Consider the following 55,745-nt stretch of genomic DNA (forward strand, 5'->3'; position numbering starts at 1 on the left):
CGCCGAAGATGAACGCGAAGTAGAAGACGCCCAGGGACACGGGAACCCAGAACTTCCAGCCGGGCGGCACACGGCCCCAGCCGACGACCGGGGTCTCACCCGTCGCCACGACGTAGCGGGCGATCTCCACGTTGTAGAACGTCTGCAGCAACGCCGACACGGTGATCACCCAGCCGATGCCGACGAAGCCGAACTTGCCGACCGCCTGCGGGCCGAGCAGCCACTCGCCGCTGCCGATCGAGATGCCGAGCGCGATGAGGCTCGGGCCGATGACGAACTGGACCACCTGGACAGGTCCGAGCTTGCGGACCTTGAACACCTTTTCTGGTTCCGGCAGGTCCGCCACGTCCAGCGGCGGCCTGCTCACTCCGATTTGCATCGACGACACTGTCGACCTCCCGACACGTCGGGGAACGGAATCCACCACTTTCCCGACGTTCCGGGCACCCGGTCAACACCTCTTGCGGACAACCGACTTTCGGACGTGTCGAGTCGCCGGACCCGGACGTAGCGTCCCCCCGGTATTTCCGAGGAGGGGAACGTCAAGTGCGAAGAGTTCTGGCGGGAGCGGCGGCGCTCGCGCTCATCACGGCGGGCATGGTCACACCGGCCACCGCGACGCCGCCCGCGCAGCCCGAGAAGCAGGAGACGCGGCAGTCCGACGAGCAGCCGCACGAGCTGGAGGTGAAGCGCCGCGCGTTGAAGCAGCAGGCGCTCGCCGACGTGCTGACCGGTCAGGCCACGACCGAGAAGCGGGGGAGCAGCACCGTCGCGAAGGTCGGCAAGAAGAAGGACAAGGACCAGTACGTCGAGCTCGAGCGGGAGAAGACCGACAAGATCTTCGTGATCCTCACGGAGTTCGGCGACGAGCGGCACCCCGACTTCCCCGACCAGGACACCAGTCCCGCCACGCCGGGGCCGCAGCGCTTCGACGGGCCGGCGCACAACCAGATCCCCGAGCCGAACCGGGCCGTGGACAACACGACCATCTGGCGCAAGGACTTCAGCCAGAAGTACTTCCAGGACCTGTACTTCAGCCGCAAGAAGGACGCCAACTCCGTCGCGAACTTCTACGACAAGCAGTCCAGCGGCCGGTACACGGTCAACGGCCTCGTCACGGACTGGGTGAAGGTCAAGTACAACGAGGCGCGCTACGGCCGCAGCAACGGCTACCCGTGCAACGACAACATCTGCAACAACTCGCGTGAGCTCATCAAGGACGCCGTCACGCAGTGGGTCGCGGACCAGAAGGCCGCCGGCAAGACCACCGAGCAGATCAAGGCGACGCTGGCCGAGTACGACCAGTGGGACCGCTACGACTACGACTCCGACGGCGAGTTCAACGAGGCCGACGGCTACATCGACCACTTCCAGATCGTGCACGCCGGCGGCGACCAGGCTGACGGCGACCCGTTGCAGGGCGAGGACGCGCTCTGGAGCCACCGCGGTTACGCGTACAAGAACTACACGACCGGTCCCGGCACCAACAAGCTCGGCGGTGCGCAGATCGGGGACACCGGCCTGTGGGTCGGCGACTACACCGTGCAGCCCGAGAACGGCGGCGTGAGCGTCTTCGCGCACGAGTACGGCCACGACCTCGGCCTGCCGGACCACTACGACACCAACGGTGGCACGAACGGCGTCAACTGGTGGTCGATCATGGCGCAGAACCGGGTGAACGCGCCCGGCGAGGCTCCCGGTGAGCGCGCCAACGAGTTCTCCGCGTGGGACAAGCTGCAGCTCGGCTGGCTCGACTACGAGGTCGCGGTCGCCGGTCAGGAACGCGTCTTCGACCTCGGCCCGCACGAGTACAACAGCGCCAAGGCGCAGGGACTCGTCGTCGTGCTGCCGGACATCTCGAAGGACTTCGACTACGGCGCCCCGTTCGCGGGCTCCAGGATGTGGTGGAGCGAGAAGGGCAACGACCTCGACCACTCCATGACCGCGCCGCTCGACCTGCGCGGCAAGACCAGCGCGTCACTGACGCTGAAGGCGCGCTTCGACATCGAGGCCGACTACGACTACCTCTACGTCGAAGCGTCCAATGAGGACGGCAGCTGGACCCAGCTCGACGGCACCGCAGGCGGTCAGCCGTTCGCCCGCGACTCCGGCGACTCGCCCGCGATCAGCAGCTCGTCGAACAACCAGTGGGTCGACGTGAACGTGTCGCTCGACGCGTACGCCGGCAAGAACACCAAGCTGCGCTTCGCCTACCGCACCGACGGCGCGCTGGCGCCGCAGGGATTCTTCGCCGACCAGATCACCGTGACCGCCGACGGCGCCCCGGTGCTGACGGACGGTGGCGAGACCGCCGGGGTGTGGACCACGCGTGGCTTCCGCACGACCGAGGGCAAGGAGACGAAGGCGTTCGACCAGTTCTACATCGCGTCGAACCGCACGTACGAGTCCTACGGCAAGCACAACCAGACCGGCCCGTACCGCTACAGCTTCCCGGACAAGCCCGACTTCGTGGAGCACTTCCCGTACCAGGACGGCCTGCTCGTCTCGCTGTGGAACACGAGCTTCCTCGACAACAACGTGAGCGAGCACCCCGGTGAGGGCCTGATCCTGCCGATCGACGCCAACCCGTCGCCGCTCTACAACCTGGAGGGTCAGCGCTGGTCGCCGACCGTCAGCGGCTACGACGCGCCGTTCGGCCTGCAGAAGTCGGACTCCTTCACGTTGCACGTCAACGGCAAGGCGTCCTACGTCCGCGGCGCGGCGGCCCAGCCGACGTTTGACGACACGAAGCAGTTCTGGTTCGCCGAGCAGCCCAACGCGGGTGTGAAGCTGCCCGCAGCCGGTGTCGGTCTGCGCGTTCTTCGTCAGTCCGGCACGTCGATGACGGTGAAGTTGTTCAAGACGAAGTAGAACGCCTTTGCGGGTAGCTTCAACCACATGACAGCTGCTTCCGACATGCTGGCCGTCGCCGTCGAAGAGGCGCGGACGGGGCTCGCCGAGGGCGGGATCCCCATCGGCGCGGCACTCTTCGACGGCGACGGCCGTCTGCTGGGCCGGGGCCACAACCGCCGCGTGCAGGACGACGACGCCTCGATGCACGCGGAGACCTCGGCCTTCCGCAACGCCGGTCGCCAGCGGAGCTACCGCGGCACCACGATGGTCACGACCCTGTCGCCGTGCTGGTACTGCAGCGGCCTGGTCCGCCAGTTCGGCATCTCGCACGTCCTGATCGGCGAGGCCACCACGTTCCACGGCGGCCACGACTGGCTCGCGGAGCACGGCGTCGGCATCACCGTCGTCGAGGACCCGGAGCTGATCGAGCTGATGACGACGTTCATCGCCGAGCGCCCCGAGCTCTGGTACGAGGACATCGGCCAGGAATAGCGTGGGTCGCATGGCTTCTGTGCTGATCACCGGCGCGGACGACGGCGTCGCACGGGACACCGCGCGCCTGCTCGTCCACGCCGGGCACACCGTGTCCGTCCACGACGACCCCGGACCACCGGCCGAACTGGACGTGCTGGTCGTCGGCACGGGCGCCGAGCCGTTCGAGAACGCGGTCTCGGGCCTCGCCCGCGTGCTGCAGACCTGCCTGCCGGCGCTGGAACGGTCCGCGGCACCGGCGGTGGTCGTCGTCGCCCGGGACGCCGAGGCCGAGGCCGCGGCGAACCTGGTGACCGTGCAGTACGCGAGGACTTTCCCGGGGCTGCGGATCAACGCGGCCGTCCCGGACGCGGAGATCATCGCGAGGACGGCCCTGCTGGGGCCGGAAGGGCCGACCGGCGGCTACTTCGCCGAGTAGCGCTGCGCCGCCTCGTCCACCGACGCCACGATCGTGAACACGGCGTCCAGCCCGGTCGCCTCGATCGGCCGCAACGCGGCCCGGCTCGACGCGACCACGACGAACTCGACGCCTGCCTTGGACGCGCGCTGCTGCCCCAGGACCAGGGCCTCGAGCCCGGCCGACCCGAGGAACCGCACCCCGGCGAGGTCCACCACGACGGCCCGCTGCCCCTCGACGGCGTGGATCTCCAACGGACCGTTCAGCGAACCGCTGGACGTGGTGTCGAGTTCACCGGACACGTGCAGCACGACGACGTCGGGTGCGATCCGATCGACGACCACGGTGGCCAGAGCGGTGGGGTCGGGCACGCTGTCTCCCTTCAAAGAGCGTCAGCACCCCACGTTAACGCGGGCCTGCGAGGCCAGCCTACGGCCCCTCAGCGAAGTGCGACCTGCCTGTACTGATGTGCGGACGTGCTGGGTGAGGCGGGCGTGAAGTTCGTGGCACGCCGTGAAGCCGAGCCGGACGTCCTCCGGCGGGCACTGGACGGGGAGCAGCTGGGCGAACGGGTCGCCGCCGATGGTGTCGACGGCGGTCAGGAAGCCGACCAGCGCGCCGACGAGACGCCGGTGCAGACCGAACAACGACAGCGCGTTCACCAGCGCGAGGGTCGGCGCGGGCATTTCGTCGGCGCCGATGAACGGGTCCAGGTCGCGAAGCGTCACGGTGAACAGCACCGAGTGGGTGCGTTCGGAGCGCGTGCCGTAGGCGTCGCCGTGGATGTCGCGCAGCACCGAGCGCATCTCGCGGCGCGGCTGCCAGAACGCGTGGTGCTTGCGCAGCTCCGAAAGGCCTTCCTCCGACAGCACGGCAGGGGAGGTGACCTCGGTCAGCGACCGCAGCGCCTCCTCCCAGCGGGCTTCCAGCGCCGCGTGGAACTGGGCCAGCGCCGGGTGGTCCTCCCAGCCGGTGGCGGCGTCGTCGAAGCCGCGCATCCGCAGCTGGTAGCAGATCCACAACGACAGCTGCAGGTCCTCGTCCTGCCAGGCCTCCCTGGTGCCGCCGCTGACGAGCAGCGCGGGCCGCGGCGGGGGCGGCAGGCGCAACGCTGCGACCAGGGCTGAGCTCATGTGGCCGCGGGGAGCGGGGAGGCGCATCAGGTTTCCTCACGCGTTCGGGCGATCAGCATGTCCACAAGGGACTCGGGGTCCGGGCAGCGTCGTTGCCGAGCGGCACCGCAGCCGTTGTGGCGCAACCAGTCCAACTGGTGCTCCACAGTAGACAGCGTGTCACGATCGCGCAGTGCGACCTCGACGTGCTCTACGAGCGACACTGCCCGGTCGAACGCGGGGGAGAGTTTTCCGGTGTGTGGATCGGCGGCCAGTCCGTCGACCCCGTCGCGCGACGCCCGCCAATATGCCGCTCGCAGCACGGAATCGTCCACCCGCTGTTCGGAGGGTTCCGTCACGACGAGGGCGCGGATCAGCTCGGCCAGGACCGAGACTTCCGTTGCCAGCTGGGGAATGTCCGCGACGCGCACCTCAACGGTCGGATGATCGGCCGACGGGCGGACGTCCCAGTACACCATCGCCCTGTCGAGCAGGGCCTGCGTCGAGATGATCGCCTCGACGGTCGCGTCGTACTGCTCGGGGCTCTCCCACGAGGGCGGCGGTCCGCTCACCGGCCAGCGCGACCACACCATCGACCGCCAGCTCGCGTACCCGGTGTCCTCGCCGTCGGAGAACGGGGAGTTCGCGCTCAGCGCGAGCAGCGTCGGCAGCCACGCGCGCAGCTTGTTGGACGCCGCCAGCGCCTCGGCCTTCGACTCGACTCCGACGTGGACGTGCAGTCCGCACGCGCCCTGCCCGGTCACGAGCCGGCGGTGGGAGTACTCGATCTGGTGATACCGGGGGTCGTCCGAGCCGGGAGGAGGACCGGCCTCGCCGATCGGGGGCATGCCCGTCGCCACGAGCCGGCACCCGGCCTCGTCGGCGGCGTCCACCAGCACCCGCCGCCCGCGCCGCACCTGCTCGTCGAGCTCCTGGAACGACGAGGTGACTCCGGTGGCGACCTCGATCTGGAACGGGGTCAGCTCACCCTGGACGTCGAGGTCCGCGGGCACGCGGGAGATCTCCCGGACACGAGGGGCCAGAGCGACCGGCCGCCGGGAGGAGGGATCGACGAGGAGGAACTCCTGTTCCACACCGACCGTGTAGTGATTCATCGGCGAGCGGGTACCCGCGTTCCGTGCTGATCAACCACGGAGTGGCCACATGAGACTGCGCCGCAGCGACCCGGCTCGCCCGGGCTGGACCCGCCGCCGTCACGGCAAGGGTTTCCGCTACCTCGACGCCCAGGGCCACGCCTTGGGCGCCGACGACGTCGCGAGGGTGAAAGCCCTGGTCATCCCGCCCGCGTGGCAGGAGGTCTGGATCTCGCCGCACCCGACCGGCCACATCCAGGCCATCGGCTACGACGACGCCGGCCGCCGCCAGTACCTCTACCACGAGCAGTGGCGCACCGACCGCGACGCGGAGAAGTTCGACCGCGTCCTGAAGCTCGCGCCGAAGCTGCGCGGGTTCCGCACGCAGATCGAGAACGACATGCGCTCGCGCGGCCGCAGGCGGTTGCAGGCCATCGCGCTGCGGATGCTCGACCTCGGCATCTTCCGCGTCGGCCACGAGCAGTACGTCGAGGACAACGGCACCCACGGCGTCGCGACCCTGCTGTGCGAACACCTCAGCGTGCGCGGCGACCGGGTCCGGTTCCGCTTCCCGGCCAAGTCCGGCGTCGAGGTCGACGAGGAGATCACCGACCCCCGCCTCGCCCGCGCGGTCCGGTCGCTGCTCAAGGACCAGACGCCGGACTGCCGGGTGTTCGACCTGACCGCCGACGACGTCAACGAGCGGTTCCGCGAACTGGTCGGCGACGAGTTCAGCGTGAAGGACCTCCGCACCTGGCACGCCACCGTGTACGCGGCGCAGGCGTTCGCCGAGGCCCTCGCCGAACGCGGCAAGCCGTCGCAACGGGCGGTCAGCGCCGTCATGAAGCACGTCGCGGAGAACCTCGGCAACACCCCGTCGGTGGCGAGGAAGTCCTACGTGGATCCGCGCCTGGTGGACGCGTTCGAGAACGGCGAGGTCATCGGCGGAGGTGATCCGGAACGGGCCGTGCGCAAGCTGCTCAGGCAGGCTTGACGGTGGCCGCCCGGTCGCACTGGCGGCACCAGGCAGCGCCCTGGGCCGCCGCCAGGCACGCGAAACCGGCGAGGAAGTGCAGCGCGTTCGAGCCGGGGTTGACGTTCAGGAAGTTCACGACCTGCTCGTCGTAGCGCGCCAGCCCCAGCCCGAACATCACCAGGAACAGCACCGCGAGCAGCAGCCCGGTCCCGCTCAGCGCCTTCAGCCGCGGGACCGAGAGCAGCAGCGCGCCACCGAACACGAGGTGGATAACGTTCTGCAGCGGGTTCACGCGCAGCCCGAGGAGCCAGGTCTCGGACTCGGCCGCGAAACCCGCGAAGCCGGTCACGAAGAACCCGGCCACGCCCCAGAGGACGAGCAGGGCGCCAGTGCCGAGCGCCAGCTTCTGGGGCCACCGCAACCGGTTCATGAGGCCAGTATCGCCAGGACCGGACGTTCCCGCTCGTTCATTTCACTCCTCTGCCAGCAAATCGTGCCGAAGCTGCTCCAGTGACTTCGTGAGCAGCCGCGACACGTGCATCTGCGAGATGCCCACACGGCGGGCGATCTCCGTCTGGGTCAGCCGGCCGAAGAAGCGCAGGACCACGATCGTCCGTTCACGGCGGGGAAGGCCCCGCAGCATCGGCTGCAGGGCCTCGTGGATCTCGACGCCTTCCAGCGCCGGGTCGTCGACGGTCGAGCTCTCCAGCGCGTCGAGGGGAGCGAACGCGATGTTCTTCTCGATGCGCAGGCCCTCGTAGACGTCGGTGAGCGACACCCCCAGGTGCCGGGCGATCTCGGACGGAGTCGGAGATCGCCCGGTCCTGTGCGACAGCTCGGCGGTCGCGCCGTCGATCGAGTCGCACAGCTCCTTCAACCTGCGGGGCACGCGCACCGCCCAGCACTGGTCGCGGAAGTGACGCCGCACCTCGCCGGTGATCGTCGGCACGGCGTAGGACAGGAAGTCCGTCTGCCGGCCGACGTCGAACCGGTCGATCGCGTTGATCAAACCCACCGCGGCCACCTGCGCGAGGTCCTCCATCGGCTCGCCGCGTTCGCTGAAGCGGCGGGCGATGTGCCGGGCGAGCGGGAGGTACTCGCGCACCAGCCGATCCCGCATCACGTAATAACGTGGCGAGTCACGGCTGATGCGGGCGAGCTCCTCGAACGCCGCGTGCTGATCTGGCGTCAACGCGCACCGCGATCAGACCTGGGGCGGTGGCGTCACGTCGCCACGCCACGCGCCGGTCTCGGTGCCGCGGTTCTCGATGAACTCCTTGAACCGCTTGAGGTCACCCTCGATCCGGTGGCCCACCACGCCGAGCGCGGTACCCGCCTTCTCGGTGATGGTCTCCGGCTCGTAGTCCATCTGGAGGTGGACCCGCGTCGTGTCGTTGTCGATCCGGTGGAAGGTGACCACGCCGGCCTGCTGGGGCCCGTCGACCGTCGTCCATGCGACTCGTTCGTCCGCGTGCTGCTCGGTGATCTCCGCGTCGAACTCGCGGACGACCCCGCCGATCTTCGTGGTCCAGTGCGTCATCGTCGGCGTGACCTGGTCGATCTTCTCGACGCCGTCCATGAACGCCGGGAAGGATTCGAACTGGGTCCACTGGTTGTACGCCGTGCTCACAGGCACGTGGACATCCACCGACTTCTCAATGGTGGTCACGAAACCTCCTCCTTCGATTGGTGTCGGTAGGTGAGTACCCGCGTCACGCGGCGTTACACATCCGACATACGTCCACTATGGACAGTCACGTTGAGTGATTGATCGAGCGCTGTCCGCACATCACGAAATCGCCCACAGTGGTCAAACCGCTCTGTGATCCAAGTCTCACGGGCGGCATACTGCGCGGTATGTCAGGGGCCCCTAGGAGGCGCTGGTGCTCGAAGCGAACAACCTCGAGGTTGTCTACGACGACGTGATGCTGGTGCTCCGCGGTGTGAGCCTGCGGGTGCCCCAAGGCAAGGTCGTCGCGTTGCTCGGTGCGAACGGAGCGGGGAAGACGACCCTGATGAGAGCCTTCAGCGGTCTGCTCGACGTGCACGACGGCAAGGTCACCAAAGGCTCGATCACGCTCGACGGTGAACCGATCCACCGCCTCTCACCGGCGAAGATCGCGGACCGCGGCATCAAACAGGCTCTGGAGGGCCGCCGGATCCTCGGTGAGCTGACCGTCGAGGAGAACCTCAAGGTCGGCGGCCACGCGAGACCCAAGCGGCTCAAGCAGAACCTGGACCGCTGCTACGAGCTCTTCCCCCGGCTGCTGGAGCGGCGAAGACAGAGCGCGGGCTACCTGTCCGGCGGCGAGCAGCAGATGCTCTCGATCGGCCGGGCGCTCATGTCGGAACCGTCCTACCTCCTGCTGGACGAACCCAGCCTCGGCCTCGCGCCGCTGCTCGTGCAGCAGATCCGCGACCTCGTCGTGAAGATCAACGAACAGGGCACCACGGTCCTGCTGGTCGAGCAGAACGCCAGCATGGCGCTCTCCATCGCCGACCACGGCTACGTGCTGGAGACCGGCAAGGTCGTGATGGACAAGCCGGCGGCGGCACTGCTCGCCGACGACGACATCCGCGAGTTCTACCTCGGTCTCGGCACCTCCTCGTTCCGTGCGGTCAAGCACTACAAGCGCAGGAAGAGGTGGTTGTCGTGAGTGTTCTCGAGGTCACCGACATCCGGCTCGCGTTCGACGGCGTGGTGGCCGTCGACGGGGTGTCGTTCAGCGTCGAGGACGGTGAGCTCTTCGCCGTCATCGGCCCGAACGGCGCCGGCAAGACGTCCATCTTCAACGTCCTGAGCGGCGTCTACCGGCCGCAGCAGGGCTCCGTGCGGTTCCACGGCGACGACCTGCTCGGCCTGCGGCCGCACCGCATCGCCGCGCTGGGCATGGCCCGCACGTTCCAGAACATCGAGCTGTTCTCGCACCTCACGGTCGTCGACAACCTGATGCTCGGGCGCCACAACCACATGCGGTACGGCGCGCTGTCGGCGTTCTTCTGGCTCGGCAAGGCCCGCAACGAGGAGCTGAAGAACCGTGCCGCGGTCGAGGACGTCATCGACTTCCTGGAACTGGAGCAGTGGCGCCGGTTCCCCGTCGGCCTGCTGCCCTACGGCGTGCAGAAGCGCGTCGAACTGGGGCGGGCGCTCGCGATGGAGCCCAAGCTCCTGCTGCTCGACGAGCCGGTCGCCGGCATGAACGTCGAGGAGACCGAGGACATGGCGCGGTTCATCCTCGACGTCCGGGAGGAGCTGAACATCCCGATGATCATGGTGGAGCACGACATGGGTCTCGTGATGGACCTGGCCGACCGCGTGATGGTCATGGACTTCGGCCGCCCGATCCGCACCGGCACGCCCGCGGAGGTGCAGCAGGATCCCGACGTGATCCGCGCGTACCTCGGTGAGCAGCACAAGAGCGTGACGCCATGACCACCACGACGGTCGTCACGCGCGTGAAGAACCGCGCCGAGAACACCCCCGCCCAGGTCGCGTTGCGCGCCAAGGACTTCGGCATCTGGCAGGAGGTCAGCTGGGCCGACTACTGGGCGAACGTCGAGCTGGTCGGCCACGCGTTGCTCGCGCTCGGCCTGCAGCCGGGCGACCGGGTGGCGATCCACTCCGAGAACCGGCGCGAGTGGCTCTACGCCGACCTCGGCGTCGTCGCCGCCCAGGGCATCACGGTCGGCCTCTACCCGACGAACCCCGCGGCCGAGGTCGCGTACCTGCTGTCCCACTCCGGCACGCGGATCCTCGTCGCCGAGGACCAGGAACAGGTCGACAAGGCGTTGCTGGTGCTGGAGGACACCCCCGACCTGGAATGGATCGTCTACCTCGAGCCGCGCGGCATCAAGGGCCGCTACGACAACCCGAAACTGCTGGCCTGGGACGACTTCCTGGCCCTGGGCGCACAACACCGCGACTCGTTCCCGGACGAGCTCGAACAACGCATGGCGGCCACCCGGCCCGACGACGTCATGACGCTGATCTACACGTCCGGCACGACCGGGCCGCCCAAGGGCGCGATGCTGACCGTGGCGAACGTCGAGTTCGCCGTCCACGTGCTGGTGGAGGGCGGCGGTTTCACTTCGCCACCGCCGTCCTCCGCCGACGTCACGCTGTCCTACCTGCCGTTGTGCCACGTCGCCGAACGGATCTTCACGACGTGGTTCAGCGCGGCCAGCGGCGTGCAGGTGCACTTCGCCGAGTCGATCGAGACGGTGCAGGCGAACCTGCGCGAGGTGCAGCCGACGATCCTCTTCGGCGTGCCCCGCATCTGGGAGAAGGTGCTGGCGGGCGTCAAGATCGGCGTCTCCAGCGCGTCCTGGCTCAAGCGCACCACCACGAGGTTCTGGCTCAAGCGTGCGGAGTCGCTCGGTGAGACGTTGGTGCGCAACGGAGGCAAGCACACCGGCAAGAGCAGGCTGGTCTACGCGCTGGGGTGGCTGTTCTGCTTCCGCGCGCTGAAGGCCCGCATCGGCATGCGGCACGTGCGGTACGCGGCGTCCGGTGCCGCGCCGATCGCGCCGGACGTGCTGAAGTTCTTCATGGGCATCGGGGTGCCGATGCACGAGGTCTACGGCATGACCGAGAACACCGCCGTGGCAACGGGAAACCGGCCGGGACGGGTCAAGGTCGGCACGGTCGGCGAGCCGCAGCCGGGCACGGAGCTGCGGATCGACGAGGAGACCGGCGAGGTCCTCACGAAGCACGGCGGCACGTTCGCGGGCTACTGGCAGGACCCCGAGTCCACCGAGCGGGTTCTGGTCGACGGCTGGCTGCACACCGGTGACGTCGGCGAGTGGGTCGACGGCACGCACGTGAAGATCACCGACCGGATGAAGGACATCATCATCACCGCGGGCGGCAAGAACATCGCGCCGTCCGAGCTGGAGAACGCCCTGAAGACCTCCCCGTACATCAAGGAGGCCGTGGTGATCGGCGACCAGCGGGCGTACCTGGTGGCGCTGATCGGCATCGAGTACGAGACGGTCGGCCACTGGGCGCAGCAGCGCAAGATCACCTACACCACCTACCGGGACCTGTCGGAGAAGGCCGAGGTCCTGGAGCTGGTGCAGAAGATCGTCACCGAGGCGAACGGGAAGTTCGCCCAGGTCGAGCAGATCAAGAAGTTCCGGATGTTCCCCAAGGAGCTCGACCACGAGGACGGCGAGCTGACCGCGACCCAGAAGGTGAAGAGATCCGCGCTGGGCAAGATGTTCGACGACCTCGTGGAGAGCATGTATGGATGAGTTTCTCCAGTCGTTGATCCGGGGTCTCGGCACCGGGTCGATCTACTCGCTGCTCGCGCTCGGCTTCGTGATCATCTACAAGTCGACGCAGGTGATCAGCTTCGCGCAGCCCGCGTTCATGCTGGCGGGCGCGGTGCTGGTCTCGTACCTCTCGCCCGCGGTGTCGTTCGTCGGCGCGGTGGTCGTGGCCGCCGTGGTGATCGCGGTGCTCGCGCTGGGCGTCGAACGCACGGTGCTGCGGCCGATGGTCGGCAAGCCGGTGTTCGTGGTCGCGATCATCACCATCGGCGTGGACGTCGTGGTCAGGGTGGTGACGAACGCGTTCATCGGCCTCGACGTCCGGCAGGTCGGCGACCCGTGGGGGCTGAACACCGTCAGCTTCCTGGGCGCGGAGGTGCAGCAGCGGTACCTCGTGATGATCGCGACGACCGCCGTCGTGACGGCCGCGCTGTTCCTCTTCTTCCGCTACTCGCGGATCGGGCTCGCGATGCGGGCGGTCGCCTACGACCAGGAGGTCGCGCTGGCACAGGGCGTGTCGGTCGGGTCGGTGTTCGCGCTGTCGTGGGCACTGGCGGGCGGGCTCGCCGCACTGGCCGGCGTGTTCGTCGCGACGGGCGCCGGTGTCGACCAGCAGCTGTGGATCGTGGCGCTGAAAGCGTTGCCCGCGATCATCATCGGCGGCCTGGAGTCGTTGGGCGGCGCCGTGGTCGGCGGGCTCACGGTCGGCGTCGTCGAGTCGCTGTTCGGCACCTACCAGAACGACTTCGCGCCGTGGCTCGGGCCGAACTTCGGGCTGGTCGCGCCGTACGCGTTGATGCTGCTCGTTCTGCTCGTCAGACCGTACGGACTGTTCGGCAAGCGGGAGGTGGAACGTCTGTGAAGGGTCGTCCTGAGCTCTACACCTCCTACGGGCAGGACATGGGGTTCCTGAACACGCGTCCGAAACGCGCGTGGTCCGGCGGTCTCGTCGTGCTCGCCCTGCTGATGCCGTTCATGATCACCGACGACCTGCTGCAGCTGCTCGCGACCGGGTTCGTGGCGGCGATCGGCGCGATCGGGCTGAACATCGTCACGGGGTACGCGGGCCAGGTGTCTCTGGGCCACGCGTTCTTCCTCGCGATCGGTGCGTACACGGCCGCGGCGCTGTCCGGTCCCGAGACCGGGCGGGTGATCGGGTTCGGCATCACGTCCCTGCCGATCTGGCTGCTGGCCGCAGGGCTGGTGGCCGCGCTCTTCGGCGTCCTGGTGGCGCCGGTGGCGGTGCGGTTGCGGGGCCTCTACCTCGCGATCGTGACGCTGGGGCTGGTCTTCCTGGGAGAGCACGTGTTCCGGGAGTGGACGTCGCTCACCGGCGGGCCCGGTGTCGGCCGGCCCGCGGCTGTGCCCGAGCTGTTCGGGGTGCGCCTCGACCAGGACAACGCGGTGTTCACGGCGGCACAACAGCTCTACCTGCTGATGTTCGTGCTGCTCGTGATCTTCGGTGTGCTGGCGCGGAACCTGGTGCGCTCGCGCGTCGGCCGGGCGTTCGCGGCGGTACGGGACCGGGACCTGGCCGCGTCGGTGATCGGCGTGGACCTGACGAAGTACAAGGTGCTCGCGTTCGCGGTGTCCTCGTTCTACGCGGGTGTCGCGGGCGCGTTGTTGTTCGTGGTGAACGGGTTCTTCGATCCCGGCTCGTTCAGCCTGCTGTTGTCAGTGCAGTACATCGCGATGGTGCTCATCGGCGGCGCGGGCACCATCTCCGGAGCGATCATGGGCGCGCTCTTCATCACCTTGCTGCCACGCATCACCAGGGAACTGCCCGCGGTGCTGCCGTTCATCAGTGGTGACGCGACCGGCGTGATCACGGTCTTCCAGCTGGAAGCCGTGCTCTACGGCGTGCTCATCATCGTGTTCCTCATCGTCGAGCCACGCGGTTTGTTCGGCATCTGGATCCGCGTCCGCAACTACTGGCGCACCTGGCCGTTCTCGTACTGAGGAGAGAGATCACCATGTCTGGAAAGAGATTGGCGATCGTGTTCGTGGCGGCACTGGCGCTCGCCGCGTGTCGCGGAGGCGGTGACGCCGCACCGCAGGAGGGTGCGGGCGGCATCAAGGTCGACGTCGGCGTGACGAAGGAGGCGTGCCCCAACGCCGTCGACAAGGCCAAGGGCTGCATCTACCTGGGCACCATCTCGGACCTCACCGAGGGCCCGTTCAAGACGCTGGCCGTGCCGATCACGGACTCGCAGAAGGCGTTCTGGAAGCGCGTCAACGACAAGGGCGGCATCGGCGGCTACGAGGTCGACGTCACCAAGTACGTCAAGGACAACAAGTACAACCCGCAGATCCACAACCAGGTCTACCAGGAGATCAAGGGCAGCGTCCTCGCCCTGACCCAGACCCTGGGCTCGCCGACGACCGCGGCGATCCTGCCGGACATGAAGAACACGAAGATGGTGGCCGTGCCGGCGTCGTGGACCTCCCTGTGGGGCGTCGAGGACGGCGTGCTGGAGTCCGGCGCGAACTACTGCGTCGAGTCGATGAACACCGTCGACTACGCCGTCGAGAAGATGGGCGTGAAGTCCGTGATGGCCGTGCACAACGCCGGTGACTACGGCGACGACGCGGCGGCCGGGGCGAAGATCGCGGCCGAGAAGCGCGGGCTGACGTTCGAGAACGTGACCACGACGGCGGGTCAGGACAACCAGGGCGGAGCGATCGACGCCGTGGTGTCGAAGAAGCCGGACCTGGTCGTGCTGACGACCGGCCCGACCGACGCGGCCGTGATCATCGGACAGGCCGCGGCCCGTGGCTTCAAGGGCAAGTTCATCGGCACCTCGCCGACGTGGAACCCGGGCCTGCTGAAGTCGCCCGCCGCGCCCGCGATCAAGGCGCTGTACATGCAGTCGGCGCCGTGGAAGTCGTGGAGCACCGAGTCCGTCGGCCACACCGCGATGCGTGCCGCGCTGCCCGGTGTGACGCCGAACGACGGCTACACCGCCGGTTGGGTGTGGGCGTACCCGTTGAAGGCGGCGCTGGAGAAGGCGGCCTCCAACAAGGACCTGACGCGCGAAGGTGTGCTCGCCGCTGTGCGTCAGCTCACGTCCGTCGACTACGAGGGCATGCTTCCTTCGGGTGCCGGTAATTTCTCCGCTTCGCCCCAGGAAGGGCTTTTCCGCCAGTCCACCCTCTACAAGCCCGACGACGCCTCTCCGACCGGAGTGACGCTGGTGGAGGACTTCTTCACCGGTTCGACGGCGAAGGACTTCAAGTTCGAGAAGCCCTGCTACCAATGAACCGAACGGGTGACGCTCGACGCTGAAACCGGACATCTCTGACTAGTCTCCTTGGTGAGTCTGGTGTAGGAGGTCGTTCACGGTGATGTCGTGCGTCGAGGTTCGCCGATCCACTGGAGGCCTTCGGTTGTTCGTTCGCCCCCCGGCCGCGTCGTGCTGGAGCGCGCGGCTGGGGTACGAACGGGTGTCGGAGTTGCTGGCGGCGATTCGTCAGGCGGAGGCGTGCACCGTGCCGGACGTGGAACTGCGGTACGTGCCCGACCAGCGCACCGGTGAGGCCGTGCTGGCGTGCGAGACGGGATCCGTTCTCCTGGCCGCCGACGAGGTGTCGGCGTTGCACGACACGTTGCGCGCGCACATGCCGGACCGCATGAGGCCCCTACCGGCCTAGTCTCCGCGCGAGCCACTCCGTGCGGGTGCGCCGCGCCCGCACGGAGAGCGCCGCGTCCGGGAAGATCGCGTCGAAGCCGTGGAACCCGCCTGCCCACGTGTGCAGTTCGGCGTCCCCGCCCGCCGCCCAGACGCGCGAGGCATAGGCGGCGTCCTCGTCCCGGAACACCTCCGCCGTCCCGGTGTCGACGTAGGTCGCGGGCAGCCCGGACAGGTCCTCGGCCAGAGCCGGCGACACGTAAGGCGAAACCTCCGTCGCGTCACCGAGCACCGAACGCCAGCCGAACTCGTTCATCTCGCGCGTCCACACGCCGGGCACGCCGGAGTGCTGCCTGCTGGACGTGGAGTCGTTGCGGTGGTCGAGCATCGGGCAGATCAGCACCTGGGCGGCGATCGCCGGGCCCCCGCGGTCGCGGGCCAGCAACGCGACCCCGGCGGCCAGTCCTCCGCCGGCGCTGATGCCCGCCACGACCACGCTGTCGGTGTCGATGTTCGCGACCGTCCACAACAGACCGTCGTAGCAGTCCTCGACGAGCGTCGTCCCGGTCGCCTCGGGTGCGCGGCGGTGCTCCACGGTGACCACGACGACGCCGAGCTCCGCCAGCCACTGCAGCGGGATGTCGATCTGCGAGAAGCGGTCGCCCATCACCATGCCGCCGCCGTGGATCCAGTAGACGCACGGCGCCGGCCCGTCGAGTCCCCTGGGGCGGAACACGGTCAGGGTGATCTCGCCGACGGTCACGTCGTGGCGTTCGGCGTCGGTCTCGAACGGCGGCGACGGCATCTGGCGGATCTGCTGGAGCATCTCGGGTGTGAGCTCGGTCGACAACGGCATGTCGGCCAGCAGTGCGCTCAGTTCGGGGTCGAGGGCCGGGCGTGCCATCAGAACGCCGCCTTGCCGCCGACGGGCAGCAGGCCGACGTACGTCGACTCGCCGGCGAGCAGCGTCTGCAGCTTCGCGACGAGCGCCTGCGCCGCCTCGGTGGCGAAGAACGCGCTGTGCGCCTCGGCCGTCGTCCAGCCCTCGGTCACGTAGAGGACGTCCGGATCGGTCGTGGAACGGCCGACCAGGAAGACCACGCAGTCGTCGTTCGAGAGCGACGGCGCGTCGAGCAGGAACTCGACGACCTCGTCGCCCTTGCCCGGCCGGGCGGTCAGGGTGGCGTGGAAACCGTGCTGGACGCTCATCTGTTTCTCCTTCGTCGTTCTGGCGATGAAGTCATCAGATCAGCCTGAACAGGGGTGAAGGGAGATCGATGCTGTCCCGCTCTTGCCTGATCCTCCCGCTGCCCGTTGGGGCAGGCGATCGTGTCCGATGGGACGCCGTTGCGCTGGTCGTGCTTCCCGCGCGGGCTCGCCATCGTGGGCGGTGTGATCCACGAGGTTGACGAGGCTTTGCGCCGCCTGGTGCGGGACGAGGCGCTGCGCGGTTCCGACCTGGACGTCGCGTTCGACGCGCCGACCAAGGACTGGGCGGCGCGGCGCAACGCGCCCACCGTCAACATCTACCTCTACGACATCCGCGAGGACCTGCGCCGCCGCCAGCGCGGCCTGCTCAACGAGTACGACGCGCAGGGCCAGGTCGCGGCACGCCATCTGCCGCCGCGGCACATGAAGCTCTCGTACCTCGTCACGGCGTGGACGCAGCGGCCCGAGGACGAGCACCGGCTGTTGTCGGACCTGCTCATGGGGTTCATCGGGTACGACGCCGTGCCGCCGCGGCTGCTCAGCGGGACGCTGGAGGAGCTCGCGCTGCCCGTGCCGATGACGGTCGCCCTGCCGCCGCCCGAGGATCGCGCGTTCGCGGACGTGTGGAGCGCGCTCGGGGGCGAGCTGAAGCCGTCGCTCGACGTCGTGGTGTCGGCCCCGGTGTCGTCCGGGCGCAGGTTCGCCGCCGGGCCTCCCGCGCGGGAGGGCGTGGAGCTGCACACCGGGTCGGACCGGGTGCGGCACGACGTCTCCACGGACGGGGTGGCGATGCGCAAGGTGGCGCCATGATCTTCGAGCGAGTGGCGGGGCTGGAGCGGCGGATCCGGGTGGCGGTGGCCACGCGCCGCGCCGCCGACCCGAACCCGGACGACCCGTTCCGCGGGCTCTACCTGTCCGACGAGGTCATCGACGCGTTGCTGGACAGCGGCCGCGAACCCTTCGCGCCGTTCTCCGGTACGCGGGCGGACGGCAGGCTCGGCCGGCTCGCCGCGAAGGCACGACTGTCCGAAGTGGACGTCGAGCTGCTGCTGGTGGCGCTGGCGCCCGACGTCGACAGCCGCTTCGAGCAGTTCTACGGCTACCTCAACGACGACGTGACGCGGCGCCGGGCGACGGTGGGGCTGGCGCTGCGGTTGTGCGGGCTCGCGGAGGCCTCGCCGCAGGGCCGGTCGAGGCTCGACCACGGCAGTCCGCTGGTGCGCTGCGGCCTCGTCACCGTGGAGGATCCCGAGCGGCCGTTGCTCAGCCGGTCGTTGCGGGTGCCGGACCGGGTCGGCGCGCACCTGCTCGGGGACGACCGCCCGGACCCGTTGCTCGCCGACTTCGTGACGCTGCCGGGGGATCCGGTGCGGATGCCCGGCGACGACCGGCTGGCACGCGGTGTCGAACGCGGTGTGCGGCTCGTCTACCTGCGTGAACATCCCGGTGGCGGGGCGGCGGAACTGGCCGTGGCGGCGTTGGCGCAGGCGGGTTTCCCGGCGTTGCTGGTGGACGCGGCACGGCTGACGGACGCGCTCGCGGTGACGCGGGAGGCGTTGCTCCGGGGCGCGGGCATCGTCGTCGGACCGGTGGACTCCGGCTTCGCGCTGGATCCGTTGCTGCACGAAGAGATTCCCGTTGTCGTGTACGGGTCCGGTGCCTGGGAGCCGCGCTGGACCCGTACGCCACCGTTGCAGCACGACGCGGTGCAGGTGCCGTTCGACGTGCGGGTCGCGTTGTGGCGCAGCGAACTCGACGGCAAGCTCGCGTCCGGCATCGACCCGGCGGAGGTCACCGCGCACTTCGTGCTGGGGCCGACGCAGATCAGCAGGGCGGCGAGCGCGGCCTCCGTCTCGGCGCTGGCCGACGACGGGCTGGTCGACGTGACGCACCTGCGGGCCGGTGCGCGCAGCCAGAACGCGGGTGGCCTGCAGCGCCTCGCCCGCCGGATCGAACCGGCGGTGGCGTGGCCCGACCTGGTGCTGCCCGCGCCGATCACCGCTCTGCTGCACGAGCTGGCGGCCAGGGCACGGCACCGCGACCGCGTGATCGACGAGTGGCGGATGCGGCCCGGCGGCGGGCGTGGCCGGGGCGTGACGGCGTTGTTCGCGGGCGACTCCGGGACGGGCAAGACGATGTCGGCCGAGGTGATCGCGGCCTCGCTCGGCCTCGACCTCTACACCGTCAACCTGGCGACGGTCGTCGACAAGTACGTCGGCGAGACCGAAAAGAACCTGGAGCGGATCTTCGTGGAGGCGGCCGGCGTCAACGGCGTGCTGCTGTTCGACGAGGCCGACGCGATCTTCGGCAAGCGCTCGGAGGTCCGCGACGCGCACGACCGGTACGCGAACATCGAGAGCGCGTACCTGTTGCAGCGCATGGAGTCGTTCGACGGGATCGCGGTGCTGGCCACGAACCTGCGGGCGAACCTCGACGACGCGTTCACCCGCCGGCTCGACGTGATCGTCGACTTCCCGTTGCCGGACGCCGATCTGCGGCGCGGTCTGTGGGACCGCTGCCTGGGCTGTTCGGTGCCGCGCTCGTCCGACGTGGACCTGGAGTTCCTCGCGGAGGCGTTCGAGCTGGCGGGCGGGCACATCCGGTCGGCGGCGGTGACCGCGGCCTACCTCGCCGCCGCGGCGGGCCACGTCGTCGGCATGGCCGAGCTGATCGGCGCGGTGGCGCGCGAGTACCGCAAGCTCGGCCGCCTGGTGGGCGAACGCGAGTTCGGCCGCTACCTCGAACTCGCCGTGGAAAGAGAGGGCTGTGATGCGCGGGCACGAACATGAGCACGAGACGTCCTTGCGCCCCAAGGGCGACCGGGCGCCGCAGGAGGAGACCGACCTGATGGGCCGTGCGGCCGTCGCCGGGCGCCCGGACGTGCTCGGGCCCTCGGGCATGCTCGGTCTGCAACGGGCCGTGGGCAACGCCGGGGTCAGCGATGTCGTGTCGTCCGGCGGGTCGCCGCTCGACGCCGGGGTGCGCGAGGACATGGAGGGCCGGTTCGGGCAGGACTTCTCCGACGTCCGGGTGCACACCGGGTCCGAGGCGCACGACTCCGCGAAGTCGGTGAACGCGCACGCTTACACGGTCGGGTCGAACATCGTGTTCCAGCGCGACAAGTACGACCCGTCGTCGGACTCGGGCAAGCACATGCTGGCGCACGAGCTGACGCACGTGGTGCAGCAGCGGTCCGGGCCGGTCGACGGCACGGACAACGGCGCCGGGGTGAAGGTCAGCAGCCCGTCGGACCGGTTCGAGCGCGAGGCCGTGGCGAACGCCGACCGCGTGATGTCGGCGCCTCCCCAGGTGCAGCGCTGCGAGGACCACGGTTCCCCCGCCGAGGCCGCCGTCCAGCGCGAGGAGGCCCCGGAGGAGGAGACCGCGCAGACCTTCGTCCAGCGCGCCGAGGAGGAGGAAGAGGCCGAGTCCGCTAGCTGATCGGAGCCGGTGAGCTGGCCTCCGGCACCAGGACCGCCGGGGTGCCGGTGCCGTCCGCCGGGACCGCCCACACGTCGTTCAGGCCGTCGTCGCGCTGGATGCCGTACGCGACCGTCCTGTCGTCGACCCAGGCCGGCTGGTCGTCGACGCTGCGGGTCTCGGCGAGCTCGGTGATCTCACGGGACTTCAGGTCGAGCACGGACACGCGCCAGCCCTTCTGCGGGTCGCCGCCGACCGCCTTCTTGTAGGCGATGCGGGTGCCGTCCGGGGACAGCGACGGGCATTCGACGTTGTCGAGGTCGGTAAGCGGCCGGACCGTGCGCCGGGCGAAGTCGCCCTCGAGCAGGTAGCGGTGGCCGCCGGTGGACATGGTGGCGTAGAAGCGGTTGTCGTCGGCGGTGAACGTGACGCCCCAGTAGTTCGTGTCGACGGGCCGTTGCGGCATGCCCTCGACCGCGAACTCCTCCAGCGACATGACTCGGGCGCCGGTCTTCGTGTCGAGGATGCCGGTGCTGGTGGAGAACCCGTTGGCGGCGTAGGAGTGCCCGTCGACGAACAGCGTCCACGCCACCATCCGGCCGCTGGCCGAGACCCGCGTGCGGTTCGGGAAACCGGTCAGCGGGACGGTCTCGAGCTCCTTCAGGTCGCTGTTCAGCACGGCCAGTTCGCTGGCTTTCAGCGCGCCGACCGGACGCAGGCAGGAGATCGTGCCCGCGGCCTCGTACACGCGGTCGCAGCTCTGTGCGGTGACCTCTCGTGCACCGTCGGCGCGCGACACCGTGGAGAGCTTGCCGTTGCTCAGGACCATCAGCCGCGGCCCGCCGGTGGCCGGCACGGACTTCGCGGCGTCCGGAGAGGCGCCGGACAGCGCGGTGTAGCCGACGGCGACCCCTCCGAGCAGGACGGCGGCGGTCAGGGTGATCAGCAGGCGTTGGTTCATTTCCGGCGTCCCAGCAGTGCGGCGGTGGTGACCAGGGCCAGGACGACCGCGACGGCGGCGACCCTGGTGGCGGCCTCGGGGCTCCAGAACTGCCAGGCGAGGCCGAACAGCACGGAGGAACCGAGGTAGGCGAGCGCCTGTCCACTTTGGATCAGCGCGATGCCGGTGGTGCGCAGGCGTTCGGGCAGGACCGGGCCCGCGAGCGCCATCAGCACGCCGTCCGTGCAGGCGTAGAAGACGCCGTACAGCAGCACGACCAGCACGAGCAGCGGCCAGCCGCCGATCGGGCCGTGCAGCAGCAGGTAGACGACGGTGAGGGCGCCGTAGCCGGCCAGCATGACCTTCAGCCGGCCGATCCTGTCCGCGAGCGCGCCCAGTGGTGCGGCGAGCAGCAGGTAGACGAGGCTCGTGCCCACGGCGAGCAGCGGGAACCAGCCGAACGCCAGCCCCTCGCGCTTCTGCAGCAACAGGTACACGAACCCGTCGCCGATGGTCACCAGGCCGAGCAGTGCCGCGGCCAGCACGATCCTGCGGACCGCCGGGTCCTTGAGGAGCGCGAGTTTCAGAGGTTCCCTGCGCTCCACGGGTTCCGGGCGGTCCTTGACGTAGAGCACGAGCACCAGCACGCCGAACGCGGCGACGCAGAAGCTGGTGACGAACACGGCGTCGAACGACTGGGCGGAGGCGGCGAGCACGGCCATCGCGACGAGCGGCCCGGCGAACGCGCCGATGCCGTCCATCGCCCGGTGCACACCGAACGCCCGGCCGAGGTCACCGCTGGGGGTGGAGAGGGTGATCAGCGCGTCGCGGGGTGCTGTCCTGAGACCCTTGCCCGCGCGGTCCGCCGTGATCACGACGCCGAGCGCGGTCAGCGAGTTGCCCGCCGCCAGGAGCCCCAGCTTGGCCACGGCGGAGAGGCCGTATCCGAAGCCCGCGACGGCTTTGCGCCTGGTGGTGCGGTCGGCGAGGTAGCCGCCCGCGAGTCTGAGCAGGGTGGTGGCGCCGGTGTAGACGCCGTCGATCAGCCCGTACGCGGCCGGGCTGAGCTGGAGGCCGATGACCAGGTACAGCGGCAGGACCGCGGCCACCATCTCCGACGAGACGTCGGTGATGAGGCTGACCGTGCCGAGCGCGAAGACGTTGCCGCTCAGCCCCTTCCAGTTCGCCGTCCTGGGTTTGTCGATCGTGGACAGGTACATCATCGACCTCCAGCGGTCCGTCAGTGACAGTTGGTGGTGCCGCTGTCGGTGTAGGTCTTGCCCGCCACGGGGACGAACTGCCAGTCGAAGCTGTTGTCGTGCAACGTCAGCTTCAGCACGCCCTGGGTGCCGGTGTTGCGGGCCTCGCTGTTCGGCCTGATCGTGCCGAAGCCGTACGCGCCCGCGCCGCCCATGCCCGCGACGAACGACCGGATGCCGCGCGCCGTGTCGAGGCCGCCGGTGGGGTTCTGCGGGGCGAACCGCTCGTACTGGTGGTTGTGGCCGAAGACGACCACGTCCGCGTTGTAGTCGTACAGGGCCTGGAACAACGGCCTGGTGGCCGTCGACGGCGAGTGGTTGGCGCCGCTGGTGAACAGCGGGTGGTGCCAGTACGCCGCGGTGCACGGCTTCGTGCTCGCCGCCAGGTCCTGCCGCAGCCACTGCTCCTGCGCGCTGCCCGCCGACATGCTGATGTTGGAGTTCAGCGACACGATGTGCCAGTTGCCGATGTCGTAGGAGTAGTAGCCGCGGCCGGACGGCCCGGCCTGCGCGCCGAAGTAGTTGTAGTAGCCCGTGGCGCCGCTGGTGTTGTAGTCGTGGTTGCCGGGGGAGGGCCTGGTGCGCGCCTTGTGCCGGCCCCACGTGGGCTCGTAGTAGGTGGTGAACTGGCTCGCGGTGCCGTCCGGGTAGACGTTGTCGCCCGTGGTCCAGACGGTGCCCTGGATGCCGTCCAGCAGCGCGGCCGTGGCCGTGTCGCCGGAACCCGAGTCGGCGATGTCGCCCGCGCCGACCCACACCGGGTCGCCGGGAGGCGGCGTCGTGCCGTCGGTGACGACGAGCTGCGGTGCCGTCGAGCCCGACTCGCGCGAGTCGTAGTCGGCGCCGTCCGTGCTGCTCGACGTGATGCCGATGCTGTACGTGCCGTTGCCCGTGACGAGGCTGGTGACGTCGACCTCGTACCAGGCGTTGCGCACGACCGAGCCGAGGGAGCCGAGCGTGGCGCCGTCGATCGCGGGCTGGTTCGCCCAGGTCACGGCGGTCTCGGACCAGCTGGCGTTCGACATCGCCCTGAACGTGCCGCCGTTCGGGCTCTCCGCGCCCGAGACGTCGTCGGTGTGCAGGCGCAGCTTGGCGTTGCTGACGCCGCCGGTGACGCCGGAGACGGTGAACTTGAGGAACGTCCGCTTGACCGGCGAGTTGTCGATGCCGAGCTGGCTCGCGGTGCCGTGGTTCGTGCCGGTGGACCCGTTGTCGACGTAGGTGTCGGCGGTGGGTGTGAAGGTGGTGATGGCAGCCTGAGCTGCGGTGGAGGCGGTGAGTGTGGCCGCCGTGACGATGACGGTGGAGAGCACGGCCAGAGGAGCCCTGCGACGTGACATGCCTGTCCTTGTGGTGGTGGGCGGACATGGGCCGTCGCGAAGAGTAGGGGTGCGATGGTTCGGTCACCAATGATCGTTCGGCGGCAGTTCGGTGAACGGTGGGAAAACCCCACCAGGGGGTGACTGCCCGTTTGGGCAGCGGCGCGCTCCCTCCAGCACCGTCACGGGGTCGTGTCGGGATCTTCGGCGCCGTTCCAGCATGGGTCGTACAGGGTTCCGTACGACTTGGGAGGCCGTTGATGCCCACCTATCTCTCGCCGGGCGTGTACGTCGAGGAGGTGGAGGCAGGTGCCCGTCCGATCGAGGGCGTGGGCACCGCCGTCGCCGCGTTCGTCGGCTTCGCGGCCAAGGGCGACTTCAACACCCCGACGCTCGTCTCGAACTGGTCGCAGTACACCGAGAAGTTCGGCGACTTCGCCGAGGGCTGCTACCTGCCGCTGGCCGTCTACGGCTACTTCCTCAACGGTGGCACCAACTGCTACGTCGTGCGCGTCGGCGGCTCCCGTTCCGCCGCGGTGGAGGCCGGGCCGTCCGCGGTTCTGGGCAGCTACAAGGTGAAGGCCCGCGAGCTCGGTGCCGGGTCCCTGTCCGTCGAGGTCGGCGAGGCCGCGGGGGAGAACACGCCGGACGACCGCTTCGCGTTGCTGGTCAAGGACAACGGCAAGGTCGTCGAGACGCACCAGGTCTCGTCGAAGCGCGGTAAGGAGAACGTCGTCACCGTCGTGAACACGGCGTCGAAGCTGATCACGGTCGAGGAGGTGACCGGCGCCGCCGTCGCCCGTCCGGACAAGGCCTCCGTGGCGCTGCGTTCCGAGCCCGCCGCGTCGCCCGTGCCGCGCAAGGTCGTCGCGGACGACTACGTGGGTGACGTCTCCGACCGCACCGGCTTCGGCGGCCTGGAGGCCGTCGACGAGATCACGATGGTCGCGGTGCCCGACCTGATGAGCTCCTACCAGCGCGGACTGATCACGCTGGAGGCCGTGAAGACCGTGCAGGCGGCTGTGATCGCGCACTGCGAGCTCATGGGCGACCGCATGGCGATCCTCGACCCGCCGCCGTCGCTGTCGCCGGACGAGGTGAAGAACTGGAAGCAGGTCGAGGCGGGCTACGACTCGAAGTACGCCACCCTGTACTACCCGTGGATCAAGGTCTACGACCCGTCCACTTCGGACAACGTCTTCGTGCCGCCGTCGGGCCACATGGCCGGCGTGTGGGCGCGCACCGACGCCACCCGCGGCGTGCACAAGGCCCCGGCGAACGAGACCGTGCGCGGCGCCGTGGCGCTGCAGACGCAGCTCACCAAGGCGGAGCAGGAACTGCTGAACCCGATCGGTGTGAACTGCATCCGCTCGTTCACCGGCCGAGGCATCCGCGTGTGGGGCGCCAGGACCCTGTCCTCGGACCCGGCGTGGCGCTACCTGAACGTCCGGCGGCTCTTCAACTACCTGGAAGAGTCCATTCTGGACGGAACGCAGTGGGTCGTCTTCGAGCCGAACGACGATGCCCTGTGGGCACGCATCCGCCGCACCATCGCCGCGTTCCTGGTGATGGAGTGGCGCAAGGGCGCCCTGTTCGGCCTGACGCCCGACGAGGCGTTCTACGTGAAGTGCGACCGCGAGACCAACCCCGCCGAGGGCATCGACCTCGGCCAGGTCGTCTGCGAGATCGGCATCGCACCCGTGAAGCCCGCGGAGTTCGTCATCTTCAGGCTCGCCCAGATGCAGGGCGGCACCAGTCTGGTCAACGAGTAAAGGCGGTTCACGACATGGCACTCCCCGATCTCGACACGTCGGTAGGCCACTCGTTCGGCCTGGAGGTCGACGGCATCACGATCAAGCAGATCTCCGAGGTGACGGGCCTGAAGATGGAACAGGACGTCATCGAGCTCAAGCAGAACATGGCCGACGGCAAGTACGTCGTGAAGAAGCTGCCGGGCCGTATGAAGGCGGGCGAGGTCGTCTTCACCCGAGGCCTCACCTCCGACAACTCGTTCGAGAAGTGGGTGAAGGACTCCCGTTTCGGCAAGATGGGCGCCGCCCGCAAGAACGGCGTGGTCGTCGTCTACGACTACGAGGGCCAGGCCATCAAGCGCTACAAGATCATGCGCGCCTGGCCGAAGGCGCTGGAGATCGGCACGTTGAAGGCCGGCGACACCTCCGTGCTGACCGAGAAGCTCACGGTCACCTACGAGGAGATGGAAGTCGAGTGAGACGGTCCCCGGTCGTGGAGATGCAGACGGAGTTCGCCTTCGAACTCCCGCGCGGCTACGTGGACGACGCGGGCGTGTTGCACCGTGCGGGCGTGATGCGCCTCGCCACCGCACGCGACGAGCTGATCCCGTTGCGGGACGACAGGGTCCGCGAGAACGCCGCGTACCTGACCGTCGTCCTGCTGGGCCGGGTGGTCGTCCGGCTGGGCTCGGTGACCGACGTGCACGCCGGCGTGATCGAGAACCTGTTCGCCGCCGACCTCGCCTTCCTGCAGGACATGTACCGGCGCATCAACAGCGAGGGCCACACGCGTTCCGGAGTCTCGTGCCCGTCGTGCGGCCACGGCTTCGAGGTCGACATCGCCGGGGGGCGCCTGGGGGAATCGTGACGTACGCGGCGGACCGGCTGTACTCGGAGGTCGCGTACGTCGCCTACCACTTCCACTGGTCGCTCGACTCCATCTTGGACCTGGAGCACGCGGAGCGGCTGCGGTACGTGGAGGAGATCGGCCGCATCAACGCCCGCATCTCGGCGGGCTAGTGGGGTTTCGAGAGCTATGGGGAGGTGATCGGTCGTGTGGCCCTTTCGACGGCGAGCAGCCGCTTCGCTCCCGGTCGTCAGGTCGGACTGGCGAACCCTCCCGCCGCTGCAACGCCTGGTGGCACCGCACCCGCTGATCAACCCGGTCCAGGCGTACTCCGCGAGCCTGACCTCGTGGCAGAACCCGTCGTTCCTGGCGCCGCTGGCCCACGCGGTGGGGGCGTCGGAGCCGTCGGGGTCGATCGCCGACGTGGCCAAGCCTTCTCCGGACCAGCCTGCTCCGGTGTCACGCCCGGCCGACCTCTCACCGCCGACCGTGGCGACGGACGGCGCTGGTTCGGCAGGACGCGGTGCTCTGCAGCGGGCTGCGGCCGAACCCGGCGGCGCGCCGGAACACGCTGCTGCGCCGGGACGTGCCACGGTGCAACGGGCCGCGGCTGTGCCCGCCGGCGCGCCGGAGAACGTTGTTGCGCCGGGACGCGCCACCATCCAACGGGCCGTGGCTGAGCCCTCCGGCGCGCCGGAACGCGCCGCTGTGCCGGAACGCGCCACTGTGCCGGAACGTGCCACTGTGCCGGAACGTGCCACTGTGCAACGGGCCGCGGCTGAGCGTGATGCCACGCCGGAGCACGGCACCCCGCAGCGTGCCGTGGCCGAGCCTGTCGTGGTGGAAGGCACCCCCGTGCAAAGGGCCGCGACCGAACCCACCGTGCCGGACCGCGCCGCGTTCCAACGGACTGCGGCCGAGCGCGACGACCCGCCGAAATCCGGCACCCTGCAGCGCGCCTCGGCTGAACCTGCCGCCGTGCCGGAACACGCTGCCGTGCAACGGGTCTCGGCCGAGTCCGACGCGCCACCGGAGCACGAAACCTCACAGCGCGCCTCGACGGAATCTCCCGCCGCGCCGGAACGCGCCACCGTGCAGCGTGCCTCGGCGGAATCTGCCGCCGCGCCGGAACGCGCCACCGTGCAGCGTGCCTCGGCGGAATCTGCCGCCGCACCGGAGCACGGCACCTCGCAGCGGGCCGCAGTGGAGCGCGAAGTCCTACCGGAGCACGGCACCTCGCAGCGCACCGCGATCGAACCTGCCGCCGCACCGGCACTCGGCATCCTGCAACGGGCTGTGAACGAGCGCGACGCGCCACCGGCACTCGCCACCCCGCAGCGCGCGACGGCCGAACCCGCCACCGTGCAACGGGCCGCCCTCCCGCCGGAGCCCGCCACCCGGCAGCACCCGGCAACCGGCGACACGACCCCACTGGGGCACAGCACGCGGCTGGAGCACGCGACTCCATCAGAACACGGCACCCCGCAGCGCTCCTCAACCGAACACCGCGGCCCAGCCCTGCCCAGCAGCCTGCAGCGCACCTCGTCGCAACCGGACGCCCCGTCCGTCTCTCCGGAGCACGGGAACCCGCCACCCGGCTCGACCAGGCCCGAAGTCCTGCCGCTCACCTCGGTGCAGCCGGGCGTCGTGCAACGCGCCTCCGCGACGCGGAGCTCACCAGTGCGGCGTGCTTCGACCGAGCAAGGCGCGCCACCCGTCCCAGCGGGTCTCGGCCTCCCGCGGCACACTCCGCAGGACAGCGGTGCTCTGCAGCGCGCTTCGACAGAACAAAGCACTCCGCCGTTCGTGTCGCCAGGTAGCTCGGGCACACCGCCCACGACGACAAGCGGCGCAAGCAGACCGCTCACCTCGTCAGAGCCCGGCATCCAGCGTGCCGCGACAGATCACCCCCGCCAGACGGACCACGACCTCCGGACGGACCACGACCTCCAGACGGACCACGACCTCCAGACGGACCACGACCTCCAGCTCGTCCCCTCAGACCACGCCGGTCCGCCTTCCCCCGAACCCCGAGCCGACGTCGGGCCGTCCGCGAGCCGGCCCGACGCGGTCGTACAGCGCTCCGGAGCCGTGCCCCTGCCGACCCGGTCTCGCAGGCTGGGGCTTGGTGAGCCGATCCCCACACCGGCATCGACGGTCGGTGTGCCGGAGGCACCGTTTCCCGGCCTCGAGGTGCAGAGGGACGCGGACTCGACGGTGGCGGCGTCGCTCGGCGTTGTGGTGCAGCGACTGCCCGGCGAACCCGCGACATCGGCCGCACCCGGTGGGCCGGCGGAGGTGCCGTCGCTCGGCGTCGCCGCACAGCGCGCTGTCGAAGCTGCGGCCCTCCCCGTGGTGCGGCTCGCGCAGAGTCCCGACAAGCCGGAACCCGCCGTGCTGCAGGCAGCGCAGCGGCCGCTCACCGGCAGCTGGGCCGTGCAGCGGTTCGCGGAACCCGCGCCGGAACCGGTCCCCGAGCAGAAGGGCCCGAGCTTGCCGGTGGTGGTGGCCCGTGCCGCTGAGGAAGTGGCCGAAACGAAGGCGCCGGTCGTGGAGACCGTGGTTCAGCGGGTGGCCGAGGTCGGGCCTCAGGAGGTGCAGCGGGTCGAGGTGCCGGCGCAGGGGCCGGGGGCCGAGGAGTTGTTGCGCAAGTTGTACGACCCGTTGCTGCGGCGGCTCAAGGCCGACCTGTGGCTCGACCGTGAGCGTCGTGGGGCGCTCACCGACATGTGAGGACGTGTGATGAGTGCACCGGAGGAAGCCGTCGCCGTCTGTTTCAGCGTGTCGGTGGACAAGGACGACCTGGGCGCCTTCAACAGTTGTGAGGGGCTCGGGTGTGAGTTCGTCATCGAGCAGCGGGAGGAGGGCGGCAACAACGGGATGGTGTGGCAGCTGCCCACGCGCATCAAGTACCCCAACGTGAAGCTCACGCGGCCGGTCACCCGGGACAGCCAGAAGATCACCAACTGGATCGCGGGCATGGCGGCGGGCATCAAGCGGCGGACGGCCGTCATCGAGGCCAAGACGTTGGAAGGCAGGGTGATCGCGAGCTGGTCGTTGGCCGAGGTCGTGCCCGTGCGGTGGACCGGGCCGCAGTTGAGCGCCGAGCAGACGAAGGTCGCCACCGAGACGCTCGAGCTGGCGCACCACGGGTTCTTGGACGCGCGATGACCGTCACCTTCACGAGCGCGGGAAACGCGACCACGTCCAAGAAGATGGAGCACGCGTCGTTGACGGTGCACGAGCCGCCCAAGCCCGGCGGGTTGCAGAAGCCGGGGGCGCAGATCGACGAGATCAAGTTCCAGTTCAACCCCAAGGAGCTGACGCTCGCCAAGAACGCCAAGTGGCAGCGGCAGACTCAGCCCAACGCGGCCAAGGCGGGCGTGCCCGAGTTCAAGGGGGCCGAGCCGGCCAAGCTGAGCCTGGAGATCTTCCTCGACTCCACCGACACCATGGGCGACGCGACCGTCAAGAAGGTCGAGCAGCTCTTCACCCTCACAGTGCCCACGAAGGACAGCAGAACCGACGGCAAGGGCAGCCCGCCGTGGGTCATCTTCAAGTGGGGCACGACGACGGGCTTCCCGAGTTACGTCGCGAGCGTCAGCGCCAAGTACACGCTCTTCACGCCCGGCGGCATGCCGGTCAGGGCGCTGTGCACGGTCAACCTGGAGGAGGTCAGCGGCGAACCCGGCGGTCAGAACCCCACCAGCGGTGCGCTCGCGGCCAGGAACGCGCACACGCTCACGGCCGGGGACAGCCTGCAAAGCCTGGCGTACAAGGCTTACGGCAACCCGGAACTGTGGCGGTACATCGCCGAGGCCAACGACATCGACGACCCGATGCGCCTCACCCCCGGCGCGACGGTGCTCGTGCCCGCGTTGGAGGAGGTCCAGCATGGCTAACGAGAGCTTCGCCAACAACCTCGTCGTCGAGGTCGAGGGGCGGCCGTTGCCCGCGGACGTCAAGCTGCTGCTCACCTACGCCTACGTGGACGACAGCCGCAACCTGCCGGACATGTTCGTGCTGCGCTTCCGCGACCCCGGCCACGTCGTGCTCGCCAAGGCCGGGCTGAAGATCGGGGCGAAGGCCGCGCTCAAGGTCCAGACCGCCGACCCGGGCGGGCCGAAACCGCTGATGAGCGGCGAGATCACGGCGGTCGGCCTGGAGCTCGACGCACAGGGGACGTTCACCGAGGTCAGGGGGTACGACGAGGCGCACAGGCTGTTCCGCGGCCGCAGGGTCGCGGTCTACCCGAACATGACGGTCGCGGACGTCGTGAAGAAGGTCGCCGAACGCGCGAACATCAAGGCGGGCGCGATCGACGACGTGCCGGGCTTCGGCGGACGGCCGGACACGCAGCTCAGCCAGGACAACGTCAGCGACTGGGAGTTCCTCAGCCGCCTCGCGCGCACTGTCGGCGCGCAGATCGCCGTCAAGGACGGCAGGCTCGACTTCACACTGCCCGAACCTCCGGCCAAGGCGCCGAAGACCAACGCCAAGGCCAGGACGAACCCGCTCGTCCTCGAGATGCACAGCACGCTCGTGGCGCTCCGGGCCGGCATCACGACAGCGGGCCAGGTCCCCGAGGTCCAGGTGAGGGGCTGGGACTTCGTGAACAAGCAGGAGGTCGTCGCCACCGCCGTCCCGAACACAGCGGGAGTCGAGGTCCCGCAGGCGAACCCGAAGGAGCTCGCGGACAAGTTCCGAGCGCAGCCGTACCTGGAGACGGGCCAGTACCGCACGCACGCCGAGGCCAAGGCGGCCGCGGCGGCGCTCGCGGCCCAGCTCGGCGGGTCCTGCGCCGAGCTCACCGGCGTGGCCAGGGGCAATCCGGAGCTCAAGGCCGGCACGGCGGTCGCGCTCACCAACGTCGGCGAACCCTTCCAGGGCAGGTACACCCTCACCAGCACCAGGCACCTGTTCGCCGAGCACACCGGCTACACCACGGAGTTCACCGTCTCCGGACGGCAGGAGCGCTCGCTCTACGGACTCGTCCACAGCACGAAGGACAAGCCGCTCAACGGACTCGTCCCCGCCATCGTCACGAACGCCAAGGACCCCAAGCAGCTCGGCCGCGTGCAGGTCAAGTTCCCCTGGCTCGCCAACGACTTCACCAGCGTCTGGGCCCGGACCGTGCAGCAGGGCGCCGGCCCGGGCCGCGGCACGGTGGTCCTGCCCGAGGTCGGCGACGAGGTGCTGGTCGGCTTCGAGCACGGCGAGTTCGACGCGCCGTACGTGCTCGGCGGCCTGCACAACGGCAAGGACCAGCCGCCGAAGCTGAGCAGGCCGCCCGTCGACGGCTCGAGCGGCGAGATCGCGGTCCGGGGCTTCGTGAGCCGCAAGGGCCACCGGGTCGAGCTGGTCGAGGACGACGGCATCGTGATCTCCAGCGGTGACGGGAAGTTCCACGTGAAGATCGACCAGAAGGCCCAGACCATCGAGATCACCAGTGGCAAGACCGTGTCCGTCAAGGCGCAGAACGGCATCACCGTCGACGCCGGCACCGGACCGCTGGAGCTCAAGGGGCAGAAGGTGTCCATCACGGCGCAGACCGAGCTCAAGGCGGAGGGCGCCCAGGTCAAGATCGCCGGCCAGGCTCAGACGGAGGTCACGGCAAGCGGGCCGCTGACCGTCAAGGGCGCCATCGTGAGGATCAACTGAGGAACCATGCCACCCGCAGCCAGAATCGCCGACATGACAGCCCATCCCGGCGTCGTCACCGGACCCGGTGTGCCGACCGTGCTCATCGGCGGCAAGCCGGCCGCGACGGTCGGGGACCTGCACACCTGCTCGTTCCCGCCGCCCGCGGTGCACCCGCCGACACCGATCGTGCCACCGGGCTGCCCGACCGTGCTGATCGGCGGCAAGCCCGCGGCCCGCGTCGGTGACACGAGCGGCTGCGGCGCGCCGATCCTGCCGCCCGGCTGTCCGACCGTCCTGATAGGAGGGTGATGGAGTTCATCGGCAGGGGCCTCAGCTTCCCCGTCCGCACCGACGCGACGGGCTCGGTGGCGCTCGTCGGCGGCGACCGCGAGATCGTCGAGAGCATCCGGCTGATCCTCGCGACCGCGCCCGGTGAACGCCCGATGCGGCCCGAGTTCGGCTGCGCGATCCACGACCTGGTGTTCGCGCCCGCCGACTCCACCACGGCCGGGCAGATCGCCTACGAGGTGCGGCAGTCGCTCGAGCGGTGGGAACCGCGCATCGAGCTGACGGACGTGGTCGTGGACTTCGCCGAGGCCGGCAGCGGCACCTTGCTGATCGACATCCGCTACACCCTGAGCACCACCAACGACCCGCGCAACCTCGTCTTCCCGTTCTACGTCATACCGCCGCACGAGGACGGTGCGTGATGCCGCTTCCCATGCCGAACCTGGACGACCGGCGCTTCCAGCAGCTCGTGGACGAGGCCAAGCGCCGCGTCCAGCAGCACTGTCCGGAGTGGACGGACCACAACGTCTCCGACCCCGGCGTCACGCTGATCGAGACCTTCGCGCACATGGTCGACGAGCTGATGTACCGGCTCAACCGCGTGCCGAAGCTCCACTACCTGAAGTTCCTCGACCTGATCGGGGTCGAGCTGTTCGCCCCGACCGCCGCCCGCGTCGACGTCACCTACTGGCTCTCGGCCGCACAACAAGCCCCTGTGGAGGTCCCGCGGGGCAACCAGGTCGCGACGCAGCGCAAGGGCGTCGAGGACCCGGTGGTCTTCACGGTCGACCGCCCCCTCACCATCGTGCCCTGCACGCTCGCACACCTCGCCACGGCCACGGCGAACGGCCAGCCGATCGACCGCACCGACGACCTCAGGGCCGCCAAGGAGCCGGCGGCGTTCAGCGAGCAGCCGCAGAAGGACGACGCCGTGCTGTTCGGCCTGTCCGACGCGGTCCCCGGCTGCGCGGTGCTGCTGAGGTTCGACTGCGACCCGATGGGCTCCGGCATCAACCCGGCCGACCCGCCGTGGGCGTGGGAGGCCTGGACCGACGAGGGCTGGGCCGCCTGCGAGGTCGACCACTTCACCAACGGCGGCTTCAACTCCGCGGGCGACGTGGTCGTGCACGTTCCGGCCGGCCACACCACGTCGATCCTGACGAGGCAGCGCGCGGGCTGGCTGCGCTGCCGCGCCACCGAGCTGTGGCCCGGACAGCCGTTCTACCAGCGCCCGCCGAAGCTCCGCGACGTCACCGCGTCGACGATCGGTGGCACCACCGAGGCCGTGCACGCCGACGTGGTCAGGTCAGAGACCATCGGTGTCTCGGAAGGCGTGGCGGGCCAACGGTTCCCGCTCGCCAGGACCCCCGTCGTCGCGGGTGAGCCGATCACCGTCGAGGTCGCCACCACGGACGGCTGGGACACCTGGACCGAGGTCCGCGAGTTCGTCGAGTCGGGCCCGCAGGACCGGCACTTCCTGCTGGACAACACCGAGGGCCAGATCATCTTCGGCCCGGCGGTGCGCCGGCAGGACGGCACGCTGCGCCACTACGGCGCCGTCCCGGCGAAGTCGGCGGCCATCCGCGTCCCCGAGTACCGGACCGGCGGCGGTGTGCGGGGCAACGTCGCGCGCAACCTCGTGACCGTGCAACGGGACCCGGTGCCGTTCGTCAGCACCGTCACGAACCGCAGGCCCGGCCGTGGTGGCGTCGCGGGGGAGTCGGTCGAGGACGCGGCCCTGAGAGGCCCGCTGTCGCTGCGGACGCGCGACCGGGCGGTGACGGCCGAGGACTACGAGATCCTCGCCAGGGAGGCCGCTCCGGAGGTCGCACGGGTGCGGTGCGCGCCGGGCGACGACGGCGTGCGCGTGCTGGTCGTCCCGGCGGTGCCCCAGCACGAGGAACCGAACTTCGCGGCCTTCCAGGTCGACCAGGAGACCCTCGGCCGGATCGCCCGCCACCTCGACGCACGCCGGTGCGTCGGCGCGCGGGTGAGCGTCGAACCGCCGTTCTACCAGGGCGTCACGGTGGTCGCGGACCTCAAGGCACGCCCCGGCACCCCCACCGAGGCCGTCCGGGCACGGGCGATGGACGCGCTCGGCGACCACCTCGACCCGATCCGCGGCGGGGCGGACGGCACGGGCTGGCCGTTCGGCAGGCCGGTGCACTCCGGCGAGATCTACGCGGTGCTGCAACGCGTACAAGGCGTCGAGCTGGTCGAGGACGTCAAGCTGTACGCGGCGAACCTGGCCACCGGCGAGCGGAGCCAGTCGGTGCAACGGGTCGACCTGCCGCCGAACGGCCTCGCCTTCTCCTACGGACACCAGGTCAGGGTGGCGAGGGCATGAGAGCCGCCGTGGACGACCTCGTCTCCCCGCACCCCCTGGGCGAACGCATGCCCGCCGTCTACACCGACGACGACTTCACCCAGCGCTTCACCCAGGCACTCGACGAGGTCCTGGCGCCGGTCTTCACCGTCCTCGACTGCCTCAGCGCCTACCTCGACCCGCGGCTCGCCCCCGAGGACTTCGTGGACTGGCTCGCGGGCTGGGTCGCGCTCGACCTGGACGAGAACTGGTCCTCCGCCCAACGCCGTGAGCTCGTGGCCCGCGCCGTGAGGCTGCACCGGTTCCGCGGCACCAGGAGAGGCCTCGCGGAACACGTCTGGCTGCTCACCGGCGGCCGCGTCGACATCGCGGACAGCGGCGGCACCGCGACCTCGGCGACCCCGGACGGCCCCCTGCCCGGCCGTTCGCCCGCGCACGTGCTGATCCGCGTCCGGGTGGAGCACCCGGACGCGGTGGACCGGGCGCGCATCACCGCGGCGGTGCGCCGGATGGTGCCCGCCCACGTCGCCACGACCATCGAGGTGACCACATGATCGTCTGCCAGACCTGCGGCGAGCACAACGCGCCCAGCACCGAGTTCTGCGGCAACTGCGGGGACTTCCTGAAGTGGACCGGGGCCCAGGCCCAGGCGGGCCCGGTCCGCCCGGACGAGCCGCAGCAACAACAGCCACACCACCGTCCACAGCAGACGCTCAGACGGCAGCCGCAGCCCGGCGACCTGATCTGCGGCCAGTGCGGCTCGGGCAACGTGGCCACCCGGCGGTTCTGCGCCGTCTGCGGCCACACCCTCCTCGACGCGACGGTCGAGCGGCAACCGTGGTGGAAGCGGTGGCGCAAGGGCCCGAAGGTTCTGGAGAGCGGCAGCAGGCCGCGCCGGGTCAGGACGACCACCAAGGTCCGCCAGGGCGTCGGCACGGCGGTGCGCTGGACGCTGGTGGTCGCGGTGCTGCTGTTCGCCGCCCTCTACGGCTTCTCCCAGCCGTTCCGCAGCAGCGTGAACACCCAGGCGGTCGCGGCCAAGGACGCCGTGGCGGGCATCTTCGTCGAGAAGTGGGTGCCGGTCCGGCAGAGCTCGATCAGCGCCTCGCAGGAACGCCCCGACCACCCGGCGGCGCTCGCCATGGACACGGACAAGGGCACCTTCTGGGCCGCCCAGACCGACCCGAAGACCCCGGCGCTGACCATCCGGTTCGATCGCAGGACCGACCTGCGCCGGATGATCGTCTACAGCGGCGACCCCAAGAAGTACCTGGGTTCCCAACGGCCGCAACGCCTCACGCTGGTGTTCGACACGGGCAAGACCGACGACATCACCCTCACCGACGCACCCGACGAGCAGGAGCACGCCATCGCGAACGGCGACGGCGTCCAGCAGGTCCAGGTGCTCGTCGCGGGCGTCTACCCGTCGACCGAGAGCACCGACACGGTGATCAGCGAGATCGAGCTGTTCGAGAAGCAGGTGAAATGACCGTGCGCGCACTCCCGTTGCTGCTCGTGGCGTTGCTCGTGGTGCCGGTACCGGTGCTGTCGGCCCAGCCGGCCACCGAACCCTTCGACATCGGCTTCACGAGCAACGACGACCACGTCTTCAAGGTGGACAGCACCGGGAACGCGCGCACCAACCTGACCGGCACCGCCCGCGAGCAGTACGACCCGGCTTTCTCGCCGGACGGCACCAGGCTCGCCTACGTCGACGACGACCACGTCATGATCGCCAACGCCGACGGCACGAACCCCAGTCGCCTCAACGCCGAACCTCGAAGGCAGTCACAACCGGCCTGGTCCCCGGACGGCACGAGCATCGCGCTCGTCGCCTGGATCCCCCTCGGCGACGGGGAGGCCCCGAGGATCCAGATCCACCGGGTCGCCGACGGCGCCAAGACCGGCGAGATCCCGATCCCCGAACACCTCCGCGCGGACGACACCCAGCCGGACTGGTCCCCGGACGGCCGGACCCTCGCGATCACCCGCCGGTCGAGCACGATCCGGCAGCCACCGCCGCAGATCACCGTGCCCGCCACCGACCGCCCCGCCCGCCGCGGCGGCACGTTCGACGTCGAGCAGGTCGTGCGCACCCCGCGCGTCCCGCCGAAGCCGGACGTCGTGCTGATGATCGACATCAGCGGCTCGATGGACGGGGAGATCGCCAGCGTCAAGAAGACCCTCATCGACATCATGGGCGACATCTCGGCCTTGCAACCCGAGTCCCGGTTCGGCATCGCGAGCTTCGCCGGACCGGAGAACGAGGGCAGGACGTTCACCGTCCACTCCGGATTCGACGAGGACCCCGTCGCCGGGATCGGCGAGGTGAACGTGATCCGGGACCAGGGTTCCACCGAGGTCTGGGCCCACGCACTGATCCGCACGGCCACCGGCGCGTTCACCTTCCGGCCCGACTCGAGCAGGGTCGTCGTCGTGATCGGCGACGAGGGCACCGCCGAGCGCCTGATGCCGCCGAACCGGGACGACACCGTCGACAACGCGATCACCGCCCTGCGGCGCGAGAACATCCGGTTCGTCGGCATCGACAGCGGCGGGCTGGACGAGTTCGGGCAGGCGACCCGGTTCGTGGAGGCCACCGACGGCTCGCTGCAGACCTTCGACGAGAACAGACCGGGGGAGATCAGCACCGCGATCCTCGACGGCATCAAGGACCTCGACGTCAGGATCAGCCCGGTCTCCCGGTGCGACGACGGCCTCGGCGTCGCGCTCACCCCGCCGGGCCCGGTGACCGCACCGAGCGGGCAGGACGTCAGGTTCACCGAGAGGTTCACCCTCGCGCCGGACGCCACTCCCGGCAGCACCCTGCGCTGCACCGTCGAGTTCCGCCTCAACAACGACCAGGAGGCGAGGCCCGGCTACGTCCACACCGTCGAGGTCCAGGTCGCCGACCTGGCGAGACCGTTGGTGCGCATCGACGACGTCACCGCGCGCGCCCAGGACGGCACCGGCACGCCGATCACCTACCAGGCGACCGCGACCGACTCGCAGAACCGCGCCCTCACCCCGGTGTGCACGCCCCCGTCCGGCACGAGGTTCCCGATCGGCGTCACGACGGTGACCTGCACCGCGACCGACGCCCTGGGCAACACCGGCACCGACACCGCGATCGTCACCATCACCGGGGACGACCCGGAGGGCTCGCGGATCTGGCTCGTCACCCCGGACGGGACCAGCCAGTTCGACCTGTCCGCGCGCTTCGGTGAGGAGTGCGACGGCTACTCCGACGAACATCCGGCGTGGTCCCCTGACGGCCAGAGCCTCGCGTTCACCCAGGACGAGCGGATCTGCACGGTGAAGGCGGACGGCACCGGCGCCCGCGTCGTCGTGGAGGACGGCGGCACCATCGCCCGCCCGCGCGACGCGGCCTGGCTCCCGGACGGCACGCGGCTCGTCTTCGCGTCCGCCGACGTCGAAGAGCCGGCGGACCTGTGGACCGTGCCCGTGCAGGGCGGCACCCCGCGGCTGCTCACCCGGAACGCGAGCCAGCCCACCGTGCAACGGCTGCCGCGGCTCACCGTGACCACGACTGCCACCCCGGCCGAGATCCCGTTCAACGGCATGACGACGATCGAGGTGACCGTCGCGAACACCGGCTTCGCCCCCGCGCCCGCCACGCTGACCGTCACGATGCCGCCGGGCCTGCGGGGCGGACCGGCCGGGGCGAACCTGGGCTCCATCGCTCCAGGGCAGCGCAGGGTCGTGAGCGGCGACGCCACCGGCACGACGGCGGGGGAGCACGAGGTGACCGCCGCGGTCGGCACCATCACCTCCCGCGTCACCGTGAAAGTCCTGGAACGCACCGGATCGCTCTCGCTGGTGGTGACGGCGAGCCCGCAACCGGCGTTCGTCGGCGGCGACGACGTCACCGTCACCTTCACCGTGCTCAACAGCTCCGGATCGACGCTCACGGACGTGCGGGTGGTCGCGTCGGCGTTCGGCTGCGAGCCGGAGTGCCTCGTCGGCACGCTCGGCCCGGACGGCCGGACCGAGGTGGAGCTGACGATCCCGGCCACCCAGGCCGTCGACCGCGAACTGGTCGGCGTCGTCGTCGCCACCGGCCCGGACGAGATCGCGTCCGACAACGTGGCCTCCACCCAGATCGTCGTCCGGCAGCCGGTGATCACCCTCGACCAGCAGGCCGGACCACTGGGCGGCGTGGTCTCCGCGCAGGGCAAGGACTTCCCGCCGGGCGCCAGGATCAGGCTCGGCTGGTCACCGGGCATCTCCGAGACACCGGGCGAGCTGACGACCGCGGACGGCACGTTCACCGCGCAGATGCTGGTCTTCCACAACGACACCGAGGGACCGCGACAGGCACTGGTGGCGACGGTCGAGGGCACCCGGTTCGGCGAGGTGCGGTCGGGCGACTTCCTGGTGCTGCCGAACACGAGCCAACCCTCCGACTTCATCGAACGAGGCTAGGCCCACTTCCCCAAGGGGCAGTGAAGAGCGCACCCGGCCACGCCTGGAACGCCGCTGTCAGCGGAGGGCACACGAAGGAGACTTCACGACATGGGAGCAACAGCGACACTGTCCACCTCGGACTTGTCGGTCGCGCCGGGTGGCGACGTCACGTGCCAGGTGATGGTGCGCAACGCGGGTGAGCTGGTGGACCAGTTCACGATCGACGTCGTCGGCGAGGCCGCGTCCTGGAGCCACGCCGAGCCGGCCGTGGTGAACCTGAACCCCGGCGAGTCCGCGCCGGTCCTCATCCGGTTCGCGCCGCCCCGCCAGACGGGCGTCCACGCGGGCACGGTCCCGTTCGGCGTCCGGGTCATCTCCCGCGAGGACCCGAACGGCTCCGTCGTCGAGGAGGGCGTCGTCGCGGTCGGCGCGTTCACCGACGTGGCCGCGGAGCTGGTGCCCGCCAAGGCCGAGGGCGCGCGGAAGGCCAAGTTCGAGGTCGCCGTCGACAACGTCGGCAACTCGCCCGCGATGCTGCGGCTGCGGGCCGTCGACCCCGAGGACGAGCTGGACTTCCGGCTGGACCGCGCCGAGGTCGCGCTGCCGCCCGGCACGACGGCGTTCGTGCGGCTGCGGGCGAAGCCGCGCCGGCGGTTCCTGCGCGGGGAGCCGAAGCGGCACCCGTTCCAGGTCGAGATCACACCGGAGCAGGGCGATCCGCTGATCGCGCAGGGCACGATGGTCCAGCGGCAGCTGCTGCCGAAGTGGTTGCTGCCGTTGCTGATCGCGCTCCTGCTGATCGCGGGGGCGTTGGCGGCGCTGTGGTTCACGGTGCTGGCGCCCGCCGTGAAGACCGCGGCGCGCGAGGCGATGCAGCAGGAGAGCAAGGAGATCAAGGACAGGGCGGACCAGGCGGCGAGCGCCGCCGGGGCGGCCAAGGACGAGTCGAAGCAGGCCGCGGCGAACGCCGGTCAGGCGCTCGACGCGCTGGGCATCAAACCGGGCGACACCGGCGCGACGCCGACGTTGCCCAAACCCGCCGAGAGCGGGGAACCGGTGACGTTCCGGATCGACGTCACCGCGCCGATCGTCGCGAACACCGGCTCGTTCACCGAGGTCACCTTCACCCCGCCGGACGACAAGAAGACCTTCCTCATCAAGGACATCTTCTTCGAGAACGCCAAGGGCGACACGGGCACCGCCCAGCTCGTCCGGGACGCGGCCGGGACCCGCAGCACGATCCGGGTCATCGGGCTCGGGAACTTCCGGGACCGCGACGAGCACTTCCAGGAACCGCTGCGGTTCCAGCCGGGCGAGAAGATCGTGTTCCGGGTGAGCTGCCAGAACCCGCAACCGAAGGGCTCGTGCACCCCGTCGGTCGTGCTCAACGGACGCTCCGCATGACGCTAGATCAGGCCTTCCCGCAACGCGAAGGCCACGGCGTGGGCGCGGTTGCGCAGCTGGAAGCGGTTGGTGATGTCGTGCAGGATCGACTTCACCGTGCGCTGCGAGTAGCACAGCCGCTCCGCGATCTCCCTGGTCTCCAGGCCGTCCGCGATCATCCGCAGCACCTCGGTCTCCCGGCTCGACATGCCGGCGAGGTTCAACCCGTTGGGGCGCAGCACGTTGCGCTGCAGCTGGGAGACGCGCCCGAGCAACCGGCCGAGCAGGTCGGCGGGCAGCGAGCCCTCCCCGGCGTGCGCGGCGCGGATCAGCCGGACCAGCGTGTCCGGTGTCGCGTCGGCCCGCCGCAGCACGGCGGACACCCCGCTGCCGACGACGTCGAGCAGCTCGGCGTCGGCCACGTCCCCGGCGATCAGCACGATGCCGGGGTTCGGCTGGCACTGCAGCTTTCTCAGCAGCTGCAGCACGTTCTCGTCGAGACGTTCGGCGACGACGAGGGCGACGCAGGTCTCGGTGGTCTCCGGCTCGACGAGCCTGATCTCCGGGCGGGACCGCAGCGCGACGGTGACGCCCGCGCGGGTGATGGAGTCGGTGGCGTGCAGGACGACGGTGACGGGCTCGGCGTTCATCAGCTCCCCTTCTGACGACTGCGTCCATCATCCTGCCGGGTGCGTCCCGGCCGACACGGGCACTTATCCCGAACGGTCCCGAAGTGCGTTTACCGCCTGGGCACGATCCGCGACCTGCAGCTTGCGCAGGATGTGGGACACGTGGTTGCGCACGGTTTTGGTGCTCAGCACCAACTCCCGCGCGATCGTGGCGTTGCCCTTGCCCGCGGCCATGAGCCGGGCGACCTCGCGTTCGCGGCCGGTCAGCTCCGGCAGCGCGCTCGGACGTGGGGCGGTGGCGAAGAAGTCGAGCAGCCGCGTCGCCACGCCGGGGCTGAAGATCGCCTCGCCCTCACCGACCGCGCGCACCGCGGCGACGATCTGCTGCGGCCGCGAGGACTTCACGAGATAGCCCCGCGCACCGGCCCGCATCGCCGCGAACACCGACTCGTCGTCCTCGAACATCGTCAGCACCAGCACCCGTGCGGACGGTCGCGCGGCGACGATCCGGCGCGTCGCCTCGATGCCGCCGAGGTCGGGCATGTTGAGGTCCATCACGATCACGTCCGGTTGCAACGCCCGCGCCAGTTCGACGGCCGGCGTCCCACCGTTGGCCTCTCCCACGACGTCGATGCCGCTGTCGGTCAGCACCGCCATCACGCCCTGGCGGAACAACGGGTGGTCGTCCACGACCAGCGCGCGCAGGCTCATGAGACCGGCAGCGCGGCCGCGAGTCTGGTGCCGCCGCCGTGGCCGGGCTCGACCCGGCAGTCGCCGCCGAGGTCGCTGGCCCGTTGCCTCATCGACGCGAGCCCCACGCCGGTCGTCACCTCGGCCGCGCCCACCCCGTCGTCGACCACCTCGACGTGCAGCTCGGCGTCGAACCACAGCCGCACAACGCATGTGCGCGCCTCGGCGTGCGTCACGACGTTCGTCAGCGCCTCCCGGACGATCCGGTACGCCGCGACGCTCACCGGGTCGGGCAGGGGCGGGATCTCCCCGAGCACCACGACCTCGATCTCGACGTGCAGACGCGACCTCAACGCGTCCACGAACGTCTCGACGGCTCCCACCAGACCGAACTTGACCACGGCGGCGGGGCTCTCGTTCGCGACCAGCGCCTTGATGTCGCCGATCGCCGAGTGGATCTCGTCCTCGAGCAGCACGAGCAGCCGGGCGGCACCGGCCGGGTCCGAGGTGAGCAGCTGCCGCGCCGACCGCAGCCCGAGGGCGACCGCGGCGAGCGAGGGGCCGACACCGTCGTGGAGGTCGCGCAGCACCGTGCGGCGCGCCTCGGTCTCACTCCTGGCGCAGGACTCCGCGGGCACGATGAACTGGCGGCGCATTCTCGCTCCCTCCCACCTTCACTTCGCTCGCATCTGATCAGCCGTTATCGGTGTTCCCGATGGTGTGAAGGAAGTCCCTCGATCGGACCATTCGGGGCCGTACTCCACTCTGATGGAAGCGGGCACCCGGCTGATACGGCCAGACGGAAAATCCAGATGACCCGGTGAGCGGTATTTCCACGCCTGCGGCGTGCTCCGCAGAGACATGGGAGTCGAGGTCCGCGACCCCCGCTGGCTCACGGCCGTACCCGGAGCCGAGCTGGTGGTCGCGCTGGACGAGGTGGGAGAACACGCCGCGCAGGGGCACCGGGTGACGGTGCTGATCGACCTGGTGCCGGACACCGTGGCGATGCTGCGGGGCCTGGCCGCCGAGGCGGTCGCGGAGGGGGCCCGCAAGGTACGAGTGCGGCCGCACGGCGTAGACCGGGTCGACCTGGTCTACGCGGCGGTCGAGCTCACCCGCGTCGCCGAGGACGACGCCGTCGAGGTCCAGTTCGACGTCACGTCCGCCGCGGTGCTGCGGGCCGATCCCACGGCGTTCGTGCGGGTCGACCCGTTCGTGGTGCAGGTCGACGGGACGGTCGTGCCGATCTGCGCCGGGCTGGAGGCCTACGCGCTCGGCACGCTGGGGTCCTTCGACGACCCAGGGCCTGCATCGAAGTCCATGTTCGCGACAGCCGGGCCTGACGAGGCCCCTGGCGGCACGGCCGAACGACCCACGTACAACAGCGGTGTGCGGGCCGTTCGGCCGCACCACCAGGACCCGCCTCAGGCGCGACTCTCATCGAACAGGACTCCGATGCAGGCCCTGGTGGCCGCGTGGGACCCCGAACCGGTCCGGGACCTGTGCCGGGTCGCGCTGGGCCGCGCGCTGGCCGACACCGGGCCGCTCGTGTGCTGGTACGAGCACCTCACCCGGACAGCAGCCGAGCTGCGCTCCTCGTGTTGATCACCTGGTCCGGGTCGACGCCGCACTCCTCGGCCCGCGCGCAGCCGTAGTTCAGCCAGTCCAGCTGGCCGGGCGCGTGCGCGTCGCTGTCGATGGAGAACGTGCACCCGGCGTCGACGGCCAGGCTGAGCAGGCGGCGCGGGGGATCGAGGCGCTCGGGCCGTGCGTTGATCTCGACGGCGGTGCCGTGCGCGGCGCAGGCCTCGAAGACCTTCTCCGCGTCGAACTGGGACTCCGGGCGGCCCTTGCCCACGACCAGCCGGCCGGTGCAGTGGCCGAGGATGTCGACGTGCGGGTTGCTGACCGCGTTGACCATCCGGCGGGTCATCTCGGCACGCGGCATCTTCAGTTTCGAGTGGACGCTCGCGACCACGACGTCGAGCCGTGCCAGCAGGTCCTCGTCCTGGTCGAGGGAGCCGTCGTCGAGGATGTCGACCTCGATGCCGGTGAGGACGAGGAACGGCGCCAGCTCGGCGTTCAGCTCGGCCACCACCTCCAGCTGCTTCTCCAGCCGTTCGCGACTCAGTCCGTTCGCGACGGTCAGGCGCGGCGAGTGGTCGGTCAGCACCATGAACTCGTGCCCGAGGTCGCGCGCCGCCTCCGCCATGTCGCGGATCGGACTGCCCCCGTCGGACCAGTCGGAGTGGACGTGGCAGTCGCCCTTGAGCCTCGCCCGCATCTCCTCGCCGCCGGTGATGTCGACGTGCCGCAGCTTCGCCAGATAGGACGGTTCGCGGTTCGCCAGCGCGTCCACGACGACGCCCGCCGTCGACTTGCCGACGCCCTTGAGGTCGGTGAGCGTGCCGAGACGGGACCGCTTCTCCACGTCGGCGGGGTCGAGGTCGGCGAGGACGGCGGCCGCGTTGCGGAACGCCTGGACGCGGTAGGTCGGCTCGCCGGCCCGTTCCAGGTGGAACGCCACCTGCTTCAACGCCTTGACCGGGTCCATACCCCTTCCTACCCCACTTCGGTCAATTTCACCCGACCTTCGGGGGTGTCGACCGGGTCCGCGACTGCGACAGCGTTCTGTCGCTGACCGACGATCGTGAGGGGTACGCGGTGAGGAAGCGTTGGGGCGCGGCGGCTTTGGCCGCTCCGCTGTTCATGTCCCTGGTGGGAACGGCCCAGGCGGCGCCTGGCCCGTTGGACGAGTACTACACCCAGACCATCGCGTGGGCCGAGTGCCCGGCGGGCTGGGTCACGCCCTCGACGGGGGTCGAGTGCGCCACGGTCGTCGTGCCGATGGACTACAGGAACCCGGGCAACGGCAACCTGGAAGTCGCCATCTCGCGCAAGAAGGCCACGGACCCGGCGCGCCGCAGAGGCGTGCTGATGACGAACCCCGGTGGCCCCGGCGGGTCGGGTCTCGGCGCCGTGCACTGGTTCAACGCCCAGACCGAGGTCCTGAAGATCTACGACGTCATCGGCATGGACCCGCGCGGTGTCGGCCGGTCGACGAACATCCGGTGCATCTCGACGCCGTCCGACGACGAGTTCCCCTCGCGCCCAACGGACTCGCAGCTCTCGGACTGGTCGGACTACGCCCGTGCCGTCGAGGACAACTGCCAGCGCGGCGGCGGTGAGATGCGCCGGTTCATCTCCACCATGAACACCGCCCGCGACATGGACGTCATCCGCGGGGCCATGGGGGAGAAGAAGATCTCCTACGTCGGCTACTCCTACGGCACGCAGCTCGGCGCCGTCTACGGCTCCCTGTTCCCGAAGTTCCTCGACCGCAGCGTCCTCGACTCCGCGCTCGACCCGCTGAAGACGTGGCACGAGCAGGACGTCGACGTGGTGGACGCCATCACCGACAACCTGAAGAAGTGGACGGAGTGGACCGCCGCCCGCAACGGCACCTACGGCCTCGGCACCACCCCGGCCGCGGTACGTGGTGAGCTCGACGAGATCGCCGCGAAGCTGAAGGAAGGCCCGTACGGCGGCTACGCGGACGTGACCTCGTTCGACTACGCGGCCGGCGCCACCCGCTACCGCCGTTCGTGGGCCGCGTTCTCCCGCCACATCGCCTCCATCAAGGCGGGCGCGGCGGCCCCGGCGGAGGCTTCCGCGATCGTGGCGGCGCTGAAGAAGGGCGACATCGAACCCACCTCGCCGGGCACCTTCCAGGCAGTGGTGTGCGAGTGGGACTGGTTCTCCGACGTCAACACCTACTACAACGACATGAAGCGCTGGCGTGACACCAACCCGTACGGCGGCACCGTCGACTACATGGCGCCGACCAACTGCACGTTCCGCGCGTTCCAGCGGCCGGAGAAGATCCCGGCCATCACCCGCAAGTACCCGGCCGGTCTGGTCGTGAACTCCGACGGTGACACGCAGACCCCGCTCGCCAACGGCCGCGTGATGGCGGAGCACCTGAGCCAGCCGCTGATCAGCGTGGCGAACGACGGCCAGCACGGCCACTACGCGTTGCGCCGCAACACCTGCGTCGACACGCTGGTCAACAAGTACCTGGTGTCGGGGATCCTGCCGGCCTCCCGGGTCACGTGCGCGGGCACGGACATCGCGGAGACGGTGCCGCCCGGTCAGGTGGCGTCGCTGGGCGCGCAGTCGGCCAGGCCGTTGAGCGACGTCCTGGGTGAGATCGCGAGCGAGACGAAGCCCTTCTAGGCGGGCGGCACGACGCGGCCGAGCCGTGCGCGCGCACCGTCCTCCTGGTAGCGCGCGACGGTCTCGGCCAGCTGCACGCACGCCCGCTCGATGGCCTGCCTGGCCTCGTTGCGCTCGCTGGTGATGGCGCTCAGGATCAGCCCGGTCAGCGCCACCGAGCCGTTGAACGCCTGCAGCACGATCATCGTGGTCAGCAGGTCGTGGGCGGCGAAGTGGCCGCCGGCCGCGGACATCACGGCGGCCACGGAGATGATCACGGCGCACGGCGCGGCGATCGTGTGCTGGAAGCGCAGCGCGGCCCAGATCAGCATCGGGAACACCAGGAACAGCAACCGCGACCCCGACACGGTCACGAACGACGCGAGCACCGCCGTGGTGACCAGCAGTGCTCCCGCCTCGACGAGCCGGCGCGGCGGGGCGGTCCAGCGCCGGGGCAGGGTGAGCAGCAGCGGCGTGAACACCAGCACGCCCATCGCGTCGCCGGTCCACCACACCGACACCACGGCCGGCACGTCGTGCCACGGGATCACGCCGCCGATCCTCAACGCCGCCGCGCCGACGACCGCGCTGACGAGCATCGCTCCCAGCGCGCCCGCGAACACGAGCAGCAGCGCGTCCTTCAGCCGGTCGAGCGCGGGACGGAAGCCGAAGCGGGTCAGCAGGTACCAGGCGAGCAGGGGCGCGGCGGTGTTGCCCGCGGTGATCAGCAACGCCGAGAACAGGGGCGCGCCCAGCGAGATGTTGGCGGCGAACGCCCCGAACGTGATCCCCGGCCAGATCCGGCGGCCCGACATCAGCAGTGCCGCCACGGAGATGCCCGTCGGCAGCCACAGCGGGGTGACCTGACCCTCCACGAGGGCCAGGACCAGGCCGACCTGCGCGGTCGCGAAGTACGCGAGCGCGACTGCGGCGATCGTGGCGACGGTCCGGATTGCGGCGTTCACCGACACATGCTGCACCCGTGCACACGTGATGGCCAGACCTGACGACCCGGCGTACCCACCTGGACTCACTCCGTAGATAGGTACCGCGTGGTTCCGGAAGTGCACCCGGTCTTGACCAGTGCAAATCGACATACCGGCTGGTATGCTCGGCGACTCTCGGGCGGTCGTTGGGCCGTTCGGGTCGACCTCGGCCGGGCGGTTGCATCCGATGGCCGGCGCCTAGTACCCGTTGGTAACAAGCCGCGTTAGGGGACCCGATGAGGACCGTGTTCACGACCTGTCCGCTCTGCGAGGCGACGTGCGGGCTGGAGCTGACGGTCGAGGGCGACCGCATCACGAAGGTGCGCGGCGACCGCGAGGACGAGTTCAGCAAGGGCTTCCTCTGCCCCAAGGGCGCGGCGCTCGGCACGCTCGACGCCGACCCCGATCGGCTGAGCACCCCGCTGATCAAGCGCGACGGCGAGTTCCGGGAGGCCACCTGGGAGGAGGCCTTCGCCTACGTCGACGAACGCCTCAAGGACTTCCCGGACCGCAACACCGTCGCGATGTACCTCGGCAACCCGGTCGTCCACTCGCTCGCCGGCGGCCTCTACGCCGGACCGCTGCGCAAGGCGCTGGGCAGCCGCAACGTCTTCACCGCGAGCACCGTCGACCAGATGCCCAAGCACGTCCAGGTCGGCCACATGTTCGGCGGCATCTTCTCCATCCCGGTGCCCGACATCGACCGCACCGACTTCATGCTCGTGCTGGGCGCGGACCCGTTCTCGTCCAACGGAAGCCTCTGGACGGTCCCGGACGCGCCCGGCCGCTTCAAGGCCCTGCAGAAGCGCGGCGGCAGCTTCGTCGTCGTCGACCCGCGCCGCAGCCGGACCGCCCAGGCCGCCGACCAGCACGTCGTGATCAGGCCCGGTACGGACGTGTTCCTGCTGCTGGCGCTGATCCACGAGCTCTTCGCCCAGGACCTGGTCGACCTCAGGGACCTCGCCGGGCACGTCACCGACCACACGGTGATCCGCGCGCACGTCGAGCCGTTCGGTCCCGAGGCCGTCGAGGAACGCACCGGGATCGACGCGGAGACGATCCGGGCGCTCGCGAGGCGGCTGGCCGCGGCCGAACGCGCCGTGGTCTACGGCCGGATCGGCACGACGACCGTCGAGTTCGGCACGGTCGCGTCGTGGGCGGTCGACACGCTCAACGTCCTCACCGGCAACCTCGACCGGCCCGGCGGCGCGATGTGGCCGCTGCCCGCGCACAGCAGGCGGGGACCGGGCACCGGCAAGGGGTTCGGCATCGGGCGCTGGCACAGCCGCGTGCAGGGCCACCCCGAGGTGATGGGGGAGTTCCCGGCCGTCACGATGGTCGACGAGATCGAGACGCCCGGCGAGGGCCAGGTGCGGGCGTTGTTCACCGTCGGCGGCAACCCGGCGCTGTCGCTGCCGAACTCGGCGCGCGTGAACGAGGCGCTGTCCTCGTTGGACTTCATGGTCAGCGTCGACCCGTACCTCAACGAGACCACGAGGCACGCGGACGTCATCCTGCCGACGCCGCCGCCGTCCCGCCGCGATCACTACGACATCGCGTTCCTCAACAACTCCGTCCGCAACGTCGCGAAGTACTCGCGCGCCGCGATCCCGCTGGAGGAGGGCAGGGTCGACGAGACGGAGATCTTCCTCCGGCTCGCCACGATCTTCAGCGGCCTGGGCCCCGCGGCCGATCTCGACGCCATCGCGGCGTTCCAGCTCGCCGACCTCGCGAAGAAGGCCGGGGCCGACTTCGAACCCGAGGGCGAGACGCGCGAGGAACGCCTGCTGGACCTCAAACTCCGCACCGGCGCGTACGGCTTGACGCTCCAGCAGTTGCTCGACAACCCGCACGGCATCGACCTCGGCCCGCTCACGTCCCGCCTGCCGGAGATCCTCCGCACGCCGTCGGGGAAGATCGAGCTCACTCCCCAGCCGATCATGGACGACCTGCCGCGCGTGCGGGAGGCCCTCGGCACACCCGAGACCGGCATGGTCCTCGTCGGCCGCAGGCACCTGCGCACCAACAACTCCTGGATGCACAACGTGCCCGCGCTGGTGAAGGGCAAGCCGTTGTGCACGCTGCTCGTCAACCCCGGTGACGCCACCCGCATCGGCCTGACCGACGGCGCGACCGCCCAGGTCACCTCGCGCATCGGCAAGATCGAGGTGCTCGTCGAGGTCACCGCGGACATCGCGCCCGGTGTCGTCTCGATGCCGCACGGCTGGGGCCACGACCAGCCCGGCACGCGGCTCACCGTCGCGGGCGAGCACGCCGGCGTGAACGTCAACCTCCTCACCGACGACCTCCGCATCGACCCGCTCTCGGGCACGGCCGTGCTGAACGGCACCCGAGTGCAGGTCGTGCCCGCCTGAAGATCCCCTCCCCAGGCCTCTAGGAGCCGCCATGACCGCCGGAGTCACCAGCCCGAGCGCGGTGCAAGCCGTCCGCCGGATAGCCGACCTGCCGTTCCTCGCGGAGCAGGCGTACGGCGACGCGGTGGCGTGGCGGTTCAAGCAGGACGGGCAGTGGCGCGAGCAGACCTACGCCGAGGTCTCCGAGGTGGTGCTGGACCTCGCGTCCGGGTTCGTCCACGCCGGACTGAAGGCGGGCGACCGGGTCTGCGTCCTCGCGAACACCCGTCCGGAGTGGACGGCGGTCGAGCTCGCGGTGCTCGCGGCGGGCGGCATCGTCGTGCCGATCTACCCGTCGAGCGCACCGGAGGAGATCGCCTGGGTGGTCGGCGACTCCGGCGCGTCGATCGTGGTGGCGGAGAACGAGGAGCAGTGCCTCAAGGTCGAGTCCGTCGGCGCGGAGCTCCCCGAGCTGCACACCGTGTTCTCGATCGACCCGGCCGGCGACCGCCCGCGGATCGCGGACCTGCAGGACAGCGGCCGCACCTCGCCGCTCGCCGACGTGCTCGACTCCCGCCGGGCCGCCATCAGGCCCGAGGACCCGAGCCTGATCATCTACACCTCGGGCACCACCGGCCCGCCCAAGGGCTGCGTGCTGACCAACGCGAACTGGGTCGCGCTGTGCCGGGTCGCGGAAGAGGCCCGCATCGACGCGATGACCGGCGTCGTCTACCTGTTCCTGCCGCTCGCGCACGTCTTCGCGCAGATCATCATGTTCGGCACCATGTACCGCGGTGGAGCGCTCGCCTACTTCGGCGGGGACATGAAGGCGATCGTGCCCGAGCTCGCCGAGGTCCGCCCGACGTTCCTGCCGTCCGTGCCGCGGATCTTCGAGAAGATCTACACGTTCGTCACGTCGAACGTGCCCGCGGACCAGCTCGGCCAGGCCGTCGCCCTGGGCCTGGAGGTCCGGCGCAGGCGTGCCGGGGGCGAGCCGGTGCCGGCGGAGATGGCGGCCGCGTTCGAGCAGGTCGACGCGCTGTTCGCGAACGTCCGCGCGGCGTTCGGCGGCCGGCTCGTGCAGGCGCTCTCCGGTGCCGCGCCGATCTCCCGCGAGGTGTTGCGGTTCTTCCACGCGGCCGGGGTGCCGGTGCTGGAGGGCTACGGCATGACCGAGTCCACGGCGGTCGGCACGATCAACACCCTGGGCCGCTTCAAGCTCGGCTCGGTCGGAGCGTCCGGTGTGGCGGGTCTCGAGATGTCGCTGGGGGAGGACGGCGAGCTGCTCATGCGCGGCCCGCACGTCTTCGCGGGCTACTGGCGCAACGAGGGGGCCACCGCCGAGACGCTGCGCGACGGCTGGCTGCACACCGGCGACCTGGGCGAGATCGACGCGGACGGTTTCGTGACGATCACGGGGCGCAAGAAGGACATCATCATCACCGCGGGCGGCAAGAACATCGCGCCGGCCAACGTGGAGAACGTGCTGCGCCAGTCCCGCTGGATCTCGCACGCCGTGCTGTTCGGCGACCGCAAACCGTACTGCGTGGCGCTGATCACACTGGACGCGGACGAGATCGTGCCGTGGGCGACGGCCCGCGGCTTGCCGTCCGACGTCGAATCGCTGGTGGTTCACCCGGACGTGCGAACGCTCGTGCAGGGAGTTGTCGACGAAGCGAACTCGCACTTCGCCAGTGTTTCCCAGGTGAAGAAGTTCGTGCTGCTCACCAGGGATCTGTCCCAGGAGGAAGGTGAGCTCACGCCGACGTTGAAGGTCAAACGTGCCGTTGTACATCGCCTTCACTCTGGGTTGTACGAAGGGCTCTACGAGTAACCCGTACGTACGAGAAATCCAAAAACAGGTACATCCACCCTGGCGGATTCCTTCCGCTCAGGGCAGAGTGGGACACCAAGCGGCGCTAGGCCCCCTCCCCCCTCGGGCCCAGCCGCTTCGCGGCCCCGGCTCACGGCGTACTCCCCCCAGACGCCCTGCCGGGGCCGCCTTGCGTCTCCAGCACTTTCTGCCTCGCCTGCCGCTACTTCCGCGGCGGGGTGGTGGTGCCGCGCACGATCAGCTGCGTCTCCGCCACGATCTGCGGCACCTCGGTGGTGTCCGAGTCGAGCCAGTCCAGCAGGAGGTTCACCGCCGTGCGTCCCGCCTGCGCCACCGGCATCGCCACCGTCGTCAGCGCGGGCGAGCACAGCGAGGCGTAGGTGAGGTCGTCGAACCCCGTCACCGACACGTCGTCCGGCACCGAGATGCCGCGGTCGCGCAGCCGGGCCAGCACTCCCAGCGCCATGATGTCGTTGTAGGCGACGATCGCCGTCGTGTCGGCCGCCACCGCGAGGTCCGCCGCCTGCAGGCCGCCCTCGTAGCGCGGTGCGAACGGCCCGAGGTCGACCAGGTCCACCCCGTGCCGTGCCACCGCCTTCATCAGCCCGCGGCGACGCTCCTGGTTGGACCAGGACGTGCGAGGCCCGTTGAGGTAAGCGATCCGGTGGTGTCCCAATGCGACGAGGTGGTCGATGACGGCGTGCATTCCGCCCGCCGAGTCCATCAACGCGGCGGGCACGCCGGCCAGGCGCCGGTTCAGCAGCACCAGCGACGTCACGCCCGCGACCTCGTGGACCTGGGAGTCCTCCAGGCCGGGCGCGCACAGCACGACGCCGTCGACCTGCTTCGCCATCGCGTGCACCAGCTTGGCCTCGGCGACCGGGTCCTCGTCGCTGTCCGCCACGAACACCGCGTAGTCGGCCTGCATCGCCCGCGCCTGCACGGCCTTGAGCACGCCGGTGAAGAACGGGTTGTCGAGGTCGGGCACGACGATGCCGATGTTGCCCGTCTTGCCCGTGATCAGCCCGCGTGCTGCCCGGTTGGGCTGGTAGCCGAGCTCGGTCGCGGCCGCCAGCACGCGCGTCCTGGTCTCCGGTCGCACGAGCTCCGGGGAGGTCAGGGCACGCGAGACGGTCGCGACGGACACGTGCGCCCTGCGTGCCACGTCGCGGATGGTGACTGCCACGGATACCTCACCCTCGTGCCGGTTCGGGCCCAATCATGACTGGTCGGGTGTGAAGCCGGGTCTGTGCCCGTGGTGGGTCCGAAGTGGACGGCGGATCGGGGAGCGGTTGACAAAGCGGAACAGCGCTCCGTATCGTTCCGGAACGTTGCTCCGCTTAATTGCCTCCGAAGGGAACCCCATGACCGTCCTCACCGTGAGCCCCGTCGTGCTCGACGTCCCCGGCAGGCCCGTCGACCTGCAGGTGAAGGTCTCCGCGCCGACGGAGGGCACCGGGCTGCCGATCCTGCTGCTGTCGCACGGGCACGGCTACTCGAACCACCTCTCCTCGCTGAACGGCTACGCGCCGCTCGCGAACCACTGGGCCGAGCAGGGCTTCGTCGTCCTGCAGCCCACGCACCTGAGCAGCCGGAGCCTGTCCCTGCCGGAGGACACCCCCGGCGCGCCGCTGTTCTGGCAGTCCAGGGCCGAGGACATGACGCACCTCCTCGACCGGCTCGACGAGATCGAGAAGGCCGTGCCGCAACTCCAGGACCGCTGGGACCGCACGAAGATCGCCGTCGTCGGCCACTCGATGGGCGGCCACACCGCGAGCCTGCTGCTCGGCATGCGGACCGAGGGCGTCAGCCTGAAGGACGACCGGATCAGGGCCGGTGTGCTGCTCGGCTCCACGGGCCGCGGCGACGCCGTCACGGACGTGGTGAAGGAGAACTACTCCTTCATGCAGAGCACGGACTTCAGCGAGATGACCACCCCCGCGCTCGTCGTCGCCGGCGACGCGGACGCGTCCGCGCACCTGACCACGATGGGACCGGACTGGCACGCCGACCCGTACCACCTGGCGCCCGGACCGAAGGACCTGCTCACGCTGTTCGGCGCGGAGCACGGGTTCGGCGGCGTCTCGGGTTACGACGTCGCCGAGACCACGGACGAGAACCCCGAACGGGTCGCGACCGTGCTGCGGCTGACGACGGCGTACCTGCGCGCTCAGCTGCACGGCACCGATGACTGGAAGGACGTCGAGGTCACCGACGGCCGCGTCGAGTCCAAGAGCTAGCGCGCGTCGGGTTCCGGGTTCCTCCCGGGCCGTGACAGGAACTCGAAGTCGCAGCCCTCGTCGGCCTGCGTGATGTGCTCGTAGTACAGGGCGCCGTACCCGCGTTCGAACGTCGGCGGTGGCGCCGTCCACGCGTCACGACGACGCGCCATCTCCTCGTCGGAGATCTCCACGCGCAGGATCCGCGCCTCGACGTCCAGCGTCACGAGGTCGCCGTCCCGCACGAACGCCAGCGGGCCACCGACGTGCGCCTCCGGTGCCACGTGCAGAACGCAGGCACCGTAGGAAGTCCCGCTCATCCGCGCGTCCGACACGCGCACCATGTCCCGGACGCCCTCGCGCAGCAGCTTGTCCGGGATCGGCAGCATCCCGTACTCCGGCATGCCGGGCCCGCCCTTGGGCCCGCCACCCGCGAGCACGATCACCGACTCCCTCGTCACGTCCAGGGAGGGGTCGTTGATCCGCGCCCGCAGGTCCTGGTAGCCGTGGAACACCACGGCGGGCCCGGTGTGCCTCCACAGCGCGGGATCGGCCGCCACGTACTTGATCACCGCGCCGTCCGGGGCCAGGTTGCCCCGCAGCACGGCCAGACCGCCCTCGGCCGAGATCGGATCGTCCAGCGGTCGGATCACCGCGGGGTCGTGCACCTCGGCGCCGTCGAGGTCCTCTCCGAACGTCCGCCCGGTCACCGTGATCCTCCCGAGGTGCAAGGAGTCCCGCAGCCGTGACAGCAACCCGCGCAGCCCGCCCGCGTAGTAGAAGTCCTCCATCAGGTGCTCTCCGGCGGGCTGCACCGACGCGAGCACCGGCACCTCGCGCGACAACCGGTCGAAGTCGTCCAGCGACAACGGGATCCGCGACCTGCCGGCCATCGCGATCAGGTGGATGTACGAGTTCGTCGACCCGCCCAGCGCCAGCACCGTCCGGATCGCGTCCTCGTAGGCCTCCGCCGACAGCACGTCACCGATCGTCAGTCCCTCGCGCACCATCTCGACGGCACGCATTCCGGACGCGGCCGCCATCCGGTGGTGCGCCGAGTCCACGGCGGGGATCGACGACGCGCCGGGCAAAGTCAGTCCCAGCGCCTCCGCGGCGGCCGTCATCGTCGAGGCCGTGCCCATCGTCATGCACGTGCCGGGGGAGCGGGCCAGTCCGGACTGGATCTCCGCCCAGTCGCCGGACGAGATCGTGCCGGCCCGCTTCTCGTCCCAGAACCGCCACATGTCCGTGCCGGACGCGAGCTTCTCGCCCCGCCAGTGCCCGCGCAGCATCGGCCCGGCCGGCACGAAGACCGCCGGCAGCCCTGCGGAGGCAGCACCCATCAGCAACGCCGGCGTCGTCTTGTCGCACCCGCCCATCAGCACGCAGCCGTCGACGGGGTAGGACCGGAGGATCTCCTCGGTCTCCATCGACAGCATGTTCCGGTACAGCATCGGGGTCGGCTTCTGGTACGTCTCCGACAGCGTGGAGACCGGGAACTCCAAGGGAAAGCCGCCCGCCTGCCACACCCCGCGCTCGACCTGCTGCGCCCGTTCCCGCAGATGCATGTGGCACGGGTTGATGCCGCTCCACGTGTTCAGGATTGCGATGACCGGCTTGCCGAGATGCTCGTCGGCGTTCAGGCCGAGCTGACGCATGCGCGCGTTGTGCGAGAACGCCCTGAGCCCCTCGCCCTCGAACCACTCCGCGCTGCGCAACTTCACAGCAGGCTCCACGAGTTCAGCAGCACTCCCACGGCCGAACGGTCGGCCTCGTCCAGGACAGAGGCGGGCGGACGCACGTCCCGGCGGCACAAACCGAGCTGTGCCAACGCTTCCTTGACGACCGACACGTTGTTCGCCGACTCGCTGCGGGCCCGCAGCTCCTCGAACCCCCGGATGAACTCCCAGAACTCCATGGCTGCACCGAACTCCCGCGCCCGCAGGCACCGGAACATCTGCACCGACAGCTGCGGCGCGACGTTCGCCAACCCGGACGTGAACCCGGTGGCCCCGACCGCGAAGTACCCCGGCGCCGACAGCTCGGCGAGCCCCGCGACCCACGTCAGCCGCTCGAGCCCGGCGTCGCGGGCGACCGAGGCGAACCGCACCGGGTCCGGTACCGCGTACTTCACGCCGACGACGTTCGGGCACGCGTCCGCCAGCGCCGCGATCTGCGCAC

The 55,745-nt window shown here is 70.0% G+C and carries 54 protein-coding genes (2 of these 54 cut by a window edge); 34 read left to right on the forward strand and 20 right to left on the reverse strand.

Going from position 1 to position 55,745, the window contains the following annotated elements; all coding sequences use genetic code 11:
• Positions 1–379 carry the beginning of an Nramp family divalent metal transporter gene (locus tag ACWF7A_RS38920; RefSeq protein WP_452255508.1) on the reverse strand. Its footprint begins 1,100 nt before the window's first position, so only the first 379 of its 1,479 coding nucleotides appear in the window; it begins with the start codon at positions 377–379; its stop codon lies beyond the left edge, outside the window.
• Between the two features lie 167 nt (positions 380–546).
• Here ACWF7A_RS38920 and ACWF7A_RS38925 point away from each other — a divergent pair, with 167 nt between their 5' ends.
• Genes ACWF7A_RS38925 through ACWF7A_RS38935 form a run of 3 tightly spaced genes read left to right on the forward strand, consistent with a single transcriptional unit; the run spans position 547 to position 3,763 of the window.
• Entirely contained in the window at positions 547–2,871 is a 2,325-nt protein-coding gene (locus tag ACWF7A_RS38925; protein WP_452255509.1) for an immune inhibitor A domain-containing protein, read from the forward strand.
• A 27-nt stretch (positions 2,872–2,898) separates the two neighbouring features.
• The gene (locus ACWF7A_RS38930; protein WP_452255510.1) at positions 2,899–3,345 is read left to right on the forward strand and encodes a nucleoside deaminase; all 447 of its coding nucleotides are present in this window, start codon (positions 2,899–2,901) and stop codon (positions 3,343–3,345) included.
• Between the two features lie 10 nt (positions 3,346–3,355).
• Positions 3,356–3,763 carry a hypothetical protein gene (locus tag ACWF7A_RS38935; protein ID WP_452255511.1) on the forward strand — a complete coding sequence of 136 codons (408 nt, stop codon included), beginning with the start codon at positions 3,356–3,358 and terminating at the stop codon, positions 3,761–3,763.
• On the opposite strand, the gene ACWF7A_RS38940 is transcribed toward ACWF7A_RS38935, so the two are convergent.
• The 3 genes from ACWF7A_RS38940 to ACWF7A_RS38950 are packed head-to-tail and all read right to left on the reverse strand — an operon-like array spanning position 3,748 to position 5,969.
• A complete protein-coding gene (locus tag ACWF7A_RS38940) occupies positions 3,748–4,113 on the reverse strand; it encodes an STAS domain-containing protein (protein WP_452255512.1) in 366 nt (121 codons plus the stop codon). The two genes, ACWF7A_RS38935 and ACWF7A_RS38940, sit on opposite strands and share 16 nt — an antisense overlap.
• Positions 4,114–4,134: 21 nt before the next feature.
• Positions 4,135–4,902: an iron-containing redox enzyme family protein gene (locus ACWF7A_RS38945; RefSeq protein ID WP_452255513.1), complete on the reverse strand. Its 768-nt coding sequence runs from the start codon at positions 4,900–4,902 to the stop codon at positions 4,135–4,137.
• On the reverse strand, positions 4,902–5,969 hold the full coding sequence (locus tag ACWF7A_RS38950; RefSeq protein WP_452255514.1) for a carboxylate-amine ligase: 1,068 nt from the start codon (positions 5,967–5,969) through the stop codon (positions 4,902–4,904). Before ACWF7A_RS38950 ends, ACWF7A_RS38945 begins: the two co-directional genes overlap by 1 nt.
• 49 nt (positions 5,970–6,018) lie before the next feature.
• Between ACWF7A_RS38950 and ACWF7A_RS38955 the strand changes: the two genes are divergently transcribed.
• A complete protein-coding gene (locus tag ACWF7A_RS38955) occupies positions 6,019–6,942 on the forward strand; it encodes a DNA topoisomerase IB (protein WP_452255515.1) in 924 nt (307 codons plus the stop codon).
• Here ACWF7A_RS38955 and ACWF7A_RS38960 read toward each other — a convergent pair.
• From ACWF7A_RS38960 to ACWF7A_RS38970, 3 genes are read right to left on the reverse strand one after another with little or no spacing between them, the layout of a single operon-like run.
• The gene (locus ACWF7A_RS38960) at positions 6,929–7,354 is read right to left on the reverse strand and encodes a DUF4383 domain-containing protein (RefSeq protein ID WP_452255516.1); all 426 of its coding nucleotides are present in this window, start codon (positions 7,352–7,354) and stop codon (positions 6,929–6,931) included. The two genes, ACWF7A_RS38955 and ACWF7A_RS38960, sit on opposite strands and share 14 nt — an antisense overlap.
• Positions 7,355–7,396: 42 nt before the next feature.
• Positions 7,397–8,116, reverse strand: a complete 720-nt coding sequence (locus ACWF7A_RS38965) for a SigB/SigF/SigG family RNA polymerase sigma factor (protein WP_452255517.1) — start codon at positions 8,114–8,116, stop codon at positions 7,397–7,399.
• A 12-nt stretch (positions 8,117–8,128) separates the two neighbouring features.
• Entirely contained in the window at positions 8,129–8,593 is a 465-nt protein-coding gene (locus ACWF7A_RS38970; RefSeq protein ID WP_090074048.1) for an SRPBCC family protein, read from the reverse strand.
• Between the two features lie 211 nt (positions 8,594–8,804).
• Here ACWF7A_RS38970 and ACWF7A_RS38975 point away from each other — a divergent pair, with 211 nt between their 5' ends.
• The 7 genes from ACWF7A_RS38975 (at position 8,805) to ACWF7A_RS39005 (ending at position 15,846) form a co-directional block, all read left to right on the forward strand.
• The gene (locus ACWF7A_RS38975) at positions 8,805–9,581 is read left to right on the forward strand and encodes an ABC transporter ATP-binding protein (protein WP_452255563.1); all 777 of its coding nucleotides are present in this window, start codon (positions 8,805–8,807) and stop codon (positions 9,579–9,581) included.
• The gene (locus ACWF7A_RS38980) at positions 9,578–10,357 is read left to right on the forward strand and encodes an ABC transporter ATP-binding protein (protein ID WP_452255518.1); all 780 of its coding nucleotides are present in this window, start codon (positions 9,578–9,580) and stop codon (positions 10,355–10,357) included. The genes ACWF7A_RS38975 and ACWF7A_RS38980 overlap by 4 nt, the downstream gene beginning before the upstream one ends.
• A complete protein-coding gene (locus ACWF7A_RS38985) occupies positions 10,354–12,177 on the forward strand; it encodes an AMP-dependent synthetase/ligase (RefSeq protein WP_452255519.1) in 1,824 nt (607 codons plus the stop codon). Before ACWF7A_RS38980 ends, ACWF7A_RS38985 begins: the two co-directional genes overlap by 4 nt.
• Positions 12,170–13,057, forward strand: coding sequence for a branched-chain amino acid ABC transporter permease (locus ACWF7A_RS38990; RefSeq protein WP_452255520.1), 888 nt, complete (start codon positions 12,170–12,172; stop codon positions 13,055–13,057). Before ACWF7A_RS38985 ends, ACWF7A_RS38990 begins: the two co-directional genes overlap by 8 nt.
• On the forward strand, positions 13,054–14,154 hold the full coding sequence (locus ACWF7A_RS38995; protein ID WP_452255521.1) for a branched-chain amino acid ABC transporter permease: 1,101 nt from the start codon (positions 13,054–13,056) through the stop codon (positions 14,152–14,154). Before ACWF7A_RS38990 ends, ACWF7A_RS38995 begins: the two co-directional genes overlap by 4 nt.
• Before the next feature lie 14 nt (positions 14,155–14,168).
• Positions 14,169–15,455: an ABC transporter substrate-binding protein gene (locus tag ACWF7A_RS39000; protein WP_452255522.1), complete on the forward strand. Its 1,287-nt coding sequence runs from the start codon at positions 14,169–14,171 to the stop codon at positions 15,453–15,455.
• 127 nt (positions 15,456–15,582) lie between these two features.
• Positions 15,583–15,846 carry a hypothetical protein gene (locus ACWF7A_RS39005; protein WP_452255523.1) on the forward strand — a complete coding sequence of 88 codons (264 nt, stop codon included), beginning with the start codon at positions 15,583–15,585 and terminating at the stop codon, positions 15,844–15,846.
• On the opposite strand, the gene ACWF7A_RS39010 is transcribed toward ACWF7A_RS39005, so the two are convergent.
• On the reverse strand, positions 15,835–16,728 hold the full coding sequence (locus ACWF7A_RS39010) for an alpha/beta hydrolase (RefSeq protein ID WP_452255524.1): 894 nt from the start codon (positions 16,726–16,728) through the stop codon (positions 15,835–15,837). The genes ACWF7A_RS39005 and ACWF7A_RS39010 overlap by 12 nt on opposite strands.
• Complete coding sequence (locus tag ACWF7A_RS39015) at positions 16,728–17,033, reverse strand: putative quinol monooxygenase (protein WP_452255525.1); 306 nt, start codon at positions 17,031–17,033, stop codon at positions 16,728–16,730. Before ACWF7A_RS39015 ends, ACWF7A_RS39010 begins: the two co-directional genes overlap by 1 nt.
• Positions 17,034–17,216: 183 nt before the next feature.
• On the opposite strand from ACWF7A_RS39015, the gene ACWF7A_RS39020 reads away from it, so the two are divergent.
• The 3 genes from ACWF7A_RS39020 to ACWF7A_RS39030 are packed head-to-tail and all read left to right on the forward strand — an operon-like array spanning position 17,217 to position 20,474.
• Positions 17,217–17,843 carry a DUF4255 domain-containing protein gene (locus ACWF7A_RS39020; protein ID WP_452255564.1) on the forward strand — a complete coding sequence of 209 codons (627 nt, stop codon included), beginning with the start codon at positions 17,217–17,219 and terminating at the stop codon, positions 17,841–17,843.
• Complete coding sequence (locus ACWF7A_RS39025) at positions 17,840–19,822, forward strand: ATP-binding protein (protein WP_452255526.1); 1,983 nt, start codon at positions 17,840–17,842, stop codon at positions 19,820–19,822. Before ACWF7A_RS39020 ends, ACWF7A_RS39025 begins: the two co-directional genes overlap by 4 nt.
• Complete coding sequence (locus ACWF7A_RS39030) at positions 19,803–20,474, forward strand: eCIS core domain-containing protein (protein WP_452255527.1); 672 nt, start codon at positions 19,803–19,805, stop codon at positions 20,472–20,474. Before ACWF7A_RS39025 ends, ACWF7A_RS39030 begins: the two co-directional genes overlap by 20 nt.
• Here the strand turns inward: ACWF7A_RS39030 and ACWF7A_RS39035 are convergent.
• From ACWF7A_RS39035 to ACWF7A_RS39045, 3 genes are read right to left on the reverse strand one after another with little or no spacing between them, the layout of a single operon-like run.
• A complete protein-coding gene (locus ACWF7A_RS39035; RefSeq protein WP_452255528.1) occupies positions 20,467–21,414 on the reverse strand; it encodes a TolB family protein in 948 nt (315 codons plus the stop codon). The genes ACWF7A_RS39030 and ACWF7A_RS39035 overlap by 8 nt on opposite strands.
• Positions 21,411–22,613, reverse strand: coding sequence for an MFS transporter (locus ACWF7A_RS39040; protein ID WP_452255565.1), 1,203 nt, complete (start codon positions 22,611–22,613; stop codon positions 21,411–21,413). The genes ACWF7A_RS39035 and ACWF7A_RS39040 overlap by 4 nt, the downstream gene beginning before the upstream one ends.
• Before the next feature lie 20 nt (positions 22,614–22,633).
• The gene (locus ACWF7A_RS39045) at positions 22,634–23,992 is read right to left on the reverse strand and encodes a CBM96 family carbohydrate-binding protein (protein WP_452255529.1); all 1,359 of its coding nucleotides are present in this window, start codon (positions 23,990–23,992) and stop codon (positions 22,634–22,636) included.
• Positions 23,993–24,231: 239 nt separating this feature from the next.
• Between ACWF7A_RS39045 and ACWF7A_RS39050 the strand changes: the two genes are divergently transcribed.
• The 15 genes from ACWF7A_RS39050 (at position 24,232) to ACWF7A_RS39120 (ending at position 40,658) form a co-directional block, all read left to right on the forward strand.
• Complete coding sequence (locus ACWF7A_RS39050; RefSeq protein ID WP_452255530.1) at positions 24,232–25,743, forward strand: phage tail sheath family protein; 1,512 nt, start codon at positions 24,232–24,234, stop codon at positions 25,741–25,743.
• 14 nt (positions 25,744–25,757) lie between these two features.
• Positions 25,758–26,201 carry a phage tail protein gene (locus ACWF7A_RS39055; RefSeq protein ID WP_452255531.1) on the forward strand — a complete coding sequence of 148 codons (444 nt, stop codon included), beginning with the start codon at positions 25,758–25,760 and terminating at the stop codon, positions 26,199–26,201.
• A 20-nt stretch (positions 26,202–26,221) separates the two neighbouring features.
• The gene (locus ACWF7A_RS39060; RefSeq protein WP_452255566.1) at positions 26,222–26,590 is read left to right on the forward strand and encodes a hypothetical protein; all 369 of its coding nucleotides are present in this window, start codon (positions 26,222–26,224) and stop codon (positions 26,588–26,590) included.
• Entirely contained in the window at positions 26,587–26,742 is a 156-nt protein-coding gene (locus ACWF7A_RS39065) for a DUF6760 family protein (RefSeq protein ID WP_452255532.1), read from the forward strand. Before ACWF7A_RS39060 ends, ACWF7A_RS39065 begins: the two co-directional genes overlap by 4 nt.
• A 34-nt stretch (positions 26,743–26,776) precedes the next feature.
• Entirely contained in the window at positions 26,777–29,302 is a 2,526-nt protein-coding gene (locus tag ACWF7A_RS39070; protein ID WP_452255533.1) for a hypothetical protein, read from the forward strand.
• 9 nt (positions 29,303–29,311) lie between these two features.
• On the forward strand, positions 29,312–29,740 hold the full coding sequence (locus ACWF7A_RS39075) for a phage tail protein (protein ID WP_452255534.1): 429 nt from the start codon (positions 29,312–29,314) through the stop codon (positions 29,738–29,740).
• Positions 29,737–30,471: a CIS tube protein gene (locus ACWF7A_RS39080; protein WP_452255535.1), complete on the forward strand. Its 735-nt coding sequence runs from the start codon at positions 29,737–29,739 to the stop codon at positions 30,469–30,471. Before ACWF7A_RS39075 ends, ACWF7A_RS39080 begins: the two co-directional genes overlap by 4 nt.
• Entirely contained in the window at positions 30,464–32,230 is a 1,767-nt protein-coding gene (locus tag ACWF7A_RS39085; RefSeq protein WP_452255536.1) for a VgrG-related protein, read from the forward strand. Before ACWF7A_RS39080 ends, ACWF7A_RS39085 begins: the two co-directional genes overlap by 8 nt.
• A gap of 6 nt (positions 32,231–32,236) precedes the next feature.
• Positions 32,237–32,521: a PAAR domain-containing protein gene (locus tag ACWF7A_RS39090; protein WP_452255537.1), complete on the forward strand. Its 285-nt coding sequence runs from the start codon at positions 32,237–32,239 to the stop codon at positions 32,519–32,521.
• Positions 32,521–32,922, forward strand: coding sequence for a GPW/gp25 family protein (locus ACWF7A_RS39095; RefSeq protein ID WP_452255538.1), 402 nt, complete (start codon positions 32,521–32,523; stop codon positions 32,920–32,922). The genes ACWF7A_RS39090 and ACWF7A_RS39095 overlap by 1 nt, the downstream gene beginning before the upstream one ends.
• On the forward strand, positions 32,922–34,847 hold the full coding sequence (locus ACWF7A_RS39100) for a putative baseplate assembly protein (protein WP_452255567.1): 1,926 nt from the start codon (positions 32,922–32,924) through the stop codon (positions 34,845–34,847). Before ACWF7A_RS39095 ends, ACWF7A_RS39100 begins: the two co-directional genes overlap by 1 nt.
• Complete coding sequence (locus ACWF7A_RS39105; protein WP_452255539.1) at positions 34,844–35,380, forward strand: phage tail protein; 537 nt, start codon at positions 34,844–34,846, stop codon at positions 35,378–35,380. The genes ACWF7A_RS39100 and ACWF7A_RS39105 overlap by 4 nt, the downstream gene beginning before the upstream one ends.
• The gene (locus tag ACWF7A_RS39110; RefSeq protein WP_452255540.1) at positions 35,377–36,315 is read left to right on the forward strand and encodes an NADase-type glycan-binding domain-containing protein; all 939 of its coding nucleotides are present in this window, start codon (positions 35,377–35,379) and stop codon (positions 36,313–36,315) included. The genes ACWF7A_RS39105 and ACWF7A_RS39110 overlap by 4 nt, the downstream gene beginning before the upstream one ends.
• Positions 36,312–39,272 (forward strand): VWA domain-containing protein, encoded by a 2,961-nt coding sequence (locus ACWF7A_RS39115; protein WP_452255541.1) that lies wholly within the window; start codon positions 36,312–36,314, stop codon positions 39,270–39,272. The genes ACWF7A_RS39110 and ACWF7A_RS39115 overlap by 4 nt, the downstream gene beginning before the upstream one ends.
• 90 nt (positions 39,273–39,362) lie before the next feature.
• Entirely contained in the window at positions 39,363–40,658 is a 1,296-nt protein-coding gene (locus ACWF7A_RS39120; protein ID WP_452255542.1) for a COG1470 family protein, read from the forward strand.
• A gap of 2 nt (positions 40,659–40,660) precedes the next feature.
• Here the strand turns inward: ACWF7A_RS39120 and ACWF7A_RS39125 are convergent, their stop codons facing one another.
• The 3 genes from ACWF7A_RS39125 to ACWF7A_RS39135 form a co-directional block, all read right to left on the reverse strand.
• Complete coding sequence (locus ACWF7A_RS39125) at positions 40,661–41,287, reverse strand: response regulator transcription factor (protein WP_452255543.1); 627 nt, start codon at positions 41,285–41,287, stop codon at positions 40,661–40,663.
• Positions 41,288–41,350: 63 nt separating this feature from the next.
• On the reverse strand, positions 41,351–41,977 hold the full coding sequence (locus ACWF7A_RS39130) for a response regulator (RefSeq protein WP_452255544.1): 627 nt from the start codon (positions 41,975–41,977) through the stop codon (positions 41,351–41,353).
• On the reverse strand, positions 41,974–42,612 hold the full coding sequence (locus tag ACWF7A_RS39135) for a sensor histidine kinase (RefSeq protein ID WP_452255545.1): 639 nt from the start codon (positions 42,610–42,612) through the stop codon (positions 41,974–41,976). The genes ACWF7A_RS39130 and ACWF7A_RS39135 overlap by 4 nt, the downstream gene beginning before the upstream one ends.
• 190 nt (positions 42,613–42,802) lie before the next feature.
• Between ACWF7A_RS39135 and ACWF7A_RS39140 the strand changes: the two genes are divergently transcribed.
• Positions 42,803–43,561, forward strand: coding sequence for a hypothetical protein (locus tag ACWF7A_RS39140; protein WP_452255546.1), 759 nt, complete (start codon positions 42,803–42,805; stop codon positions 43,559–43,561).
• On the opposite strand, the gene ACWF7A_RS39145 is transcribed toward ACWF7A_RS39140, so the two are convergent.
• A complete protein-coding gene (locus ACWF7A_RS39145; RefSeq protein WP_452255547.1) occupies positions 43,524–44,510 on the reverse strand; it encodes a PHP domain-containing protein in 987 nt (328 codons plus the stop codon). The genes ACWF7A_RS39140 and ACWF7A_RS39145 overlap by 38 nt on opposite strands.
• Before the next feature lie 110 nt (positions 44,511–44,620).
• Here ACWF7A_RS39145 and ACWF7A_RS39150 point away from each other — a divergent pair, with 110 nt between their 5' ends.
• Positions 44,621–46,192 carry an alpha/beta fold hydrolase gene (locus ACWF7A_RS39150; protein ID WP_452255548.1) on the forward strand — a complete coding sequence of 524 codons (1,572 nt, stop codon included), beginning with the start codon at positions 44,621–44,623 and terminating at the stop codon, positions 46,190–46,192.
• Here the strand turns inward: ACWF7A_RS39150 and ACWF7A_RS39155 are convergent.
• Positions 46,189–47,136 carry an MASE1 domain-containing protein gene (locus tag ACWF7A_RS39155; protein ID WP_452255549.1) on the reverse strand — a complete coding sequence of 316 codons (948 nt, stop codon included), beginning with the start codon at positions 47,134–47,136 and terminating at the stop codon, positions 46,189–46,191. The genes ACWF7A_RS39150 and ACWF7A_RS39155 overlap by 4 nt on opposite strands.
• Before the next feature lie 257 nt (positions 47,137–47,393).
• Between ACWF7A_RS39155 and ACWF7A_RS39160 the strand changes: the two genes are divergently transcribed.
• Entirely contained in the window at positions 47,394–49,532 is a 2,139-nt protein-coding gene (locus ACWF7A_RS39160; protein WP_452255550.1) for a molybdopterin oxidoreductase family protein, read from the forward strand.
• Between the two features lie 31 nt (positions 49,533–49,563).
• A complete protein-coding gene (locus ACWF7A_RS39165; protein ID WP_452255551.1) occupies positions 49,564–51,345 on the forward strand; it encodes an AMP-dependent synthetase/ligase in 1,782 nt (593 codons plus the stop codon).
• 202 nt (positions 51,346–51,547) lie between these two features.
• Here the strand turns inward: ACWF7A_RS39165 and ACWF7A_RS39170 are convergent, their stop codons facing one another.
• Positions 51,548–52,531, reverse strand: coding sequence for a LacI family DNA-binding transcriptional regulator (locus ACWF7A_RS39170; protein ID WP_452255552.1), 984 nt, complete (start codon positions 52,529–52,531; stop codon positions 51,548–51,550).
• A gap of 178 nt (positions 52,532–52,709) precedes the next feature.
• Here ACWF7A_RS39170 and ACWF7A_RS39175 point away from each other — a divergent pair, with 178 nt between their 5' ends.
• Positions 52,710–53,585 (forward strand): alpha/beta hydrolase family protein, encoded by an 876-nt coding sequence (locus ACWF7A_RS39175; RefSeq protein ID WP_452255553.1) that lies wholly within the window; start codon positions 52,710–52,712, stop codon positions 53,583–53,585.
• On the opposite strand, the gene araD is transcribed toward ACWF7A_RS39175, so the two are convergent.
• Together araD and ACWF7A_RS39185 are read right to left on the reverse strand one after the other, a co-directional pair.
• Entirely contained in the window at positions 53,582–55,288 is a 1,707-nt protein-coding gene (araD, locus tag ACWF7A_RS39180; RefSeq protein ID WP_452255554.1) for an L-arabinonate dehydratase, read from the reverse strand. The genes ACWF7A_RS39175 and araD overlap by 4 nt on opposite strands.
• Positions 55,285–55,745 carry the 3' portion of a dihydrodipicolinate synthase family protein gene (locus tag ACWF7A_RS39185; RefSeq protein WP_452255555.1) on the reverse strand. Its footprint extends 445 nt past the window's final position, so 461 of the gene's 906 nt are visible here — the last part of the coding sequence; its start codon lies off the right edge, out of view — the gene reads right to left on this strand; the stop codon is at positions 55,285–55,287. The genes araD and ACWF7A_RS39185 overlap by 4 nt, the downstream gene beginning before the upstream one ends.

It is taken from the genome of Lentzea sp. NPDC055074 (genome assembly GCF_053608005.1).

What these genes read in the sequence shown, in the direction of transcription:
- ACWF7A_RS39010 (WP_452255524.1), bottom strand. Translation starts at nt 16,728, where the DNA reads ATGGCACGCCCGGCCCTCGACCCCGAACTGAGCGCACTGCTGGCCGAC.
- ACWF7A_RS39100 (WP_452255567.1), top strand. Translation starts at nt 32,922, where the DNA reads ATGCCGCTTCCCATGCCGAACCTGGACGACCGGCGCTTCCAGCAGCTC.
- ACWF7A_RS39145 (WP_452255547.1), bottom strand. Translation starts at nt 44,510, where the DNA reads ATGGACCCGGTCAAGGCGTTGAAGCAGGTGGCGTTCCACCTGGAACGG.
- ACWF7A_RS38960 (WP_452255516.1), bottom strand. Translation starts at nt 7,354, where the DNA reads ATGAACCGGTTGCGGTGGCCCCAGAAGCTGGCGCTCGGCACTGGCGCC.
- ACWF7A_RS39075 (WP_452255534.1), top strand. Translation starts at nt 29,312, where the DNA reads ATGAGTGCACCGGAGGAAGCCGTCGCCGTCTGTTTCAGCGTGTCGGTG.
- ACWF7A_RS39030 (WP_452255527.1), top strand. Translation starts at nt 19,803, where the DNA reads ATGCGCGGGCACGAACATGAGCACGAGACGTCCTTGCGCCCCAAGGGC.
- ACWF7A_RS38955 (WP_452255515.1), top strand. Translation starts at nt 6,019, where the DNA reads ATGAGACTGCGCCGCAGCGACCCGGCTCGCCCGGGCTGGACCCGCCGC.
- ACWF7A_RS39000 (WP_452255522.1), top strand. Translation starts at nt 14,169, where the DNA reads ATGTCTGGAAAGAGATTGGCGATCGTGTTCGTGGCGGCACTGGCGCTC.
- ACWF7A_RS39055 (WP_452255531.1), top strand. Translation starts at nt 25,758, where the DNA reads ATGGCACTCCCCGATCTCGACACGTCGGTAGGCCACTCGTTCGGCCTG.
- ACWF7A_RS39135 (WP_452255545.1), bottom strand. Translation starts at nt 42,612, where the DNA reads ATGCGCCGCCAGTTCATCGTGCCCGCGGAGTCCTGCGCCAGGAGTGAG.
- ACWF7A_RS39040 (WP_452255565.1), bottom strand. Translation starts at nt 22,613, where the DNA reads ATGTACCTGTCCACGATCGACAAACCCAGGACGGCGAACTGGAAGGGG.
- ACWF7A_RS39050 (WP_452255530.1), top strand. Translation starts at nt 24,232, where the DNA reads ATGCCCACCTATCTCTCGCCGGGCGTGTACGTCGAGGAGGTGGAGGCA.
- ACWF7A_RS39165 (WP_452255551.1), top strand. Translation starts at nt 49,564, where the DNA reads ATGACCGCCGGAGTCACCAGCCCGAGCGCGGTGCAAGCCGTCCGCCGG.
- ACWF7A_RS39125 (WP_452255543.1), bottom strand. Translation starts at nt 41,287, where the DNA reads ATGAACGCCGAGCCCGTCACCGTCGTCCTGCACGCCACCGACTCCATC.
- ACWF7A_RS38990 (WP_452255520.1), top strand. Translation starts at nt 12,170, where the DNA reads ATGGATGAGTTTCTCCAGTCGTTGATCCGGGGTCTCGGCACCGGGTCG.
- ACWF7A_RS39115 (WP_452255541.1), top strand. Translation starts at nt 36,312, where the DNA reads ATGACCGTGCGCGCACTCCCGTTGCTGCTCGTGGCGTTGCTCGTGGTG.
- ACWF7A_RS39110 (WP_452255540.1), top strand. Translation starts at nt 35,377, where the DNA reads ATGATCGTCTGCCAGACCTGCGGCGAGCACAACGCGCCCAGCACCGAG.
- ACWF7A_RS39095 (WP_452255538.1), top strand. Translation starts at nt 32,521, where the DNA reads ATGGAGTTCATCGGCAGGGGCCTCAGCTTCCCCGTCCGCACCGACGCG.
- ACWF7A_RS39045 (WP_452255529.1), bottom strand. Translation starts at nt 23,992, where the DNA reads ATGTCACGTCGCAGGGCTCCTCTGGCCGTGCTCTCCACCGTCATCGTC.
- ACWF7A_RS39090 (WP_452255537.1), top strand. Translation starts at nt 32,237, where the DNA reads ATGCCACCCGCAGCCAGAATCGCCGACATGACAGCCCATCCCGGCGTC.
- ACWF7A_RS39175 (WP_452255553.1), top strand. Translation starts at nt 52,710, where the DNA reads ATGACCGTCCTCACCGTGAGCCCCGTCGTGCTCGACGTCCCCGGCAGG.
- ACWF7A_RS38930 (WP_452255510.1), top strand. Translation starts at nt 2,899, where the DNA reads ATGACAGCTGCTTCCGACATGCTGGCCGTCGCCGTCGAAGAGGCGCGG.
- ACWF7A_RS38950 (WP_452255514.1), bottom strand. Translation starts at nt 5,969, where the DNA reads ATGAATCACTACACGGTCGGTGTGGAACAGGAGTTCCTCCTCGTCGAT.
- ACWF7A_RS39160 (WP_452255550.1), top strand. Translation starts at nt 47,394, where the DNA reads ATGAGGACCGTGTTCACGACCTGTCCGCTCTGCGAGGCGACGTGCGGG.
- ACWF7A_RS39105 (WP_452255539.1), top strand. Translation starts at nt 34,844, where the DNA reads ATGAGAGCCGCCGTGGACGACCTCGTCTCCCCGCACCCCCTGGGCGAA.
- ACWF7A_RS39120 (WP_452255542.1), top strand. Translation starts at nt 39,363, where the DNA reads ATGGGAGCAACAGCGACACTGTCCACCTCGGACTTGTCGGTCGCGCCG.
- ACWF7A_RS39015 (WP_452255525.1), bottom strand. Translation starts at nt 17,033, where the DNA reads ATGAGCGTCCAGCACGGTTTCCACGCCACCCTGACCGCCCGGCCGGGC.
- ACWF7A_RS39025 (WP_452255526.1), top strand. Translation starts at nt 17,840, where the DNA reads ATGATCTTCGAGCGAGTGGCGGGGCTGGAGCGGCGGATCCGGGTGGCG.
- ACWF7A_RS38985 (WP_452255519.1), top strand. Translation starts at nt 10,354, where the DNA reads ATGACCACCACGACGGTCGTCACGCGCGTGAAGAACCGCGCCGAGAAC.
- ACWF7A_RS39130 (WP_452255544.1), bottom strand. Translation starts at nt 41,977, where the DNA reads ATGAGCCTGCGCGCGCTGGTCGTGGACGACCACCCGTTGTTCCGCCAG.
- ACWF7A_RS39035 (WP_452255528.1), bottom strand. Translation starts at nt 21,414, where the DNA reads ATGAACCAACGCCTGCTGATCACCCTGACCGCCGCCGTCCTGCTCGGA.
- ACWF7A_RS39060 (WP_452255566.1), top strand. Translation starts at nt 26,222, where the DNA reads ATGCAGACGGAGTTCGCCTTCGAACTCCCGCGCGGCTACGTGGACGAC.
- ACWF7A_RS38935 (WP_452255511.1), top strand. Translation starts at nt 3,356, where the DNA reads ATGGCTTCTGTGCTGATCACCGGCGCGGACGACGGCGTCGCACGGGAC.
- ACWF7A_RS38945 (WP_452255513.1), bottom strand. Translation starts at nt 4,902, where the DNA reads ATGCGCCTCCCCGCTCCCCGCGGCCACATGAGCTCAGCCCTGGTCGCA.
- ACWF7A_RS39080 (WP_452255535.1), top strand. Translation starts at nt 29,737, where the DNA reads ATGACCGTCACCTTCACGAGCGCGGGAAACGCGACCACGTCCAAGAAG.
- ACWF7A_RS39085 (WP_452255536.1), top strand. Translation starts at nt 30,464, where the DNA reads ATGGCTAACGAGAGCTTCGCCAACAACCTCGTCGTCGAGGTCGAGGGG.